Genomic DNA, 57,087 nt, shown 5'->3' on the forward strand with positions numbered 1-57,087 from the left:
AGCTTGCTCCCGCTGGACTGCGTAGCAGGCCCAATTCAGGGCCGCTTCGCGCCCCAGCGGGAGCAAGCTCCCTCGCCACAACTGCGGATGTGCCTGAAACATCGGCTTAAGTGAACAGCATTGCGCTCCCACAGGGGCTTGTGTAGATCACAAAACTGCGACACGACATCAATCCAATGTGGGAAGGGCCGGGCGACGTTCGCTTGCTCGCGAAGAGGCCCTTCAGTTCAGCGAAGATCCCGCCAACGCCTTGGCCAGCCGCTTGGCCCGAGCCCCCGCCGCCAGCTCCAGCACCGCCTGATCGCGCGTCCACAACGCCGCCCAGTGTGGCGATCCGGCGGCAAAGGCTTCATTGAGCGCTGGCTTGAGCCCATCGAACTGCGCAAACAACCCGCCCAGCAACACATGCCCAACACTGCTGTTCGGTGGTTGGCGACTGACTTCCGCACACCCGGCCAACAGTGCCAGCAACTTCAATTGAAGGTCTTGCGGCCAGGCGCTGTCCTGACCGACACCGTACAGCCAGGCACTCATGGCGCTGAGTACATAGATGTCTTCCAGGGTGCGGAACGGTTTGACGTACGCATCCCAGCCATCTCCAGCGAGCAGTTCACACAGCGCGTTGTCGAGAAACAGCCGGCCGTGACTGATGTCCGGCATCAAGGCAATGGCCGGCAGCTTTTCAACCTGTACACCGGGTTCACCGGGATACACCACCGCCAGACTCAAACGCGCTGACTCGCCCAGCTCTTCGCTGCGTGCGGCGATCAACAGCCAATCCGCCGCATCACCCGCGGTCACGAAATCCTTGCGCCCGCTCAAACGCAAATCCTTGAGCCGGGTTTGCAGGTCAGCCGGGCGCAGGCTGCGCTGTTCGGTCGCACACAATGCCCCCAGGCTCGGCGGTGCGCTGGGCCACAACATGCGCAGCGCCGCCTGGTACCCCACCAGAAAAGCCAACCCCGGCGTTGCCATCATCCGTCCGCCGCACACCGCCAATTCGAACGGCGTCACCGCGCCCAATACATGCAGCAACGTCGCATACCCCTCTGCCAGGTCGGGGTTTTCGGGCTGGCGCTGGTTACAGTTCAACAAGGCTTGCCAAGGCATAAACGGGTCCTCAGGGGGCTGTCACACAAGCATCACCAAAGCTTCATGGCGATGACACCGGGGCTACATAGCCTGACTTTGCACAACAAAGTCGATCGACTGCAACCCAAGACGGGTGAGCAGCCCGTACGGAGATTCGCAATGACTCAGATCGCCCGCATCAGCGACACCGGCAATGAACGCCGCCTGCAAGCCGAACGCCTGATCGGCGCCGAGGCGTTGCAGGAAGCCCAGGCCCTGCGCTTCAACGTTTTCAGTGGCGAGTTCAACGCCAAGCTCAAAGGCGCAGAGTTGGGTCTGGACATGGATGACTATGATGTTCACTGCGCCCACATTGGCGTGCGTGATTTGAATAGCGGACGCCTGGTAGCAACCACGCGTTTGCTCGACCATCAGGCCGCCAGCAGCCTGGGGCGTTTTTACAGCGAAGAAGAGTTCAGCCTGCACGGCCTGGTGCATCTGCAAGGGCCGATCCTGGAAATCGGTCGCACCTGCGTCGACCCGGCCTACCGTAACGGCGGCACCATCGCCGTACTCTGGGGCGAGTTGGCCGAAGTGCTGAATCAGGGCGGCTACAGCTACCTGATGGGCTGTGCGAGCATTCCGATGCAGGACGGCGGCATTCAAGCCCAGGCGATCATGCAGCGCTTGCGTGAACGCTATCTGTGCACCGAACACCTGCGCGCCGAACCGAAGAAACCGCTGCCGGCCCTCGACATTCCATCCAATGTGATCGCGGAAATGCCGCCACTGCTCAAGGCCTACATGCGCCTGGGCGCGAAGATCTGTGGCGAGCCGTGCTGGGACGAAGACTTCCAGGTGGCCGACGTGTTCATCCTGCTCAAGCGTGACGAACTGTGCCCGCGCTACGCCAAACACTTCAAGGCGGCAGTCTGATGAGCCGGCTGCGGGTGTACGCGCGGATCGCGCGAGTGCTGCTGGTGGTCGCGCTGGGCTTGAGCATGGCCAGCGTGTTCGGGCTGTTCGAGCGCATGGGGGTTGCCAACTCGATGGTGCGGCGCCAACGCTGGTCGCGTTTTTTCATGACCCGGCTGAGCAACGCCCTGCCCTTTCGCGTAACGGTCCACGGTGAACTGCCGCAAAAGCCGATGCTTTGGGTCAGTAACCATGTGTCCTGGACCGACATCCCGCTGCTAGGCATGCTCACGCCCTTGTCCTTCCTGTCCAAGGCCGAAGTGCGTACCTGGCCGGTCGCCGGCTGGCTCGCAGCCAAGGCTGGCAGCCTGTTCATTCGTCGAGGTTCGGGTGACAGCCAACTGATCCGCAAGCAGATGAGCCGCCACCTGGAGCAAGCCCATCCGTTGCTGATGTTCCCGGAAGGCACCACCACCGATGGCCGTTCGTTGCGCACCTTTCATGGTCGCTTGCTGTCCGCGGCCATCGACGCGGACGTGGCGCTGCAACCGGTGGCCGTTCGTTATCTGCGCGACGGCCAGATCGACCCGCTCGCCCCGTTCATTGGTGATGACGACTTGCTCTCGCACCTGATGCGCTTGTTCGCCAACGATCAGGGCGACGTCGAGATCCATCTGCTCAAACCGATTGCCTGCCACGGTCAGGAACGCGCGGCGCTGGCGTTTGCGGCGCAACAAGCGGTGCAGAAGGCGTTGTTTGGCGACGTGGCAAAACCTGCGGAACCACGGCGCGCTGGCGAACTGATTGCCGCATGACCCCGATCCTGTAGGAGCAAAGCTTGCTCGCGTTGGCGTCACCTCGGTCTATCTGATGACCGCGTCATCGTTCATCGCGAGCAAGCTTTGCTCCTACGGATAGGGATTCAGGCGCTCCAGATGGTCTTGTGCAAAATCCTGAAGCTGCGGATAGAACAACCGAAAGTCCTCGCTCAACGGCTCATACAGCCGCCGCAATTCCTCCATCGCCGCAGCCAGTTCTTCAGGCCGCGACAGGCGCCGTGAAATCCCCCGCAGCACTTGGTCCAGCACCGCAAACTCCCGATAAGAACCAAGCCAGTCATTCGCCTCCATGTGCGGGGCAATCTGCGCGAGTCGCCCTGGCAACTGCGGTTCGGCAGCCAGCACCCGATACACATCCGAAGTGAACTGCTCCAGCGGCTGGTCCGCGTAAAGCCTCCAGTCCCGCGCCAGGCAATGGTCGAAAAACACATCGAGCACGATGCCGGCATACCGCCGTCGCGTCAGCGTAAATCGCGACAACGCCAGGTCGACCAACGGATGGCGGTCGGTAAACACGTCGATGCTGCGATGCAGCTGAATGGCCGCTTCGATCTCCGGATTGAACTGCCCTTGCAGCCGACCCTTGACGAAATCGCCATACAAACTGCCGAGCATTTGACCGGGGCGCTGGCCACCGAGATGAAGATGTGCGAGATAGTTCATGCCGCGTAGCTTAGCACTGCGCCCTCAATATCGTTATAACCCGATATACCGATTTAGGCTGTCATCAGATCAAAATCATATTGGTATATCGCGAAATACCGATTTAAAGTTCGCCTCATCGCGATATAACGTTTTACCCAACCCGAGCACTGCCATGTCCACCATTGACCTCGACGAAATAATAAAAGCCCTGGCGCACCCGGTACGGCGAGAAATCCTGCACTGGCTCAAAGACCCGACCGTCGAATTTCCCGACCAATCCCACAGCAACGAGCACGGCGTCTGCGCCGGGCAGATCGATCAACGTTGCGGTTTGTCGCAGTCCACCGTTTCCGCCCATCTGGCGACCCTGCAACGCGCCGGCCTGATCAGCAGCCGTAAAGTCGGCCAATGGCATTTTTTCAAACGCAACGAGGAAACCATTCAGGAATTCCTCCGCACCTTCAGCAAAGAGCTCTGACCCTTTACGTCAGTACGCCGATAAGGAATCAACAATGCCCCTCTCGCTACTCATTCTGGCCCTCAGCGCCTTCGCCATCGGCACCACCGAGTTCGTCATCATGGGCTTGCTGCCCGATGTGGCGGCCGACCTTGGTGTGTCGATCCCTGGCGCCGGGTGGCTGGTGACCGGCTACGCCCTGGGCGTGGCCATCGGTGCGCCGTTCATGGCATTGGCCACCGCCAGACTGCCACGCAAGGCTGCGCTGGTCGCGTTGATGGGCATTTTCATCGTCGGCAATCTGCTCTGCGCCCTGGCCAGTGATTACCAGGTGCTGATGTTCGCCCGTGTCGTCACCGCCCTGTGCCATGGCGCGTTCTTTGGTATCGGCTCAGTGGTGGCCGCAGGTCTGGTGCCTGCCAACAAGCGTGCTTCGGCTGTCGCGCTGATGTTCACCGGCCTGACCCTGGCCAACGTGCTGGGCGTACCGCTGGGCACTGCGTTGGGTCAGGAAGCCGGCTGGCGTTCGACCTTCTGGGCGGTGACCGTGATCGGCGTGATTGCGCTGATCGGCCTGATCCGTTTCCTGCCGGCCAAACGTGACGAAGAAAAACTCGACATGCGTGCCGAGCTGAACGCCCTCAAAGGCGCCGGGATCTGGCTGTCGCTGAGCATGACCGCACTGTTCGCCGCATCGGTCTTCACCTTGTTTACCTATGTCGCACCGCTGTTGGGCGAAATCACCGGTGTCTCGCCACGCGGCGTGACCTGGACCCTGATGCTCATCGGCCTGGGCCTGACAGTCGGCAACATCATCGGCGGCAAACTGGCTGACAAAGGCATGGCGGCGACGCTGATTGGCGTGTTCATCAGCATGGCGGTGGTCTCCACCGTGCTGACCTGGACCAGCGTTGCAGTGATCCCGACTGAAATCACTCTGTTCCTCTGGGCCACCGCGTGCTTTGCCGCCGTCCCCGCCCTGCAAGTGAACGTAGTGACCTTCGGCAAGGCGGCACCGAACCTGGTGTCGACCCTGAACATCGGCGCTTTCAATGTCGGCAACGCACTCGGTGCCTGGGTTGGCGGCAGCGTCATCGCCCACGGTTTCGGCCTGACCAGCGTGCCCCTCGCGGCCGCTGCGCTGGCGATCCTCGCGCTACTGGTGACCCTGATTACTTTCCGTCAGAGCGGTAATCCCGAACTGGCCCCTGCTACTAACTGATACCTCACAAGGGTTGTATTAAATGACGACTATTTTCGATCCGATCAAGCTTGGCGACCTGCAACTGGCAAACCGCATCATCATGGCGCCACTAACCCGCTGCCGCGCCGACGAAGGCCGCGTACCGAACGCACTGATGGCTGAATACTACGTGCAGCGCGCGTCCGCCGGCCTGATCCTCAGCGAGGCCACGTCGGTCACGCCGATGGGCGTCGGCTACCCGGACACCCCGGGCATCTGGTCCAACGACCAGGTGCGCGGCTGGAGCAACGTGACCAAAGCGGTCCACGGCGCCGGCGGCAAGATCTTCCTGCAACTGTGGCATGTGGGCCGGGTTTCCCACCCGTCCTATCTGAACGGCGAAGCACCGGTTGCACCGAGCGCCATCCAGCCTAAAGGTCATGTCAGCCTGGTTCGCCCACTGGCCGACTACCCAACGCCACGCGCACTGGAAACCGCTGAAATCGCCGACATCATCGACGCTTACCGCGTCGGTGCGGAAAACGCCAAAGCTGCCGGTTTCGACGGCGTGGAAATCCACGGCGCCAACGGTTATCTGCTCGACCAGTTCCTGCAAAGCAGCACCAACCAGCGCACCGACAATTACGGAGGTTCCCTGGAGAACCGTGCTCGCCTGTTGCTGGAAGTGACCGACGCCGCCATCGAAGTCTGGGGCGCAGGTCGCGTCGGTGTGCACCTGGCACCCCGCGCCGACTCCCACGACATGGGCGACGACAACCTGTCCGAAACCTTCACCTACGTCGCTCGCGAACTGGGTAAACGCGGCATCGCGTTCATTTGCTCCCGCGAGAAAGAAGCCGGCGACAGCCTCGGCCCACAGTTGAAAGAAGCCTTCGGCGGCCCGTACATCGCCAACGAACGTTTCACCAAGGACAGCGCCAACGCCTGGCTCTCCAGCGGCAAGGCCGATGCAGTCGCCTTCGGCGTGCCGTTCATTGCCAACCCGGACCTGCCGGCACGCCTGAAAGCCGATGCGCCATTGAACGAACCGCGTCCAGAGCTGTTCTACGGCAAGGGACCGGTCGGTTACATCGACTATCCAACGTTGTAAGTTCCATTCATAAAAAAGTCCGGGTAGAAGTACCCGGGCTTTATGGGTAGACGTTCAACTAATGAAACAACATCTGCATTGCACCAACACTTACAGCGGGGTTACTTTGAACCACCAACACAACCAACAAGTGACCCAGCATGGACGCACCACCACACAACAACCTCACGTTCACACTGACACTCAGCAACCTCACAGATTCGATATTCTGGCGGGACGACGTCGTCCTGATTGATACTCCGCCAGAATCCCCCTCCAAAATCATGCCACTCAGCACTCAACTAATTACTTTGAAAGGCAATCCACAGCTGCCGCAAAGCATTAATATCGACTACAACATTAGAAAAACCATTTTTAGCACTCAAGCCATTTACACCAATTACCGTCAAACCGTACATATCAAAACAGCCTTTGAATACACTTATCGAAAACGCCTGAATCATCGGCCACCGAAAGTTGAGTTATTTTGGGAACACCACGCGCTGTCCGTTGGGGAGGTACCGATCTACAGTCAGTCCTTTCTTGAAGCTAAAAGCGACAGCTTCCCCTACAACTACGATGTGCTCGCCGTCATCATGGAGCGCTGAACCGTGGTCCGACAAGACCCTGAAACCACTTACTTAATCGAAAGGAATCGACATGAACGACATCAAAGACACCAGCAACAACTACGAAGACCTGCTCTCGTTTTTCAACTACACCTCCATTGGAATGCTTTACAAGCTAACGCCGTTTCTATTCAGCGAGGAAAATCAGCAAGCACTGGATAAGTTGATTGGGATCGCCAAGATTGAATTGATCAGCCTGTTAGATCAAATTAATTCGGAGCACGCCCTGAACAAAAAAATCGAACAGTGGCAAAATCAAAACAAAAGTTCGAAAACCACTCGTGTGATAGTCAAACTCATCAACAACTCCCCTCACACGTTTAACATTGCACAGACCAGCTTGCCACTGGGCAAATCAGAGCGTGAGTCATTCCTGCTCCCCGCCTACGGCAAGACAGCATTCAAATCCGATTTCGCCTATACATACGCCTATCCTTGGCCAAAAAATAAAATCATGTTCAATCAGTTCGTGGATTTTATCGATCAGAACGTCGGGGTACGTTTTGATCTCGGCATGATAATGAATACGTCCTTCGGCGTTCTGTCGCCAACACACAGGGCAAGGGTAAAAAACACCGTCACCTCCATTGGCTCATCCAACATCAATTGCTCAACCCAAATCACGAGCATGGGAGAGAGTGAGCCTTTCAATTTCGAGGTGGAAATCAGGCTGGGCTGAAGCAATGCCCCTTCCGGATTGCTCTCACTTTTTCACATCTACGACACAAAACTCCTACAAAATACGTAGCTTGCTACCTGTCATCCCGAAGCGCGTCCGTATATAAAAGCACCCATTACGACAACGCGGGCGAAGAGTTGATCTTCGCCCGCGTCTATTGACAGAAACGGATCCAATTACGCATCTTGTTTCATTTGCGCAGGCTGGGGCTCAAGCGCAGCATATCCAACCCTGTATCGACCCAACGCTCGGCTTCGGAGTGCAGTTGAAAACTGTCAGGAGCGAGCAGCCACTGATACAGGATGCCATTGATGTAGGCATGCATGCTGATCGCCGCCCGGGCGGTGTCGAGGTTTTCCGGCATCTGCCCCCGATTCACCGCATTACTCAGGGCCAGGCCGATGCGCACATTGCAATCGAGGCTGACCTCCCGGCGCTGCTGGCGCAGGTCACACATTTCATCAGTGAATTCGCACTTGTGGAACAGAATCTCATTGATGCGTCGAGTCTTCGGGTCCAGGGCAACTTGATGAAACAAATGAATCAGCAGTTTGCGCATGCATCCCAGCGGATCCTCTTCTTCTTCACTTTCGCTCGCCCTGGCCATTTCATCCAGCGGTTCATGCAAGCTGTCGAGCATCGCCTGAACCAGATCAGCCTTGTTGCTGAAATGCCAGTAGATGGCCCCACGCGTAACACCGGCCAGGGTCGCGATGTCCGCCAGTGTCGTGCGCGCCACGCCCCTTTCGTAAAAGGCCTTTTCTGCCGCTTCGAGTATCTGGCTGCGGGTTTCTTGAGCTTCCTCTTTGGTGCGACGGACCATGGCAGTAAAACCTCAATCAGGAATGCTTCAGCGATGTCTGTACACCGTCTGAACAAATGTGGGGCGAGCTCTCTGAGGTCTCGTCCCCAGCCTACAATTCTCACCTTGCATCGACTTTTGTAACCGGGTGGGTACCGAGCCAGGCTATTTGCAAACAACCATGAACGTAAGTATATTCCTTAGCAAGCTACTTATCCACCCGGCATAATTTTTTTACCTTTACACTTTTCTTGTGCGCATGTTGCGCGCCTGACCCGAGGATCTTCATGCAATTCAAGCCAGCTGTTACCGCTCTGGTTACTGCCGTCGCCCTGGCATCGCTGCTCAGCGGATGTAAAAAGGAAGAAGCGGCCCCTGCCGCTCCAACCCCTCAGGTCGGCGTCGTAACCCTTCAACCTCAAGCCTTTACCCTGACATCCGAGCTGCCGGGCCGCACAACGGCCTACCGCATCGCGGAAGTTCGACCACAGGTCAATGGCATCATTCTCAAGCGCCTGTTCAAGGAAGGCGGCGAAGTGAAGGAAGGCCAGCAGCTTTACCAGATCGATCCTTCGGTCTATCAGGCCACCCTGAACAGCGCACAAGCCAACCTGCAATCGACCAAGTCGATTTCCGATCGCTACAAGCAATTGGTCAATGAGCAAGCCGTAAGCCGTCAGGAATACGACACCGCCGTGGCCAACCGCCTGCAATCGGAAGCCGCCCTGAAAAGCGCAGAGATCAATGTGCGCTACACCAAGGTTTACGCACCGATTTCCGGTCGCATCGGCCGCTCTTCGGTCACCGAAGGCGCGCTGGTCAACAATGGCCAGGCCGACGCCATGGCCGTGATTCAGCAACTGGACCCGATCTACGTCGACGTTACCCAGTCTTCGGTCGAACTGCTGGAGCTGCGCCGCGAACTGGAAAGCGGTCGCCTGCAAAAGGCCGGCGAGAATGCCGCCATGGTCAAGCTGACCCTCGAAGACGGCAGCCAGTACAAGCAACAGGGCAAGCTCGAGTTCTCCGAAGTGTCGGTTGACCAGACCACCGGTTCCGTGACCTTACGTGCAGTGTTCCCCAACCCTGATCACACCTTGTTGCCGGGCATGTTCGTTCACGCCCAGCTGCAAGCCGGGGTGAACGCCGCCGCGATTCTCGCGCCGCAACAGGGCGTGACCCGCGACCTCAAGGGGACCCCAACCGCTCTGGTGGTAGGACCGGACAACAAGGTCGAGCTGCGTCAGCTCAAGGCCAGCCGCACGGTTGGCAGCCAATGGCTGATTGAAGATGGCCTCAAGGCCGGCGATCGGCTGATCACCGAAGGACTGCAATTCGTCAGACCTGGTGTCGAAGTCAAGGCCACTGAAGCAACTAACGTAGGCGCAAAGAACCCAGCCCCCGCACAGGCAGCTAACACTGCCGCTGGCGGTAAAGGGGAGTAAACCATGTCGAAATTTTTTATCGACCGTCCGATTTTCGCCTGGGTGATTGCCCTGGTGATCATGTTGGTCGGGGCTTTATCGATCCTCAAGTTGCCGATCAACCAGTACCCGAGCATCGCCCCGCCGGCGATCGCCATTTCCGTCACCTACCCGGGTGCTTCTGCACAAACCGTGCAGGACACCGTGGTGCAGGTGATCGAGCAGCAGCTCAACGGTATCGATAACCTGCGTTATGTGTCCTCGGAAAGTAACTCCGACGGCAGCATGACCATTACCGCGACCTTCGAGCAGGGCACCAACTCCGATACCGCGCAGGTTCAGGTCCAGAACAAACTGAACCTGGCCACCCCGCTGCTGCCACAAGAAGTGCAGCAACAGGGTATCCGCGTGACCAAGGCAGTGAAAAACTTCCTGATGGTCATCGGCGTGGTCTCGCGCGACGGCAGCATGACCAAGGACGACCTGTCCAACTACATCGTTTCCAACATGCAGGACCCGATCTCGCGGACAGCCGGTGTCGGTGACTTCCAGGTGTTCGGTGCCCAGTACGCCATGCGTATCTGGCTCGACCCGGCCAAGTTGAACAACTTCAACCTGACCCCGGTCGATGTCAAAACCGCTATCGCCGCGCAGAACGTCCAGGTTTCCTCCGGTCAACTCGGCGGCCTGCCCGCCCTGCCCGGCCAGCAACTGAACGCCACAATCATCGGCAAGACCCGCTTGCAGACGGCCGAGCAGTTCAAGGAGATCCTGCTGCGGGTCAACAAGGACGGCTCGCAGGTTCGCCTGTCTGACGTTGCCGATGTCGGCCTCGGTGGCGAGAACTACAGCATCAGCGCCCAGTTCAACGGCAGCCCGGCGTCCGGTCTGGCAGTGAAGCTGGCCAACGGCGCCAACGCCCTCGACACCGCCAAGGCCCTGCGCAAGACCATCGACAACCTCAAGCCATTCTTCCCTGAAGGGATGGAAGTGGTGTTCCCGTACGACACCACTCCGGTGGTGACCGAGTCGATCAAGGGTGTGGTTGAAACCCTGGTCGAAGCGATCGTGCTGGTGTTCCTGGTGATGTTCCTGTTCCTGCAAAACTTCCGCGCCACGGTCATCACCACCATGACCGTACCGGTGGTGCTGCTGGGTACCTTCGGGATCCTCGCGGCGTTCGGCTTCAGCATCAACACCCTGACCATGTTCGGTATGGTGCTCGCCATCGGCTTGTTGGTGGACGACGCCATCGTCGTGGTGGAAAACGTCGAACGGGTGATGAGCGAAGAAGGACTCTCACCCAAGGAAGCCACCAAGAAATCCATGGGCCAGATCCAGGGCGCGCTGGTCGGTATCGCACTGGTGCTGTCGGCAGTACTGCTGCCGATGGCGTTCTTCAGCGGTTCGACCGGGGTGATCTACAAGCAGTTCTCGATCACCATCGTTTCGGCCATGGCCCTTTCGGTATTGGTTGCCCTGATCTTCACCCCGGCGCTCTGCGCCACCATGCTCAAGGCGATTCCGAAAGGCGAGCACGGCACTCCGAAACGCGGCTTCTTCGGCTGGTTCAACCGTAACTTCGACCGTAGCGTAAGAAGCTACGAGCGCGGTGTCGGCAACATGCTCAAGCACAAGGCGCCATACCTGCTGGCCTACATCATCATCGTCGTCGGCATGATCTGGCTGTTCACCCGCATTCCAACGGCGTTCCTGCCGGAAGAAGACCAGGGTGTACTCTTTGCCCAAGTCCAGACCCCGGCCGGCTCTACCTCCCAGCGCACCCAAGTGGTCGTGGACGAGATGCGTGAATTCCTGCTGCGTCCTGGCAAGGACGGTGGTGAAGGCGATGCGGTGAACTCGGTGTTTACCGTGACCGGCTTCAACTTCGCCGGCCGTGGCCAGAGTTCGGGCATGGCGTTCATCATGCTCAGGCCATGGGCCGAGCGGAACGCCGACAACAGCGTGTTCAAGGTTGCGGCCCGTGCCCAACAGCACTTCTTCACCTTCCGTGATGCCATGGTGTTCGCGTTCGCGCCACCGGCGGTACTGGAGTTGGGTAACGCCACCGGTTTCGACGTGTTCCTGCAGGATCGCGCCGGCATCGGTCACGACAAGTTGATGGCTGCCCGTAACCAGTTCCTCGGTATGGCGGCGCAGAGCAAGGTGCTGTCGCAGGTCCGTCCGAACGGTCTGAACGACGAACCGCAATACCAGCTGGAAATCGACGATGAAAAGGCCAGTGCCTTGGGCATCACGATGACCGACATCAACAACACGCTGTCAATCGCGCTGGGCAGTAGCTACGTCAACGACTTCATCGACCGTGGTCGAGTGAAAAAGGTTTACGTACAAGGCCAGCCGGGTGCTCGCATGAGCCCTGAAGACCTGAAGAAATGGTACGTACGCAACAGCCAGGGCGCCATGGTTCCGTTCTCGGCGTTCGCCAAGGGCGAGTGGATCTACGGCTCGCCGAAGCTGGCGCGTTACAACGGCGTAGAAGCGGTGGAAATCCTCGGTTCCCCGGCACCTGGCTACAGCACCGGTGAGGCCATGGCCGAAGTCGAAGCCCTGGCCCAGAAACTGCCGGCAGGCGTGGGTATTTCCTGGACCGGCCTGTCGTATGAGGAACGTCTGTCCGGCTCGCAAGCTCCGGCGCTGTACGCTTTGTCGTTGCTGATGGTCTTCCTCTGTCTGGCGGCGCTGTACGAAAGCTGGTCGATTCCGATTGCGGTGATGCTGGTTGTACCGCTGGGGATCATCGGTGCCCTGCTCGCCACCAGCCTGCGCGGTCTGTCCAACGACGTGTATTTCCAGGTGGGCCTGTTGACAACCATCGGTCTGGCGGCGAAAAACGCCATTCTGATTGTCGAATTTGCCAAGGAACTGCATGAACAAGGGCGCAGCCTGACTGACGCAGCCATCGAAGCGTGCCGGATGCGTTTGCGACCGATCATCATGACCTCGCTGGCGTTCGTCCTCGGTGTGGTACCGCTGGCCATTTCCACCGGCGCAGGCTCGGGTAGCCAGCATGCGATCGGTACCGGGGTTATCGGCGGTATGCTGACGGCCACCGTACTGGCGATCTTCTGGGTCCCGCTGTTCTTTGTCACCGTGTCGTCGATGGGTCAACGCAAGACTGCAGACCAGGACGACGCTATTGAAACTCCTAAAGAGGCTGGCCAATGAGCAAGTCGCTACTCTCCCTAGCCATCGCCGCGTTCGTGCTCGGTGGCTGCTCGCTGATACCGGATTATCAGCAGCCTGCCGCACCGATTGCGTCGCAATACCCAGAAGGTCCGGCGTATTCGCCGGCCCAGGCCGCAAATCAGGCCGCCGCCGAACAAGGCTGGAAGCAGTTTTTCCGTGACCCGGCGCTGCAGCAACTGATCCAGACCGCGCTGGAAAACAACCGCGACCTGCGTGTCGCGGCGCTGAACATCGACGCCTTTGCGGCCCAATACCGCATTTCGCGCGCCGACCTGTTCCCGGCCGTCTCGGCGACCGGCACCGGCAGCCGTCAGCGGATTCCGGCGCGTGCCTCGCAGACCGGTAAAGAGGGCATCAGTGCCAGCTACTCGGCCACCGTGGGCATCAGCGCCTATGAGCTCGACCTGTTCGGTCGGGTTCGTAGCCTGAACGAACAAGCGCTGCAAAACTACTTCGCCACTGAAGAGGCACGCCGCAGTACCCAGATCAGCCTGGTAGCCAGCGTGGCCAACGCCTACCTGACCTGGCAGGCCGACAAGGAACAGCTGAAACTGTCCCAGGACACCCTCGCCACCTTCGAAGAAAGCTACCGGCTCACCGCCCGCAGCAACGAAGTCGGCGTGGCGTCGGCGCTGGACCTGAGCCAGTCGCGTACGGCCGTGGAAACTGCCCGGGTCCAACAGGCGAAATTCACTCGCCTGGTTGCCCAGGACGAAAACAGCCTGGCGCTGCTGTTGGGCACCGGTGTACCGGCCAACCTGGCCGCGGGCCAGCCGTTGTCCGATGACCTGCTCAGCGAAGTACCGGCCGGTTTGCCGTCCGACCTGCTGCAACGTCGCCCGGACATCCTTGAAGCCGAACACAAGCTCAAGGCTGCCAACGCCAACATCGGCGCGGCGCGCGCAGCGTTCTTCCCGAGCATCAGCCTGACCGCCAATGCCGGCACCCTGAGCCCGGACCTCTCCGGTCTGTTCAAGGGTGGATCGGGGACCTGGCTGTTCCAGCCACAAATCAACCTGCCGATCTTCAATGCCGGTAGCCTGAGCGCCAGCCTGGATTACTCGAAAATCCAGAAAGACATCACGATCGCGCAGTACGAGAAGTCGATTCAGACCGCCTTCCAGGAAGTCTCCGACGGACTCGCCGCACGCCTGACCTTCAACGAACAGTTGCAGGCCCAGCGTGATCTGGTGGCCGCCAACCAGAACTACTACCGCCTGGCCGAGCGTCGCTACCGCATCGGTGTCGACAGCAACCTGACCTTCCTCGACGCCCAGCGTCAGTTGTTCACTGCGCAGCAATCGTTGATCACCGACCGCCTGTCGCAACTGATCAGCGAAGTGAACCTGTACAAGGCTCTCGGTGGTGGCTGGAACGCGCAAACCGCGAAGAACGAGCCGGTGAAAGAAGAAGCACCGAAGCTGAAGATGTTCTGATAACACCCGCAAAAACGAAGCCCACCATTTGGTGGGCTTTTTGTTGGGGCTGTGTCCCGCGAAGGTGCCTGCTCCTACGTCGGTTCAGGTGGATCGAGGTGATCCAGCGCTCGATTCACTGCCAACTCGGCCAGGGAAATCATCTGTTGAATCGCCAGTGCGGTATTGCGTTTGGGGCCTTCGAGGTCGAACGCCAGATCGCTGGCCATGACATTGGCCGAGGCGAGGGTCTCGCAGGTGTGGGCCAGCAGGGTTTCGCTGTCGACGTCAGGGGCAATCACGAAAATGCAGCCGGGGCGTCGGTCGGCTAACAATTGCTTGGTTTCGGGCAGCACCAGGTAATGATCGAGCGCACGGTGTGCGGCGGCGTGGAGTTCTTTTGAGTCGAGGGAGGCGTAGGGGGAAACCGGATCGGTTTCGGGCGGATTTGGAGTGGCTTTGAACATGGTATTGGGTCCTTAAGGTTGGAGCTGCCACCACTTCGCGACTAAACAAAGGGTGGCGGCTGTACGCAGGTTAGTCGACCGGGGACCCAAGGAAATCCGGCGCGCCGAAGCGCCCTGCGCACAGCCACCATCAAGTGCAGGGATAGGAAATACCTGACTGATTGTTGCGTGATGCGCCTTGGAGAACCGCGAGCGACTAAACCCGATCACTGATAATCAGTGACACGGAAACAATAGAGGCGACGGCCAAGGCGCACAAGCCGGCGGATTCTGGCGCAGGTGTAGGCCGTGATGCAAGGCGCTGTAGCCTCTGATGGGCACAGCGTAGGCAAGCTTAAACACCCGTCGTAGCAGCCGCCGAGCCTGCGAGGCTGCGTTCGGTCTGGGCCGCATCCGGACGGAGCGGTCGTAAAATCAGGCAACACGTTTTTTCAGACGTACCGCGTATACAGGATTTGCGAGGACTGCGTCCGAACGCGGCCCGCCTCTAACGCAGCCTCGCGGGCTCGGCAGCTGCTACGGATGCATTTGCCTTCATCACCGGTTTTTAGGGGGGAGCCAATTTCAAATGACAGAACGCCTCACCCTCCAACCCCATTAACCAGAAACACCGGTTCCTCCAGATAGTTGAGTCCCAACCGGTTTTCGAACAGTTCATCGCGTAATGCCGCGGTGGTGAAACAGCCCAGCCCAAGGGCGGTAGCCACCAGTGAAAAGGTCTGACTCAAATGCCCGGCATCCAACAGCGCTACCCGCAGTGCCCGGCTGAACTCGTACTTCCAGGCCATCCGCTCGACCCGCGCCGTGGACACAAACACTGCCGCTGCATCCTTGATCCACGGCTGTTCGCCACAGGCTTCGCTGATCCAGACTCGCGGGTCTTCCCGTGACAGCAGCTCAAGCCCGTGGCGGCGAACCGAATAGTGGTAAAGACCGCGTTCAAACCCTTGCACATTCATCAGCACCGCATAGACCTCGGTGCCCTGCAGCGAACCGCCGGCCGGTGAGGTTTTCTTCAGGAAATAATCCCCCATGCGGTTCTGCTCCATGACCGTCGCGCCCCACGTGTAGTAGAGCAACAGGGACAATTGCTGCGCGCTCAGCGGCTGGTCGCTGAAGGTTCGCGACGTGCGGCGCTCGCACAGTGAGTCGAGCAATGTCGATTGGGCGATTGTGCAGGAAGGCACCAGCAACGGGTTTTCCAAGGCAACGAAAGGATGGGAGAAATAATCCTTGAACGCCGACGGCTGACGTCGCGCCGAGGCCTTTTGCTCAAGCTGCGTTTCCAGATCGCTGACGCTGATGTAGGGCGTGTGCGACCCGGTGCGGGTGCTCAGGTAAAACTCCAGCGCCGCGTCCCAATGGGCCCAAAGGCTGGCCGGATGGCTGCGCTCAATGGAAGCGCCAGTGTCAGATGATGTATCGACAGGCTGCAGGACACCCAGGCTGATCAGTTCCCGCAGGAACGCCAGGTTGTCGTCCTGCTCGGGACTCTGCAAAACACCCGGCAGCAACAAGGCACTGCCCAGTGTCTGGGGAGTCAGGAAGTGGCGCAGCAACGGCAGAAACATCACACCGAATTCCAGACTCAGGTCGCACTGCCGATCGCGGATAAAAAACGACGCCGAGCCGACGCTGAGCCAGGTGCTCTCCCTGAGTTTCAACAGAGTTTGCGCACCTTGCTCGAGTTGCGTTTGCGGCGCCTGCCGGGCACACCCCTGCCAGAACAAGGCTTTGGGCCGAAGGGACTTGATGGCCGTGATCAACGTCAACAGTTCTGCATCATCGGTTTTGCGGGAAATATCCCACTCAAGGGTGATCGCTTTCACCGGCGATGAATCAAACAAATGACGCAAGATGTCCCAATCCCGCCGCGGATGGCCGGTATGTATTTCAATCAGCCGGTCCAGCGGCAACGAACGCAAATAGTTGTTCAGGTCATAACCCAGGGTTCTGGCGGTCGCGATCGCGCTGTCGAGGTCCAGCAGAAAGCCCGAGCCACTGCGCTCCACCACCCTGGAGATGAACGCGCCTTCGGATTGTTCTTGTGCATCGTGCAACGAAAACAACCGTGGCGCGTTTTCCAGTACCAGCAGCGTTGCCGTGAGGTCACGCAATTCAATGGCGTTGGCCACCACCGTGTCAGCTACCTCTTGGGCCAGGGTCGGCAAAATGAAATGCTGAGTGTCGCCTCCGTGAAACCGCGACCAGGAAATATGCTCGGCCAACCAGGGCGAGCGGGTTTTCTCGCACAGCCGCCGAGTCATTTGCAGAAACTCGCGGTCCATCGCGATGCCCACGCTGCCCAGGGACAAGCTGGAAGAATGCAGCAAGCTCGGTACTTGCGCACCGAGCTCAAGCAGACGCGGTTCCAGAATGCAGTGCGTCGGTTGAAACTCGACGTAATCGAAGTGCGGCAAGCCCTCGGCGAGAATCCGTTCGACGGTCGGGTCGAGCCCCTCCTCCGCTAACTCATCCTGAGGCGTGTGCCGTGGCAAATGGTATTCCAGCCCGACGCCGGCCTCGGGAAATTGCGAAGCATCAAACATCGCCATGTCCGCCTCCCTGGCGTCAACCGGTCAGGCCCAGCATGCGTTTAGACCCCGCCGCAGCGCCCGATATCGCCAACAACGCGGCGTGTTGAGTTTCCAGCGCTCTGACTTCTTTGATCAGGTTTTCCAGCAGTTGGCGGCCTTGAGGGGTGAAATCCGCGCACGCTTCGAAATCCGGTAACGCCTTGATCAAGCCTTGCAGGATGAACACCAGGCGTTTTTGTGCCCGCTGCAGTTCATGGGACGAGCGCGAACGAACTCGCTCCAGGTATTTGACCAACGCGACGTACACGAAAAACGCATGGAAATAGCCATAGAGGTCACGCTTCTGCCCCGACCACGGCAAGGTGAACAATGCCTCCCGCGAGGTCTCATCCCTGACGACCGGGCACACTTCGACAATGTTGTAGAGCAACTGATGAGTGGCCTCATGCACCAGCGACTCCTCCAGGTCGAGAATCGAATCATCCCGGTTCGAGATGAGGATGATCCCGGTGAAGCGCGAAGCCGAGCAGCTTCGAAATGAGCCATCGGGTAAATAACAGATGGACTTGACCAATTTTCTAAACTGTTCGCGACACGCGGGCCACGTGTGCTCTATCCGCAACAGCGCAATATTCACCACATCGCAAAAGAAACTCACGGAATGACCATGACGCTCCAATTGTTTGCGGGTCGCTTCATCTTCCGGAAATTCATAACTAGGCGGCGCGACTCTCGTCACCAACGGATCAACATTAAAACGATACACCGGTGGGCAATAATCATTCATGTGAACACTGTCGTTTCTTTTCACCCGCGCCAGCATCAGTGGGAACTCGATCAACATTTGCTCTAACGCTTCGGTATTCGCCGCCTTTTTCGTGATGACCAGGTTGGCATAATGAGCAGTCAATACACTCCATACTTGAAACACCGGATCATTAATAATCACGCGCTGCTCGCGGGTCGGTGGCACGATAAGATTGAATGCCTGCTCGAAAAACTCCGCCAACTGCGGAGCATTGGGAAACAGTTGAAAAAGTTCGGTGTACAGCGCAACAAAACTTGTGTAGCGATTTCGACTGACACGCTCCAGCAATACGTCAAACCGTGAAGGCTCCGTGTCCGGCAGGAATGTCGTGCCCTGAAACAACTCGTCATCGGATAGCTCACGCAGACCACTGTTCCCGATTTCCATTTTTCAACCTTCCCTTAGGTAGGCGGCAACGGCTTCGCCATCGTCAGACTGGCGATGCCATACCCTGATTGTTCATAAAGACGACGCGCCGCATCGTTGCGACCAAAGACATGCAGTCGCACTTCTTCGCATCCCGCCTGGCGTGCCCATGACTCGAGGGCCAACAGCGATTGTTTCGCATAACCCTGGCGGCGCTCTCCAGGGTCAATGTAAATATCCAGAATGAAGGCAATCTTGCCGGCACCACTGTGTCGCTCAGCGACCCACAACTCGCCAATGCGACACCCTTGATCCTTGATCACCCAGAGTTGGTTTTTTTCGGTCAGTCGCCCTTGCGGCAACAATTGCTCGAAGACACTACGTGCCCTTTGCGAGGCCTCCTCATGGGCCCACTCACCCGCGACGACCATCCCGTTGCCATATTCAGCAACGGCTCTTTCGGCGAAAACAACAAAGTCCGCGTTATCCATTGGAGTTAAGGTGACAGACATGAGTCATTCACTCCGCGCTCGACCGCTGTGCCTCATGACATTTCATAAAGCCATTCGGCGTACCTGCGTGAAAGACCCACCTTTCGGGGTACGCCAAATGGCATCACCGGCCGTTAATCCATGCGCGCTTGCTGTTGCTGGGTATCAAATATGGCACGCGTCCCCAGATTACTTCGAATACCGGCAGAGGCGGCCGACAGTTTCGCAGCATCAATGCCTTTAACCGCCGCAATTTCATCAGCACTTAGATGCACACCAATATTTTTAGCTGCCGAGGCAGGATCATTGTGAAGTGCATCGGCAAACCCCGGATCCAGCACCGCACGTCCAACAACCGTGGCCAAGGTTTGCTGATTGACTTTATTGCTCATGGTACTTCTCCTTGTTATTTCGGCATGACGGAAAATGCCCCCCTGACGATGCATGAAACTTTCCTTCGCCCGCCCTGGGGACTTTGAATATAGCAAGGCCACTGCTCTTTTCCAGCCGTCCCCACGATTCTCTTTAAACCGTTTCACGATAATCGACAACACCGTTTCTTAAGGTTAACTGGCGATTATCAACAGCCGTTTAATGACAACAAGAACTGTAGGAAAGCGCTTACAACCAAAGTAATAGGCACTTCTATTTAATAGCCACTAGACAGTAATGCGTCATTAATAGAACACACAGCCAGATACCCATTATTGACCCGAATAACTATGGGATTTAATTAACAATGTTTCATACCGCTGGTGATCCGACAGGCATCGATTAGTGTTCGATTATCGCCCAAAACCCGGTACGCCCGATTGAATCCCTCCATTGATCCCCCGCACCATTCCCCCACCGACAAGAACCAATAACAACAGGTCCGGCACCATGACTGCACACCCTACCCGCTCCGGCTGATCTCTCCCGTTCGTTGACCCGGATTCGAATTTTTGTCTGCAACCCCTTGGTTGCGGCTGCGTCCTGCTTCATCCCTAACAATTAGAGAGACCCGACTTCATGAAGCCTTCCACCTGTGCAAAACAGCTTTTGCCGACTCTATTGACCACCGCACTGGTCAGCGCAACCCTGCCGGCGCTAGCCGAAGAGTCGGGTTTTCTAGACGGCGCCCAGGCCAACCTGAACCTGCGCAACTTCTACTTCAACCGCAACTTCACCAACCCGACCCATGCGCAGGGCACGGCGGCAGAATGGACGCAAAGCTTCATCCTCGATGCCAAATCCGGGTTTACCCAGGGCACCGTCGGTTTCGGCATGGACGTATTGGGCCTGTACTCGGTGAAACTCGATGGCGGACGCGGCACCGGCGGGACGCAGCTGTTGCCGCTGGACCACGATGGTCGCCCCGCTGATGACTTCGGACGTCTGGGCGTGGCGTTCAAGGCGAAACTTTCCAAGACCGAGTTGAAAGTCGGTGAATGGATGCCGGTGTTGCCGATCCTGCGCTCGGACGATGGACGCTCGTTGCCCCAGACGTTTCGCGGCGGCCAGGTCACCTCGAAGGAAATCGACGGCCTGACGCTCTACGGTGGTCAAATGCGCGGCAACAGCCCGCGTGACGACAGCAGCATGAGTGACATGTCGATGACCGGCAAACCGGCAGTCACCTCCGACCGTTTCAACTTTGAGGGCGCCGAATACAGCTTCAACGACAAGCGCACGCAAATCGGGGTGTGGAATGCCCAGCTCAAGGACATCTACAGCCAGCAATTTATCAACCTGGTCCACACCCAGCCACTGGGCGACTGGACGCTGGGCGCCAACCTTGGCTTCTTCTATGGCAAGGAAGATGGCAGCGCACGGGCCGGCGACCTCGATAACAAAACCTGGTCCGGGCTGTTCTCGGCCAAATATGGCGGCAACACCTTCTATGTCGGCTTGCAGAAACTCACCGGCGACAATGCCTGGATGCGGGTCAATGGCACCAGCGGCGGAACGTTGGCCAACGACAGTTACAACTCAAGCTATGACAACGCCCGGGAGAAATCCTGGCAACTGCGCCACGACTACAACTTCGCTGCCCTCGGCATTCCCGGCCTGACCCTGATGAACCGCTACATCAGCGGCGACAACGTGCACACCGGGACCGTCACCAACGGCAAGGAATGGGGCCGCGAGAGCGAAATCGGCTACACCGTGCAAAGCGGCAGCCTGAAAAACCTCAACGTCAGGTGGCGCAACTCGACCATGCGTCGGGACTACAGCAACAACGAGTTCGACGAAAACCGCCTGATCGTCAGCTATCCGATCAGCCTGCTCTGAAGCGATAAAAATACCGCGAGGACATGAACCGTTCAGCACCGTTATGCTCCTATGGAGACTTCCATAGGAGCGACGGTTGGCGGCGTGGTGAATAACTGCGTACCGACAGTCTGCATTCGTCCTGATCTGTCGTAGGCCAAAACAAAAACATGAAACTGATCGCTGCTGTCTTATCAGTCCTTGCCGTTACGGTCGGCCTCAGTGGCTGTATCGGCCCGCCGATCGAACTGACCCCGAAGACCGAGCAGATTCTGCGCTCGACCCCGCCGATCCGCTTTCTGCTGACCTTCGACGATGGTCCAAGCGCGTCCAGTTTTTTCAATCCGACCAGTGCCGTTCTCGATGTTCTCGCCAACAACCCGATTGAACCGGGTATCAAGGCCGTGTTCTTCGTGCAGACACAAGCCCCCCGGGCCGGTGGCAGCGAACTGGGCAAAAAAATCATGCAGCGTGAACATGCCGAGGGCCAGACCCTGGGCTTCCACACCGCCACGCAGTGGCATACCAATCACCGCTCGCTCTCCCCGGAAGAACTCGAACAGTCGCTCACCCAAGGCTCTGCGGACATTGCGGCGATCACCGGCAGCACGCCGGTACTGTTGCGACCGCCGTTCTGGAATTACGACAAACGCACGTTCGCCGCGTATCAACAACATGGCTTGCATGTACTGCTGACCGACCTGAGCGCCAATGACGGCAAAATATGGGGCTTCAATGGCAGCCCACGCCGGCGTTCCAACATGCTCAGGCAAATGTCCGAGGTGCGCGAACGGATTGCGGCCGGCGAACTGCCGACCGTCGACGGGGTTATTCCAGTGGTGGTGACGTTTCACGACCTCAATCGCTACACGTCCTGGCATATGGGGGAATATCTACAGATTCTGCTCGACAGCGCCCGCGAGACCGGCGTGACAACCGCCGCCAAACCGTTTTACGACGACCAGGCAGCCGTGCAACGCGCCGCCATGGCCCGCACCGTGCGCGATGCCGCGCAACCGGTGCATTTGCCTGGCGTGTGGAGCTGGTTCTGGGACAGCAACTCTCATTGAGGCACGCCGTTGCTGAATCGTTGCGGCCCTGACAGCCGTGTCAGGGCCTGAGGTAATTACTCGCGCGATTCGACACCCAACTCATCCCACACCGATTCGGCCAGGTGGAAGGTTGCATTGGCCGCCGGGATGCCGCAGTAGATCGCGCTCTGCATCAGCACTTCCTTGATCTCGGCGCGGGTGACGCCATTGTTCGCCGCGCAACGCAGGTGCAGTTTCAGCTCTTCGTTGCGGTTCATGCCGATCAGCATGGCGATGGTGATCAGGCTGCGGGTGTGGCGTGGCAAGCCTGGGCGGGTCCAGATGTCACCCCAGGCGTGGCGGGTGATCATGTCCTGAAACTCCGAATTGAACTCGGTCAGGGTCGCCAGGCTGCGATCGACATGGGCATCGCCGAGCACTGCACGACGCACTTGCATGCCGTCGGCGTAACGTTGTTTCTCGTCCACAAATCGCTCCTCAGATAGACTTTTCAGCCAACAAAAAACTCAGTACCCGGTCACTGAACGCGCTGCCGGCCTGAACGTTGGACAAATGGGCGGCGTAGAACTCGGCGTACTCGGCGCCTCTCACCCGTTCTTGAATAAAGTGCCCGCCAGAAGGTGGCGTGACCGCGTCTTCGGTGCCAGCGATGACCAGGGTCGGCACCGTGATCGATGCCAGTTGCTCGCGGAAATTGGCATCGCGTACCGCCGCGCAATTGGCGGCATAACCTTGCGGTGAAGTGGCGGCGAGCATGTCGGTGATCTGCTTCGCCACCGCCGGATTGGCTTGCGCAAAGTCCGCGGTAAACCAACGGGCAATCGATGCATCGCGCAGTGCGACCATCGCCGCCGGACCGTCGCGCAGCACGGTTTCGATACGTGGGTTCCACACAGAAGGGTCACCGATCTTTGCCGCGGTATTGCACACCACCAGTTTGTGCAGACGCTTGCCGGCATTGATCCCCAGCCACTGACCGATCAACCCGCCCATCGATAAACCGCAAAAATGGGCGCGCTCGATGTTCAGGGCATCCAGCAACGCGAGCACGTCACGGCCCAACTGCTCGATGCTGTACGGCCCCGGCGTCACCAGCGAATGGCCGTGACCGCGGGTGTCGAAGCGCAGCACGCGAAAGTGTTGGGTGAACGCCGGAATCTGCGCATCCCACATGTGCAGGTCGGTACCCAGCGAGTTGGACAGCACCAGCACCGGGGCGTGTTCCGGACCGTCGAGTTGGTAGTTCAGTTCGCCGTCGGCGAGTTGTACGAATCCCACAGAAATTCTCCTTCAGGCAGTCAGGGCAACATGTTCGGCCAGCGCACGCTCAACCCAGGTCCGAGCCTGACCGAGGTAGTGCGCAGGGTTCATCAATTGATCGAGTTCAGCGCTCGAGAGCTCGGCAGTCACCTGTGGCTCATCACCGAGCACCGCACGTAAATGCCGCTGCTCGGCCACCGCGCGTTTGCAGCACAGCTCCAGCAGATGGTGGGCTTTGTCGCGACCGATCCGTTGGGCGAGGACGATGCTCACTGCTTCGGCCAGCACCAGGCCCTGGGTCAAATCGAGGTTCTGCGCCATGCGCTCGGCGTCGACCTCCAGCCCTTCTGTAATCAATAGCGCTTGCTGCAAGGCACCAGACACCAGGCAGCAGATTTCCGGCAAGGTTTCCCACTCGGCATGCCACAACCCCAGGCTGCGTTCGTGCTCTTGCGGCATGGCGCTGAACAATGTCGACAGTAATCCAGGAACACGCGTCGCAGCACCAATCAGCACCGCCGCGCCCACCGGGTTGCGTTTGTGCGGCATGGTCGAGGAGCCGCCCTTGCCTGGTGCCGAAGGTTCGAAGGCTTCCGCCGCTTCGGTCTGCATCAGCAGGCTGATGTCGCGGCCCAGTTTGCCGAGGCTGCCGGCGATCAGGCCCAGCGCTGCACCGAACTCCACCAGCCGGTCCCGCTGGGTGTGCCAGGGTTGCTCCGGCAACGTGAGTTGTAGCTCCTGCGCCAGTGCTTCGGCAATCGGCATGGCCTGCTCGCCGAGGGCTGCGAGGGTTCCGCTGGCGCCACCAAATTGCAGCACCAGCAGGCGCGGCTTGAGTGCGTGCAGACGTTGCCGGCTGCGCGTCACCGCCCCCAGCCAACCGGCGATTTTCATCCCCAGCGTGACCGGCGTCGCATGTTGCAGCCAGGTACGTCCGGCTAGTGGCGTGAGCACATGGCGCCGGGCCTGGATCGCCAACACTTCGCCGAGTCGCGCCAGATCGCTGTCGATCAAGTGCAGTGCCTGGCGCACTTGCAGCACCAGCCCGGTGTCCATCACATCCTGACTGGTGGCGCCCAGATGCACGTAACGTTCGGCGTCCTGATCATGTGCGGCGATCTGCTTGCCCAACGCCTTGACCAACGGAATCGCCGAGTTACCGGCAATCGCAATCGCCTCGCCAAGGGCCGCAAAGTCGTAGTGCTCGGCCCGGCAAGCCGCCTCGATCGGGGCAACGGCAGATGCCGGAATCAGCCCGACCCGCGCCTCGGCCCGAGCCAATGCGGCTTCAAAATCGAGCATGGCCTGAACCCGGCCCTGATCGCTGAACACCTCGCGCATATTTCGAGCGGTGAAATAGGCATCGAACAATTGATTGCCCGGTCGTTGCATAGGGAATTCCTTACGCGGCGCGCACCTGCTTCAGGCGCGCGCCGACAAGTCAAAGATCGTGTTCCAGATACGCTGCCTCTCTCGGCAAACGCAGGCTGAACAGGAAGGCGACCGCCATCATCGCGGTCACATACCAGTAGAAGGAGTTTTCGATACCCACCGATTTCAGACTCAAGGCCACGTACTCGGCCGAACCGCCGAAGATCGCATTGGCCACCGCGTAGGCCAGGCCCACCCCCAGCGCACGGACTTGCGGCGGGAACATTTCGGCTTTCACCAGACCGCTGATCGAGGTGTAGAAACTGACGATGGCCAGTGCCACGGTGATCAGCCCAAACGCCAGGAACGGGTTGGTCACCGACTTCAAGGTCAACAGAATCGGCACGGTGAACAGTGTTCCCAGGGCACCGAACCAAAGCATCGAGTTACGCCGGCCGATCTTGTCGGCGAGCGTGCCGAACAACGGCTGCATGCACATATAAAGGAACAGTGCGCCAGTCATGATGTAACTGGCGGTCTTGGCGGGCATCCCGGCGGTGTTCACCAGGTACTTCTGCATATAGGTGGTGAAGGTGTAGAAAATCAGCGAACCACCGGCGGTGAAGCCGAGCACGGTAATAAAGGCAGCGGTGTTGTTCTTGAACAGCGCGGCCATGCTGCCGGCATCCTTGTTTGCACGCATTTCCTTGCTGGTGGTTTCTTTCAGCGAACGACGCAGGAACAGCGAAATCAATGCCGCTGCAGCACCGACCACGAATGGAATCCGCCAGCCCCAGGCACGCAGGTCGTCCTCGGTCAGGAACTGTTGCAGGATCACCACCAACGACACGGCCAACAGTTGGCCGCCGATCAAGGTCACGTACTGGAACGAGGCGAAGAAACCGCGCTGGCCCTTGAGCGCGACTTCACTCATGTAGGTCGCGGTGGTGCCGTATTCACCGCCCACCGACACGCCCTGGATCAGGCGAGCCACCAGCAGCAGGAGCGGCGCCCAGAGGCCAATGTCCTTGTAGGTCGGCAGGCAGGCGATCAGCAATGAGCCGGCGCACATCATCAGCACCGAAATCATCATGGAGTTCTTGCGCCCGTGCCTGTCGGCCACCCGGCCAAACAGCCAGCCGCCGATGGGACGCATCAAAAACCCTGCGGCGAACACTCCGGCGGTGTTGACCAGTTGCACCGTGGGGTTGTCGGAGGGGAAAAACGCCGGGGCAAAATAGATCGCGCAGAAGGCGTAAACATAGAAGTCGAACCACTCGACCAGGTTGCCGGAAGACGCCCCGACAATTGCAAAGATCCTTTTGCCACGCTCTTCAGCGGTGTAGAGACTGGTTATTGTTGTCATGGTTTTTCACTCGATGGGGACAGAGAGAGTCTAGACATACTTTGCAACAGCCCCGCTCCACAGAACAAACCCGAACACTGCGATAAACCTGTGGCGAGGGAGCTTGCTCCCGCTCGGCTGCGAAGCAGTCGTAAATCCGGCTGAACAGTTCTATATGAAAAACTGCATAGCCAGGTTTTGGGTCTGCTACGCAGACCAGCGGGAGCAAGCTCCCTCGCCACAGAAGTGCGGTGAACTCAGTAATCGAAAAACACCGTCTCGACATCGGTGCCCTGCAGGATCACGTTCCACTGCAATGCGCCCGTCCCATTGGCTTTCGCCATCAAGGTCGTGCGGCGCTCTTCAGGTACGCAGGCCAGCAGCGGGTCGCTGGCGTTGGCCGGTTCACTCTCGAAGTAGATCCGCGTCAGCAAGTGTTTGACCAGGCCGCGGGCAAACACCAGTACCACCAGATGCGGCGCCTGCGTGCTGCCCTTAAGGCCCTGCACAGTCCCCGGCTTGATGGTGGTGAAACGGAATCGCCCTTCTGCGTCCACCGGCACTCGGCCAAACCCTTCGAAGTTCGGGTCCAGCGGTTTGTCCTGCTCGTCTTCTGGATGGTCATACTTGCCGGCGGCATTGGCCTGCCAGACTTCCAGCATCGCGTCGTTGACGAAATCGCCGTTGCCATCGACCACTTGCCCGGTGATCGTCACACGCTCGCCGAGGGTTTGTTCAACGGTCAGGTTTTCACGGTTCAACCAGGTCAGACCGATGTGGTAATACGGCCCGACCGTGTGGGACGTCGTCGCGTTCAGCGTCATCTTATTTCTCCATCGGCGTGGCATCGCGGCCGCGCAAAACGATATCCCAGCGATAACCGAGGGCGTAGGACGGGATGGTTTTTTCCAGGTCGAAACTGGCGATCAAGCGCTCTTTGGCGCTGGTATCGGGTACGCAGTTGTAGATCGGGTCGTAGGCCAGCAACGGATCACCGGGGAAGTACATCTGCGTAACCAGGCGCGTCAGAATGCTCGGCCCGAACAGCGAGAAATGGATATGCGCCGGGCGCCAGGCGTTGTGGTGGTTGCCCCACGGGTAAGCGCCAGGCTTGATGGTCTGGAACTGGTACCAGCCATCAGCGTCGGTCACGGTACGGCCGGTACCGGTAAAGTTCGGGTCCAGCGGCGCGTCATGCAGGTCGCGGTCGTGGTTGTAGCGGCCAGCAGCGTTGGCCTGCCAGATTTCCAGCAAAATCCCCGGCACCGGCAAGCCATTCTCATCCAGCACGCGGCCGTGAATGATGATCCGCTCACCCAATGGCGCGCCCTGATGTTGGGCGGTCAGGTCATTGTCCCGCTCTTGCAGAGATTCGGCGCCGATAGTCGGGCCGGTGATTTCCGACAATGAGTGAGGCAAAAACACCAACGGCTTCGACGGCGAACGGCGATTGGTCGATTGATAGGCCGGATGCAGATATTCCGGCTGGGTGCCCGCTTGCGGGCGACGGTAACCAGGCTTGTCAGTCATGAAACCTCCTCTTTTCTTGTTCGATAGCGCTGCGGCGCATCAGACCCGTTCGATGGCCAGTGCCAGCCCCTGGCCAACGCCAACGCACATGGTCGCCAGCGCTTTCTTGCCGCCGGTTTTTTCCAACTGATGCAGCGCCGTCAGCACCAGCCGCGCACCACTCATGCCCAACGGATGACCCAAAGCAATGGCGCCACCGTTCGGGTTGACCTGCGCTGCGTCGTCGGCCAGACCGAGTTCACGCAACACCGCCAGGCCCTGGCTGGCAAAGGCTTCATTGAGTTCGATCACATCGAAATCGCTGACCGCCACGCCCAGGCGTTCGGTTAACTTGCGCACCGCCGGCACCGGGCCGATGCCCATCACCCGTGGCGCGACACCCGCGCTGGCCATGCCCAATACCCGAGCGCGGGCGGTCAGACCGTGTTTTTTCACGGCGTCGGCAGACGCGAGAATCAGCGCCGCGGCACCGTCGTTCACGCCTGAGGCGTTGCCAGCGGTGACGGTTTTGTCCGGGCCATTGACCGGTTTGAGTTTGCTCAGGGTTTCCAGGGTTGTGTCAGCGCGCGGATGCTCGTCCTGCTCGACCACGCTTTCGCCCTTCTTGTGGGCAATGCGCACCGGGACGATTTCTTCGGCGAAATAGCCGGCAGTTTGCGCGGCTGCCGTCCGTTGCTGACTGCGCAGTGCGAAAGCATCCTGATCGGCGCGGGAAACCGCGTAATCGTCGGCCACGTTGTCGGCCGTCTGCGGCATCGCATCGACGCCGTACTGAGCCTTCATCAACGGGTTGATGAAGCGCCAGCCGATGGTGGTGTCTTCCAGTTTCATGTTGCGCGAGAACGCCGCATCGGCCTTGCCCATCACGAACGGTGCGCGGGACATCGACTCGACACCGCCGGCAATCGCCAGCTCCATCTCACCGCTGGCAATTGCCCGGAACGCCGTGCCGATGGCGTCCATGCCCGAGGCACACAAACGATTGAGGGTCACGCCGGGAATGCTGTCCGGCAACCCGGCCAGCAACAATGCCATGCGCGCGACGTTACGGTTGTCTTCGCCGGCCTGGTTGGCGCAACCGAGGAACACTTCGTCCACAGCACTCCAATCGACGCTCGGGTTGCGCTCCATCAGTGCCTTGATCGGCACGGCAGCCAGATCGTCAGCGCGAACCGTCGACAAACCACCGCCAAAACGACCGATCGGTGTGCGAATCGCATCGCAGATATAAACCTCGCGCATCAGGCTTCTCCCGGTGCTTGGCCGTGGGCGGCAGCGGTACGCGCTTCAAGATCACGCAGCGCAGCCAATTCAATGTCGGTCGGTTCGGCGGTGTGTTCCAGCTGATCGGCAAAGCGAACAGCCCAACCAGTGGCAGCGATCACTTGCTCGCGGGTCACACCCGGGTGCAGCGCGGTGACCACGAATTCATTGCTGGGGGCTTGCGGTTCCATGATGCACAGGTCAGTAATGATCCCCACGGGACCGGCGCCCGGCAGGCCGAGACGCTTGCGCGAGTCGCCACCTTCGCCGTGGCCGACCGAGGTAATAAAGTCGAGTTTGTCGACAAACGAACGAGCCGACTGTTTAAGGATGATCAACACGCTTTTCGCCGAGCCGGCAATCTCCGGCGCACCGCCGGCACCTGGCAGGCGGACTTTCGGCTGATGGTAATCGCCGACCACGGTGGTGTTGATGTTGCCAAAGCGGTCGACCTGAGCCGCACCGAGAAAACCGACGTCAATACGCCCGCCTTGCAACCAGTAGCGAAAAATCTCACCGGTCGGGACGACGGTGTCGGCGGTTTCCGCCAGCTCGCCGTCACCGATCGACAGCGGCAATACTGTCGGCTTGGCACCGATCGGACCCGATTCATAGATCAGGACTACATCTGGAGAGGAAGTCAGACGCGCCAGGTTGGCTGCTTTCGATGGCAGGCCGATGCCGACGAAGCACACCGAGCCATTCTTCAGGCGGCGAGCGGCGGCAACGGTCATCATTTCATTGGTGGAGTAAGCCATTATTGAGCCTCCATTGCAGCGGCCAGCTTGGCCTGGAATTCACTGAAGTCAGCACTGCCGTGGATGTATTCGTTGATCCACGCAGTGAAGGTTTCACGGTCGCGGGCAATCGGATCCCAGGCCTGATAGAAGCGGTTGTCGCGTTCGGTGTAACCGTGGGCGTAGGACGGATGCGCACCACCGGGCACATGGCAAACCGCGCTCAAGGCCCAGGTCGGCAAGACGCAGGCGTTCATCGGCGCCTTCAGGTCGTCGACGATTTCTTCAACGGTGACGATGCAGCGCTTGGCGGCCAATGCGGCCTCTTTCTGCACCCCAAGAATGCCCCAGAGCAAGACATTGCCCTTGCGATCGGCCTTTTGCGCGTGGATCACCGTGACGTCCGGGCGCACCGAAGGCACTGCCGCCAGCACTTCACCGGTGAACGGGCAGGTCACGCTTTTGATCAACGGGTTGACCTTTGGCAAGTCGGAACCGGCGTAGGCGCGCAGCACTGCGAACGGCAGGCCGGAAGCGCCCGCAACGTAGGCATTGGCCAGGTCGGCGTGGCTGTGCTCTTCGATTTCCAGCGCATGCGGCCACTGTTTCTCGACGGCATCGCGCAGACGGTGCAGCGAGCCCACACCCGGGTTTCCGCCCCAGGAGAAAATCAGCTTGCGAGCGCAACCGGCACCGATCAATTGGTCGTAGACCAAGTCAGGAGTCATGCGCACCAGCGTCAGGTCTTTCTTGCCCTGACGAATGATTTCATGACCCGCTGCGGTCGGAATCAAGTGCGTGAAGCCTTCAAGCGCGACGGTATCGCCGTCGTTGACGAATTGCTTCACCGCGTCGTGCAGCGAAAGGATTTCAGCCATGGGGTTGGACTCCCGATTCTCAGTAAACCGATGTGGAGGACAAAGCGCGATGAGCAGCGCCGGAATGACTGAAGATTAAGCCGCCAAAAAACCCCAAACAATCCGATAATCGACTAAGTGTTCGTTTATCGAACAGATTGTTGTCTTCCTATCGTTCCCTATCGTTCCCACGCTCCGCGTGGGAATGCAGCCAGGGACGCTCCGCGTCCCAAAAGCGGACGCAGAGCGTCCATTGAGGCATTCCCACGCGGAGCGTGGGAACGATCAACGCAGAGTGTGGGAACGATCATCTGAATCCTGCCTTCAGGTCGCATCCGCATGGCTGACCATGCCTTTGATCACCACTGCCGTGGTGGCCAACGCAGCCGGAATAACCAATGCCGTCAGCACCTGTTCGAAATTCCAGCCCAGGCCCAACAACGTAGCGCCCATCCAGGCGCCGAGAATCGCGCCGAAACGACCGATCCCGAGCATCCACGACACGCCCGTCGCCCGACCTTGAGTCGGATAGAAGCGCGCCGCCAGCGACGGCATCGCCGATTGCGCGCCGTTGACGCACATGCCGGCGACCAGCACCAACGTTGCCAGCAGCGTGATGTTGCCCAGGCTTTGCCCTACCGCGTAGGCAAACACCCCGGCCAACAAGTAGAAAGTACCGATCACCTTGTGCGGATTGAACCGGTCCATCGCCCACCCCACCGCCACTGCACTCAGCACGCCGCCAAACTGGAACAACGCACCAATGAAGGCCGCCTGCTCCATGCTCGCGCCGCTGTCACGCATCAGGGTCGGCAGCCAACTGGTCAAAAGGTAGACGATGACCAGCCCCATGAAATAGGTCAGCCACAGCAATAAGGTGCCGGTGCTGTAAGTGCCGGAGAAAATCACCGCGAACACATTGCGGGCCTTCACGGTTTTTTGTTCGGGTACGCTGAAACTCGACGCCTGGGCGATAGTCGCCGGATCAATCGGCGCCAGCGCCTTGCGCACTTTGTCGGTGCCGCGATTGCGCACCACCAGGTAACGCGCCGACTCCGGCAGCCACAGCAACAGCACCACGCCGAGAATCAACGGCAGAATCCCGCCAATCAGCAACAGACTGTGCCAGCCAAACGCCGGAATCAGCTTGGCGGAGATGAAACCGCCACCGGCCATGCCCAGGTTGAAGCCGCAGAACATGCTGGTCACCAGCAGGGATTTTTTGCGCTCCGGGGTGTACTCCGAAAGCAGCGTGGTGGCGTTCGGCATGCCGGCGCCCAGGCCAAGCCCGGTCAGGAAACGCAGCACCAGCAGTTGCTCGACATTCGTGCTGTAAGCCGAGGCCAGACTGAAGGCGCCGAATAACAGTACCGCGCCGACCAGTACGATTTTTCGTCCAAAACGGTCAGCCAGCGGACCGGAGCCCAGTGCGCCGAAGACCATGCCGATCAGCGCTGCGCTCATCACCGGGCCGAGGCTGGCGCGGTCGATCCCCCAATCCTGAGACAGCGCCGGGGCGATAAAGCCCATGGCCGCTGTGTCCAGGCCATCGAGAAAGACAATCAGGAAACACAGGATCACCACCCGCCATTGATAGCGCGACAGCGGTTGGGCATTGATAAAGGACTGCACATCGAGGCAGTTCCCGACAGCGGATTGAGGCTGGTTCATTATTTTTATTCCAGGCAAGAAGCGCAGGCGAATACGCGCAGGCAATCGCCTCTTCATTATTATTCGGTCGTCTTCCGGTGCCAGGAGCAGTGGCCAACAGCAGCGGATGACGCTGCCGCGACATTAATGAGGCAAGGGAAACAGCGTCAATTCGCCAAACGCGACTCTGTGCGTTTATCGAACAGCTTACGCAAACAGCTGGGCACTCAACTCACGGCTGGCACTCAACAACCCGGGCAAAAAACGCTGCTCCAGTTCGTTGCGGCTGACCCGTCCGGCGTGGGTGCTGACATTCAGCGCAGCCAGCACCTGACCGGAGGCGTCGTACACCGGAACGGCAATCGAGCGCAGGCCTTGCTCGAGTTCCTGATCGACAATGCACCAGCCTTGCTGCCGAACTTCCTGAAGACATTCGAGCAACGACTCGCGCGTATGCAGGGTGCGGCTGGTTTTGGCCTGCAATTCGGCATGTTCGAGGTAGTCGTGCAGCGATGCATCGTCCAGCGCGGCCAGAAGAATCCGACCCATGGAGGTGCAGTAAGCCGGCAAACGCCCGCCCACCGACAGATCGACCGAGATCAGACGCTGGGTGGTTGCCGAACGGGCGATGTACAAGATGTCATCCCCTTCCAGCGTGGCCATGTTGCACGCCTCGTGCAGTTGTTCGCTCATGCGGTCCAGATAAGGCTGGGCCGACACCGCCAGCGGCGTCGAGGACAGATAGGCATGGCCAAGGGTCAGGACTTTGGGTAGCAGCGAATAGGTTCGACCGTCAGTGGTCGCGTAGCCGAGCTTGATCAGCGTATGCAGGCAACGGCGTACGGCGGCGCGGGGAATTTCCGTACGGTGGCTGATTTGCGCGATGGTCAGATGCCGCTTGCGCTCCTGGAACGCTTGGACCACCGCCAGGCCACGGGCCAGGGAAGTCATGAAGTCCGGATCGCCAGTGAATGCCTGAATCCGCTTGGCCGGCGAAGCAACGATCGGCGGCGCCACTGAAGCAAAGGAATTGCGCAATTGATCGTTCATTTCAGGTCATTCCCCAGAGTTCGATAGCTATTACAAGCTGCTCCGGAGCTTGTGTACAAGCATCGGCAGCCAAGGTTGGGCGATTATCGAACCATTAATCGATAATCGCAATCAACCGACACACGACCAAATGGCATGAGGCCTGCGCTACATTTTCCGATAAGACCGGGAACCGTTCATTACAGATTTTGACACTTTAGCTGACACTGAATAACAACCACGTTCTAATCCACTCAACTTGTACGACTTAATGGCGCCAGGAAATGGGCTTGTTAAAGACGTTGCCCAAAAGTGCACCGCACACACGACTTGCGGGTAACAAAACAAATTCACAGAACGAAGCACTTTTAAGTTATTCGAGATAGTGTTCTGCCAATCGGCCGCTATAATGCAATTCAGTGATGACCGTGCTTGTTGGCAACTACGGGATCCAATCACTCAGGCAGCGCGAGGTTTCAACCCTGCTTCCTGCTGGCAAACGCCTGACGCTCATTTCGAATGCCCGACCCATGCGTTTGCAAAAAACAAAGAAACTGATGCTACGTCAGTGGTTCTGCTCTGGTGCCGTGGCCGCCTGCACGAAGGAAGCTGTCAAGCACAACGCTGTCGCAATGGGTGTCTTCCCGGACACTCTGCTCGAGAGGCGTGTGACCGACACAACGAATGCAGTGCGTATCACCAGAATTTATCTCAACTCAATTAGGTAACACTGTGACGAAAGAAGAACTGCGCGCGGAACTTGAGCGCCAGGAACAACGTTACAAGGAAGTTTACGGCGGGGAAGTCACCACCTACGCCGCTCAGCCCGACCCGGAACGCAAACCTTGGCGTAAACGCGCCAGCATCCTCGATCAGGCCTTTACCCAGGAACTGCAGAAGATGGAAAAGGAACTCAAAGCCGAAGAGCCATAATCGCGAAGGTTTGAGTTTTCAGGGCCTGCGTCACCTTCAGCTACACGCTGAATGAATTGGCGTCCCATATCGCGCCTGCTAAAAGCCGGCGATTGCCACCTCACTCCTACCGGATGAGGTTATTGGCGCTTGGCTGGCCCTCCTTACAGATATTTCACACACACCGTTCGGCCTCCCATCGAAGTCGCTGAAATGCTGGCGTGCGCCACAACACCCAATGAAATCAAAGGCTTGAAATACCTACGACAACGCTGGGACTTAGGCCCTTGTTACACACTAAATCGTTGAAGAATGTAACCGATGAGCAGCAAGTGCATTGATTAGCAGGGTTTTCTGGCATAATCGCGCCCCCTTATGACCGGGTCAGAAAACCTTCATGATCGATTTATTCAGCGGACTGGATGCTTGGGTGCTTGTGAGCCTCTTGCTCGCCCTGGCCTTTGTCCTCGCCTTCGAGTTCATCAACGGCTTTCATGACACCGCTAACGCGGTTGCCACTGTTATCTACACCAAAGCCATGCCGCCTCATCTGGCCGTGTTCTTTTCCGGTGTGTTCAATTTCCTCGGCGTATTGCTGGGCGGCGTTGGCGTGGCGTATGCCATCGTCCACCTGCTGCCGGTGGAGCTGCTGATCAATGTGAATACCGGCCACGGGCTGGCGATGGTGTTCTCGTTGCTCGCTGCGGCCATCACCTGGAACCTGGGGACCTGGTACTTCGGTATCCCGGCCTCCAGCTCTCATACCCTGATCGGTTCGATCCTCGGTGTGGGTCTGGCGAACGCCCTGATCAACGACATTCCATTGGCTGACGGTGTCAACTGGCAGAAAGCGATCGATATCGGCGCCTCGCTGGTGTTCTCGCCAATAGCCGGTTTCCTGGTAGCCGCGCTGGTGCTGATTGGCCTGAAATGGTGGCGTCCGCTGTCCAAGATGCACAAGACACCGGACCAGCGCCGCAAGCTTGACGACAAGAAACACCCGCCGTTCTGGAACCGCCTGGTTCTGGTGATCTCGGCCATGGCGGTGAGCTTTGTCCACGGCTCCAACGATGGCCAGAAAGGCATCGGCCTGATCATGCTGGTATTGATCGGTATCGTGCCGGCACAGTTCGTACTCGACCTGAGCAGCACCACCTACCAGATCGAACGCACTCGCGATGCGACCCTGCACCTGAGCCAGTTCTATAAGCGCAATGCCGATACCCTGGGCGAGTTCCTGGCCTTGGGCAAAAGCCTGGATGGCGATTTGCCGGAGAAATTCCGCTGCAACCCGCAACAGACCGAACCGACCATTACCGCCCTGCTCGGCACCCTCAAGGGTGTCGCGGACTACCACTCGCTGTCGCAAGAAAGCCGCATTGAAGTGCGTCGCTACCTGCTCTGCCTGGACGATACGGCGAAAAAGGTCGGCAAGTTGCCTGGCCTCGATGCCCGCGAAAAGGCTGACCTGGACAAACTGCGCAAAGACCTGACCACCACCACCGAATATGCCCCGTTCTGGGTGATTCTGGCGGTCGCCCTGGCACTCGGCCTGGGCACCATGGTTGGCTGGAAACGCGTGGTACTGACCATCGGCGAGAAAATCGGCAAGCAAGGCATGACTTACGCTCAAGGCATGTCGGCACAAATCACCACCGCGGGCATGATCGGCCTGGCGAACATCTTCAGCCTGCCGGTATCGACCACCCACGTGCTGTCTTCGGGTGTGGCCGGGACCATGATCGCCAACAAAAGCGGCCTGCAAGGCGGCACCGTGAAAACCATCCTGCTGGCCTGGGTCCTGACCCTGCCGGCAACGGTAGCCCTGTCGGCCGGCCTGTTCTGGCTGGCATCGAAGGCACTCGGCAGCTGATTCATAGCCGAACCCAAAAAGGCGCGCCCTCCCGGAGGTCGCGCTTTTTTTATGCCTGCATGATTTGCAAAGATTTGATGATCGTTCCCACGTTGCCTTTGCTGTGCGTGGAAACAATCTAAAGCCGTAAAAGCCCCAACCACTCAGGCCGGCCGGCAGGCCGCCGTGCTGTTGCCGTTGATCTTGATCCACCCGCCCCTTCGGAAGGCCGAGCGCAGGTGTTCATCAGGGGGTTGGCGCGCAGCGCCGTACGGCGCAGCCGGACACATCGAGAGGAGGTCGTCGCGCAGCAGACCGTAGGCGATGCCCCCTGATGGACACCGGAGTGAGGGAACTAGGAGCTTTAGCGACGAGCCGTACGCTTGGGGCGAAGACTTTTGCTTACTTTTCGTCGTTTGGAAAAGTGAGGCGCCGTAAGGGCGAAACCCTAAGCGGCCATCACCGCAGCAATGGATATGTACACCTGCAAGAGATTGGTCGGCTGTCAGGCCGCCATCGCGAGCAAGCTCGGCTCCTACAGTTTTGATTGGTGTACATCTGCAAGCACTGGCTCGGCAAGAAACCGCAGGCAAAAAAAAAAGGGCGACCGAAGTCGCCCAAAATGCCTTGCGTGCTCGTGCTTCCAGAAAGACCTAAGGCTTTTTACGCTTATGTGCGTCTTTCCAGATAAAAAATCCAAACCCGGCAAAAAACAGAACCATGAGGCCGACTGTCAGCACTCCGGCAATCACCACATTATCGAAAAACATGACTGGCCTCCTGCACTTGCCCTGTTGCGATGGGGCTAAGTTACCCAATCGGGCGCAGAAGAAAATTGACCGGGATCAATGCCGCCCAAGACCGGGCGTAAAAGGAAGGGAAATAACTGACCTGCATCAATGGAAACAGGGAGGATCAACGCTTTTTCGGTTTGTTTTTCGGCTTTTTCTTCGTTTTACCCAAAGGCATGGCCTGCTCGAAAGCCTGGCGCACTTCGTTCAGGCGCTTTTCATTAAGGTCATGCACGCGCTTGGCACGCTCGGTGTTGAGGTCGATCAGCTTGTCGTCTTGGCTCATGGCGTGGCTTACATCTTCAAGGTCAATACAGGCGTAGCAAAGTGACTACTGTCACCCTGCCCGCTCAAGGTTTGCCAATAATGCGGCCAATAGCCGGCGCTGACCAGTCGCCAGCAACATCACAGCGCAACAAAAAGTGACTAAGCGTCAGACCTCGATATCGACCCACAATCCCTGGCGCGGCTGATCGTCTATCAGCGGGACAACGGGCACCGTGTTGTCGGCGTTCAACTCGTCACCCGGCACAGCCAAGTGCTCTTCAGGGTCCTCTTCGGCTTCGCGGCGACGCTTGTCGCGCGCTTGCTGACGCCGCTGCTCTTCGCGCAACAACTGCGCCGACTCTTCGGCATGGCGCTTGTGCAGGTCGATCGTACTTTCGCTGGAGCTCGCCTCCACCGGCACCACCGGCGGAATATCCGGCCGCTGGCGAATCGGATCCTGCTGGGAAGTAATCGGCACGGCACTCAAGGGGAGCATCGGTGGCAGCATGGTTATTAGTCTCCTGACAGCAGGCTGTCGGCTGCTGAGTCGGCGACTTGAGCCATCGGTCGCAAACTTGCGAGCCAACACGGCCCGAACCTTCGGCAGCTCCTACGCGAGTAACCCTTTGGCCTCGGGACCTGCATCCGTTAATATAGTCGGCTTTTTCAAGGCGGGAGTCAGGCAGCATGGCGCAGCAGTATCAACCGGGGCAACGCTGGATTAGTGACAGCGAAGCCGAGCTAGGTTTAGGCACCGTTCTGGCACAGGACGGTCGCTTGCTGACCGTGCTCTATCCGGCCACTGGCGACACTCGCCAGTACGCGCTACGGAATGCGCCCCTCACTCGCGTGAGGTTTTCGCCGGGTGACATGATCACTCACTTCGAAGGCTGGAAAATGACCGTGCGCGAAGTCGACGACGTCGACGGCTTGCTGGTCTATCACGGGCTCAACGCACAGAACGAAGTCGTCACGCTGCCTGAGACCCAACTGTCGAACTTCATCCAGTTCCGTCTGGCCAGCGACCGTTTGTTCGCCGGGCAGATCGACCCACTGGCCTGGTTCTCCCTGCGTTACCACACCCTGGAACACACCAGTCGCCAGTTGCAATCCTCGCTCTGGGGCCTGGGTGGCGTGCGTGCGCAGCCGATCGCTCACCAATTGCACATCGCCCGTGAAGTCGCTGACCGTATCGCGCCGCGGGTTCTGCTGGCGGACGAAGTAGGTCTGGGTAAAACCATCGAAGCCGGTCTGGTGATCCATCGCCAACTGCTCTCGGGCCGCGCCAACCGCGTGTTGATCCTGGTACCGGAAAACCTCCAGCATCAATGGCTGGTGGAGATGCGCCGTCGTTTCAACCTGCAAGTCGCGCTGTTCGACGAAGAACGCTTCATCGAAAGCGATGCCGGCAACCCGTTCGAAGACACCCAGCTCGCACTGGTCGCTCTGGAATGGCTGGTGGATGACGAAAAGGCCCAGGACGCGTTGTTCGCTGCCGGCTGGGACCTGCTGGTGGTCGACGAAGCGCACCACCTGGTGTGGCACGAAGATCAGGTCAGCCCTGAGTATTCGCTGGTCGAGCAACTCGCGGAAACCATTCCTGGTGTGCTGCTGCTGACCGCGACCCCGGAGCAACTGGGTCAGGACAGCCACTTCGCGCGCCTGCGTCTGCTCGATCCAAACCGTTTCCATGACCTGAAAGCCTTCCGTGCCGAGAGCGACAACTATCGCCCGGTGGCCGAGGCCGTTCAGGAGCTGATGGACCAGGGGCGCTTGTCCCCGGCCGCGCACAAAACCATCCAGGGTTTCCTCGGTGACGAAGGCGAAGCGCTGCTGACTGCCGTCAACGCTGGCGACGCCGAGGCCAGCGCCCGTCTGGTCCGCGAATTACTGGACCGCCACGGCACTGGCCGTGTGCTGTTCCGCAACACCCGCGCCGCAGTACAAGGCTTCCCGGAACGCAAACTGCACCCGTACCCGCTGCCGTGCCCGGACGAATACCTCGAACTGCCGCTGGGCGAACACGCCGAGCTGTATCCGGAAGTCAGCTTCCAGGCTCAGCCGGATATAGATGAAGAACAACGCTGGTGGCGCTTCGACCCACGGGTCGAGTGGCTGATCGACCAGCTGAAAATGCTCAAGCGCACCAAAGTACTGGTGATCTGTGCCCACGCCGAAACCGCGATGGACCTGGAAGACGCCCTGCGCGTGCGTTCCGGTATCCCGGCCACGGTGTTCCACGAAGGCATGAACATTCTCGAGCGTGACCGCGCGGCGGCTTACTTCGCTGACGAAGAATTCGGCGCCCAGGTACTGATCTGCTCGGAAATCGGCAGTGAAGGTCGCAACTTCCAGTTCTCCCACCACCTGGTGCTGTTCGACCTGCCATCGCACCCGGACCTGCTGGAACAGCGGATCGGGCGTCTCGACCGGATCGGTCAGAAGCACGTCATCGAACTGCACGTGCCGTACCTGGAAACCAGCCCGCAAGAGCGCCTGTTCCAGTGGTATCACGAAGCGCTGAATGCGTTCCTCAATACCTGCCCGACCGGCAACGCCTTGCAGCATCAGTTCGGCCCGCGCCTGCTGCCGCTGCTGGAAAACGCCGATGACGGCGAGTGGCAAGCGCTGATCGACGAAGCCCGTACCACCCGTGAAAACCTCGAAGCCGAGTTGCACAGCGGCCGTGACCGCCTGCTGGAACTCAACTCCGGCGGCGCGGGCGAAGGTGACGCGCTGGTTGAGGCGATTCTTGAGCAAGACGATCAGTTCGCCCTGCCGATCTACATGGAAACCCTGTTTGACGCGTTCGGCATCGACAGCGAAGACCATTCGGAAAACGCGCTGATCCTCAAGCCGAGCGAAAAAATGCTCGACGCCAGCTTCCCGCTGGGTGACGACGAAGGCGTGACCATCACCTACGACCGCAACCAGGCGCTGTCTCGCGAAGACATGCAATTCATCACCTGGGAGCACCCGATGGTTCAGGGCGGCATGGACCTGGTGCTGTCCGGTTCGATGGGCAACACCGCCGTGGCGCTGATCAAGAACAAGGCACTCAAGCCTGGCACCGTGTTGCTGGAACTGCTCTACGTCAGTGAAGTGGTTGCCCCACGCTCGCTGCAACTGGGCCGTTACCTGCCGCCGGCTGCGCTGCGCTGCCTGCTCGATGCCAACGGCAACGATCTGTCGGGTCGCGTCTCGTTCGAAACCCTCAACGACCAGCTCGAAAGCGTGCCACGCGCCAGCGCCAACAAGTTTGTCCAGGCTCAGCGTGATCAACTGACACCGCGTATCAATGCCGGTGAAGAGAAGATCACTCCGCGCCACGCCGAACGTGTAGCCGAAGCGCAACGCCGCCTGGCCGCCGACACCGATGAAGAACTGGCGCGCCTGACCGCCCTGCAAGCGGTCAACCCGACCGTGCGCGACAGCGAACTGGTTGCCCTGCGCCAGCAGCGCGAGCAAGGCCTGGCCATGCTCGATAAAGCGGCACTGCGACTGGAAGCGATCCGGGTTCTGGTGGCGGGGTAATCCCTCCTCTCCTCCGGTAAAAACAAAAGGCCCGCAGCGATGCGGGCCTTTTTGTTTTCTGAAGATTGATCGTTCCCACGCTTCGCGTGGGAATGCAGCCCGGGACGCTCCGCGTCCCAAGAGCGGACGCAGAGCGTCCAGTGAGGCATTCCCACGCGGAGCATGGGAACGATCTCTATTAAGCTGTCGCCACCGCAATCCCCGGCTCAACCACCGCCACCAACCCTTCCTTCATCCGCTTGGCATCCTGCACAAAACACCGCGAAGCCAGGAACAGAAACACCATGGTCGAAAACAACGCCACCGGAATCAGGTACATCGCGTCATGCAGCCCTGCTGCCTTGAAAGCCTCGCTCATTTGCTCGGCACCGGCCGCCAGCATTGCGCTATGGGCAAAGTGATCGGACAAAGCGCCAACCACCACCGGCCCCAAGCCACCGCCCAACAGGTAGAGTCCGGCAAAAAACAACGCCATCGCCGTGGCGCGCAAACGCGGTTCGACCACATCCTGAATGGCCGTGTAAACGCAGGTATAGAAGTTGTAGGCAAACAACCAGCCGACGCTGAACACGGCGACGAACACACCGATTTCAATCCGTCCTGCATGCAGTGCCCAGGCCGTGCACAGGGTCGAGATGATCAGGCTGAACGCAGCAAACAACAGCCGACCGTTGGCCACCCGCTGGTGAATCTTGTCAGCCACCCAGCCGCCCAGCGTCAGGCCGAACAAGCCGGTCACACCAACGATCACCCCGGTCGCCACCGCCGCTTGCTGCAATGGCATCTGAAAGTAGCGCTGCAACATCGGCACCAGAAACGAGTTACAGGCATAGGTGGCGAAGTTGAAACACAGCCCCGCCATCACCAGCCAGAGGAACGTTGGAATCGCCAGTACCCGGCGAATCGGCCGATCCACCCGCTCCTGGGAAACGTGCACAGTTTCCGCCGCGCCACGCAGGGGTTCTTTAATGAAGAACATGAAAATCGCCAGAATCAAACCCGGGATCGCCGCGATAAAGAATGGTGCACGCCAGCTGTCGAACGCCTTGACCATCGCGCCGATGGTGAAGAACGCCAGCAACAGGCCCAGCGGCAAACCGAGCATGAAGATCCCCATGGCCCGCGCCCGACGGTGTGCCGGGAACAAATCACCGATCAGCGAATTGGCGGCCGGCGCATAGCTGGCTTCACCGATGCCGATCCCCATGCGCACGATCAGGAAACTCCAGAAACTCCCCACCAGGCCGTTGACTGCGGTCAACCCGCTCCAGACCGCCAAGCCCCAGCCCATCAGTTTGCTGCGCGAACCGGTGTCCGCCATTCGCCCTAACGGCAGACCGGCAATGGCATAAACGATCGTGAATGCAGTACCGATGATCCCCAATTGAAAGTCGCTGAGGTGCCATTCCATGCGGATTGGCTCGATGATAATCGCCGGGATCGTACGATCGAAGAAGTTGAACAGATTGGCCAGAAACAGCAGGAACAGAATGCGCCAGGCATTCGCCGCTTGGGTCGAGTTCTGCATGGGTCCGTCTCTTTTATTGTTATGAGGGCTTCACTGCCGACAACACTCCAGCCCGGTACCCGCAATCTAGTCAGCGCCATGGATGCTGTCTGTCATTATTCGTCAGGCTGATATCCGCTCATGACAGACAAAGCCGCGCGCGTGACAATTTATGTCTAAGCGCTCCCCGGCTTATTGCAAAATCATTAGTGCCAATGTGCCACTATTTCTTGTGCTCTGTGCACGGCCTCTATACTCCAGACATTCGCCAGCGTTCATGGCGCAGGCAGAGAATGACTCAGAGACGGGGCATGCTATGGAGTGGCTTGGTTTGCATTTCATTACCGAGCTGCCAGAGAGCAGCGGGCAAGTCGTACTCAATTGCACTCATAACCCCTTTCTGGTGCTGCTGGCCTACCTGGTTGCCTGCGCGGCCAGCTTCGCCACGTTGGACATGGCCGAACGCGTCGGTCACGCCGAAAATCCCGCCTCTCAACGGCTCTGGCGCTGGGTCGGTGCCTGCTGCCTGTCGGGCGGTATCTGGACCATGCACTTCATCAGCATGCTGGCGTTCCAGGCCCCCATCGACATCCACTACGACTTACCAGTCACCCTGCTTTCCCTGCTGATCGCCTTTATTGCAGCCTTTGTGGCAATGAACACCCTGAGCAATGCTCAACTGAACGTGCGGCAATACGTGCAAACCTCGATCTGCATCGGACTGGGCATCGCCACCATGCATTACGTGGGCATGACGGCGATGCGTTCGAACGCCGTGGCCCACTACCAGCCAATCATGTTCGGCCTGTCGGTGCTGATTGCCATCGGTGCCAGTGCCATTGCCTTGCTGCTGTCGCATGGTCTGCGCAACGGCGGCGGCATCGCTCATCAAGTACTCAAATACACCGCCAGCCTGGTACTCGGCGCCGGCATCGTGAGCATGCACTTCACCGGCATGCAGTCCATGAGCCTGGTGTTACCGACCGGAGTCCCTATGCAACTGTCGGTCGACGACGACCACCTGCAACTGGCGCTGACGATTGCGCTGATCGCGCTGGTGGTCATCGGCAGCAGCATCAGCGCCGCCCTCGCCGACAAAAAACTGCAGCACAAGGACCATGACCTGCGCCGGGTCAACGTGCTGCTCAGTCAACTGGATCAGGCGCGCATGTCACTGCAACAAGTGGCGCACTACGACCCCCTGACCAACTTGATCAACCGCCGCGGTTTCAATCAGATCTTCGCCGAAAAGCTCATCGAGAAAAGCACCCATGGCGGCATGCTGGCGGTGATGTTTCTGGACATCGATCACTTCAAGCGGATCAACGACAGCCTCGGTCATGACGCCGGTGACGAACTGTTGAAAGTGCTCGCCAACCACATCAAAAGCTCGACCCGCAGCCACGATGATGTGGTCGCGCGGTTTGGCGGCGATGAGTTCTGCATTCTGATCAACCTGCGTGAGCGCGACGAAGCACGGCACATGGCCCAGCGCATCATGCAAAAGATGAAGGAGCCGATCGAGTTGGCCGGCAGGCGCATGGTCATGACCACCAGCATCGGTATCAGCGTGTTCCCTGACGATGGCAAGACCTGCGAGGAACTGCTGAAACACGCCGACCTGGCGCTGTACCAATCCAAGGGCAACGGCCGAAACGGTCTGCACTTCTTCAGCTCCAACCTGAAAACCAAGGCGACGATGGCGCTGCAACTTGAAGAAGAACTGCGCAATGCCTTACGCGACGAAGACGGGTTGATGCTTTATTACCAGCCGATCTATGACCTCAAAAGCGGCCAGGTCACCAAACTGGAAGCGCTGATTCGCTGGCAGCACCCGATACACGGCTTGCTCGCACCTGATCGTTTCATCGCGATTGCCGAAGCCAATGGCTTGATCGCCGAACTCGACAACTGGGTGCTGCGCAAAGCCTGCGAAGACCTGAGCGAGCTGTCCAGGCACGGCTGCGAGTCGTTGAAAATCGCTGTGAACTGCTCACCTCTCAATCTCGCTCGCGAAGAGCTCGCCGAGGAAGTCGAAAGTGCGCTGCGAGCAGCCGGCGTCTCACCGCAGAGGCTGGAGCTGGAGGTCACGGAAAACGCACTGATGGGCAATATTGCCAATACGCTGGTGCTACTGCGCAAGATTCGGGCACTGGGAGTTTCGTTGTCGATCGACGACTTCGGCACCGGTTATTCGTCGCTGGCCTACCTCAAGCGTCTGCCGCTGAACACCCTGAAAATCGACCGTTCGTTTATCCAGGACATCCCCAAGGCCACTCAGGACATGGAGATCGTCCAGGCCATTATCGTCATGGCCCACACCCTGCATTTGCAAGTGGTCACCGAAGGGGTCGAAACCCTGGAGCAGTACCAGTTTCTCGAACGTTTCGGTTGCGACTTTGTTCAGGGTTACTTGTTGAGCCGCCCGGTGCCGCTGGCTGAATTACGTCCGGTACTGAACGAGATCAACCAGCGCAAGCACGCACACGCCATCAATCCTTTGAGTCTGGCTCTCGGTATAGATGGATTAGTGTCGCGGGATCTTTTTCCAGATAGCCCTGACCAGCATGCAGACGCATCAACTGCGCGGCCAGTCCACTGATCGGCGTCGCCGAGCCTTGCTCGCGGGAAAACTTCACTGCGCCATCCAGGTCCTTGAGCAGCGTTCGAACATGCCACTTTATGGGTTCGAAACGGCTCTCGGCCATTTGCGGGGCAAGTATCTGCAAGGGTTTAGAGTCGGCAAACCCGCCGCTCAATGCTTCGGCCAACAGACTCGCATCCACGCCTGAACGTTCAGCCAACGCCACCACTTCAGCGATCACCAACGCATTGCAGGCAACGATCATCTGATTGCAGGCCTTGGTCACTTGCCCTGCGCCGACCGCGCCCATGTGCGTGACCCGTTGGCCAAGACTCGACAACACCGGGCGTACGCGTTCGACATCGGCTGACTCACCACCAACCATGATCGCCAGACTTGCGGCCTCGGCCCCCGCCACACCACCAGACACCGGCGCATCCAGCCAGCCCATGCCCGTACGACTAACCAGTTCGGCAGCCATTTCTCGCGTCGACGTGGGCTCCAGGCTGGAAAAATCCACCAGCAACTGGCCGGTTTTCGCACCGGATGCCACGCCCGCAGCACCGAACACGACCTCGCGAACCACCTCGGTATTGGCCAGGCACAACATCACCAGATCGGCGTGCTGACACAGCTCGGCAGGCGTGGCCACTTGTCGCGCTCCGGCCTCGACCAAGGGCGCGCACTTGTCGGGGTTGCGGTTCCAGACGGCCAGGGGATAGCCCGCAGCCAACAAGCGCCGACACATCGGTAAACCCATCAAGCCGATTCCAGCAAACGCGAGCGAAGGTAACGTAGCCATCAATTTGCCTTTGTTTGATTAAAGATCGCCAAATTTTGGCCGATTCATCATGACTCAGGAAAGGATTCCCCCTAGCGATACTCAGGTAAAGCCCTATCGCTGGGGACAATATCGCGCTGTAAAGTCGCGAGCTTCTTATTCGTGATGGCTTGATGACATCTCGCCACCGAACCAACCAGTCCAGGCACATGGCGCACAATGACTTCTAAAAATAATCCTGCCCCAGCGGTATCCGAACTGACGCTCACCGCCGCCACGGATAAACCCTCAGTCCCGAAGCCATTGACCAGCTCGCGCCCGCTTGCGACCCAGCAGTACCTGTACTTTACCGAGACCAACACCGATCGCATCCTCGACAACCTCGATGGCCTGCGCGATCTGGTGTTCCCCAAGCCGCCGCACCTGGAGGACGCCCACGAACTGCATCAGCAGGAATTCCCCTCGGTGTGCCTGATCGGTCTGGGTCGCTGCGGTTCGAACATTGCGCTGGACGTTGCGGAGCTGGTGTACAACGCCCGCAAGTTCTACCTCAACGAGTTCAACAACGAAGACAAGCCCTATGCTGAAAAGGGCTACAGCCCTGCGCAATGGATTCGTAACAACCTCAAACTGGGTGTCGGCAAGGCCACCAAACCGGTGTTCCTGGTCGAGCCACTGGTGATGCTCGGCGACCTCGACAAAGACATCGCCGGCCGTATCCGTTTCTCGCGCAAGGGCGAAAAAAGCGGCTTCCTGCGCGACTACAGCAAAATGAAGATCATGGACCTCTCGGAAGTCCACGCCGGTGGCGCCGGTAACGCGCCGATTCTCGGCCAGTACCTGGCGAAGATCATCCTGAACAAGGACACCCAGCGTTTCTCCAGCCCCGACTGGAAGATGATCCACTCGTACCTGATCGACAGCTGCGGCATCAAGGCCAACCAGTCGCGCCTGTATTTCTCGATCTTCAGCGCCGGCGGCGGTACCGGTTCGGGCATGGCCTCGGAGTTCGGTCTGGCCCAGCAACACTCGTACATGAACAAGACGTTCGACACCAAACCGGTGGACGAACACGACAGCAAGAGCGGCCACTCCTTCGTTTTCGAGCCGATCTTCACCAGCGGTATTTGCGTACTGCCGAACATTTCCGATCACCGCAGTGAAATGTCTGAAGCGCTGCACATCAACGCCGGCCGCCTGTTGTGCAAGTACCTGTCGGAAGAATGGGATTTCTCGTACAACTTCGCCAACGAAGACAGCAGCGAAGCCAGCGTCATGGGCCGCATCCGCCCATGGAACGCGATGATGCTGATCTCCAACGACATCATGCGTTACGCCGAAGAGAACGATGACGGCAATATCCAGAACATTGATGTCAATGCCATGGAAAAGCACGCCAACCAGTACATCTCGCAGCAGATCTTCAACATTCTGACGGCCCAGGCAGTCACCACCGACTACGATCAGAACTATTTCCGCCGGGCTGGCATCGACATCGGCGAAACCATTCGCCTGGACGCCAACGACCTGTTCATGAGTCTGGCCGGGCCAGTGGCGATTGCCTACGCCGAGTCGGTGGTGCCTGAGCAACCGGCACCGAGCAGCGACAAGTTCAAGGTGTTCGACAAAGAGCCACAGCGCCTGAACATCGACGACCTGTTCTTCCGCTCCATCGATCTGCCGCACTTCAACAAAGTGACCCAGGCCATCGAAGGCATCAGCCTGTTGCCGATCGAGTCCAAGCGTTATCGCGCGTCGCTTGAGCAGTACAAGAACTCGGGGTACGACGCTGCCGCGCTGCATGACCTGCACTTCTTCAAGAACTGTTCGTCGGTGGTGTCGATCGTATCGCTGCCCAAGGATTACAAACTGTCCTACATGGACCTGAACCGGTTGAAGACCCACCTCAACAGCCTGTTCCCCAACACCACGCTCAAGCGTTATGCACTGGTGATCGGTGCTTCGGCCAACCTTTCGCTGACCACCCTGATCGCCAAGAGCCCGTGCCTGTCAGACGATTTCCTGACCTTGATCGTGGCGTTCATCAAGCGCTGCTTCGCACGCAATCCGTACCGTTTCGACGAAACCCTGGACAACTCGATCCTCGACTTCATCATTCATGAAGACTTCGACGAGGCCAAAATCGACGAGCTGCTCAACGAGTTCGAAAACCCGGCGAAGATCCTCGACACCAACTGGTACGCGATCAAGCCGATGTACGAGAAGAAGTACCGCGAGCTGATCAACGACAAAGACAAATTCGTCTCGATCAACGATATCCGCCTGTCGCGCGATTGCGTGAAAAAGGCCATCAAGTACCTGCGCGAGATCTACCGCCACCGCATCGGCAAGACCAAGGTCATTTCGCTGAATAACCATACGGGTAAAACCGCTTAATAAGCGGCGCCTCCTTCGCGAGCAAGCCCGCTCCCACATTTGACCGAGTTCTCTTTGAAAGAATGCGGTCAAATGTGGGAGCGGGCTTGCTCGCGAAAGCGGCCTGAAATTCACCACATCAGCTTCAGACTTACCAACATCCAGAAACAATTAAGCAGCCCTCAGGCTGCTCTCTCAACTGTTCCCGTTACGTTTACGTAACCTTCCCCCCGCCTGCCTGTGGCGTTTCTCTACGGCAACCTGCCATCACGCTACTCGGCTACACACTTTTCTACGGCAACTTCCCGCACAACTTTGGTGCAAGCCGTCAGACCTGCGCCCTTTCCTGGATCAGAATCCACGGCGAAACCACCACCGCCCAGAGCTGCGGATCACGTTCAACCAGATCCAGCGCCCGCGTTGCAGACACCTTGGCAACCTTCTCGGCGGCCAGCCAGGCAGCCACTTTCTCGCCTTCGTCCTGGGCAACTGCCTCGGCGGCAGCGATCAAATCCAAGTCGGGATCGACCCACAATAGGGCACCCTTGGCGAAGAACGGTTCGAGTTCCTTCCAGGTAATAGATGCGGTTTCACCAAGCAGCTTGGCATAGAGGGTGCTAGGTTCTTGAGTCATGGGCCCTGTCCGGAATTGAAATCGGCGCAATCATAACGTCGGCGCTCTGGCAGAAAAACCCGGATGCAATAGAGTCATTGATCGAGAACTGCAGGAAAGCAAGGATAGCCGCTGAATCGGGTTACTACGCAGCCAAAATCCCGCCGCAATTCTGTCTTTTTCTTTCAAAAATGCGACATCCCCAGGAATTGCCCCTGAGCGCCAGCTTTCCAAGCGAACAACCGGCGCTCTACACTGTACCGGTACAGTTGCCGGGGGCATTTCCGGGGGATATCCAAGATATCGATCCGGTTCTGTGGCTCAGGCTGCCAGGACTATAAAAACTACAACAGTAAGAGTGGAGCACTATGAATAAGGCTACTAAGCAGATTTCCAAACTGTTTGCCGCTATGGTTCTGGCCGGGGTTGCCAGCCATTCGTTCGCAGCTGACACCATCAAGATCGGCATCGCCGGCCCTAAAACCGGTCCAGTGACCCAGTACGGTGACATGCAGTTCATCGGCGCTAAAATGGCCATCGAGCAGATCAACGCCAAAGGCGGTGTCGACGGCAAGATGCTCGAAGCCAAGGAATACGATGACGCCTGCGACCCTAAACAGGCCGTTGCCGTTGCCAACAAAGTGGTCAACGACGGCGTCAAGTTCGTGGTCGGCCACCTCTGCTCCAGCTCCACTCAACCGGCTTCGGACATCTACGAAGACGAAGGCGTGATCATGATCACCCCGGCCGCCACCAGCCCGGACATCACTAACCGTGGCTACAAAATGGTGTTCCGCACCATCGGCCTGGACAGCGCCCAAGGCCCTGCCGCCGGTAACTACATCGCCGATCACGTAAAGCCGAAAATCGTTGCCGTTCTGCACGACAAACAGCAATACGGTGAAGGCATCGCCACCGCCGTGAAGAAAACCCTCGAAGGCAAAGGCGTCAAGGTTGCCGTGTTCGAAGGCCTGAACGCCGGCGACAAGGACTTCTCCTCGATCATCCAGAAACTCAAGCAAGCCAACGTCGACTTCGTCTACTACGGCGGCTACCACCCGGAACTGGGCCTGATCCTGCGTCAAGCCAAGGAAAAAGGCCTGAACGCCAAGTTCATGGGGCCAGAAGGCGTCGGCAACGAATCCATCTCGCAGATCGCCCAGGACGCTTCCGAAGGCCTGCTGGTGACCCTGCCGAAGTCTTTCGACCAGGATCCGGCCAACAAAGCACTGGTTGACGCATTCGCCGCCAAGAAACAGGACCCGACCGGCCCGTTCGTGTTCCCGGCCTACTCGGCAGTCGAAGTCATCGCTGAAGGCATCAAGGCAGCGAAGAGCGAAGACACCGCCAAAGTGGCCGCAGCCATTCACGCTGGCACCTTCAAGACTCCGACTGGCGACCTGAGCTACGACGCCAAGGGCGACCTGAAGAACTTCAAGTTCGTGGTTTACCAGTGGCACTTTGGCAAACCTAAAACCGAAGTTTCGCCTCAGTAAGGCGTTGCCTGACTGACTGCCAATAAAGCCCACGGCGTGCCGTGGGCTTTGTTTTACGAGGTAATGGGCCGTGCCTCCGTGATCCGGAAGCCTCCCCACCTGAAAATCTCAAAACCGTCATCAGCGGTTCGCTGGCAAACCTCATGTTCGAAGTGGATGCAGATCCACGGGGCCTGAGCGGGAAAATGACTCCACCAGTGAAATGCGTATCAGGTTTTTAGGAGCGCAGTAATGCCTGAGATCTATCACTTTTTCCAACAGCTGGTTAATGGTCTGACCATTGGCAGCACGTATGCCCTGATCGCCATCGGCTATACGATGGTTTACGGCATCATTGGAATGATTAACTTCGCCCACGGCGAGGTCTACATGATCGGTTCCTACGTGGCCTTCATCGTCCTTGCCGGACTGGCCATGCTGGGTATCCATTCTCTACCGCTGTTGATGACCGCCGCATTCCTGGCGACCATCGTTGTTACCAGTGCCTACGGCTACAGTATCGAACGGATCGCCTACCGCCCTCTGCGGGGCAGTAACCGCCTGATCCCGCTGATCTCGGCCATCGGCATGTCGATCTTCCTGCAAAACACCGTACTGCTCTCGCAGGATTCCAAGGACAAATCGATCCCCAACCTGATTCCGGGCAGCTTCAGCTTTGGTCCGGGCGGGGCGCAGGAAGTGCTGATCTCCTACATGCAGATCCTGGTATTCGTAGTGACCCTGGTGGTGATGCTCTGCCTGACCACGTTCATTTCGCGTTCACGTCTGGGACGTGCCTGCCGGGCCTGCGCCGAAGACATCAGGATGGCCAACCTGCTGGGCATCAACACCAACAACATCATCGCCCTGACCTTCGTCATCGGTGCCGCCCTGGCGGCCGTGGCGGCTGTACTGCTGAGCATGCAGTACGGCGTAATCAACCCGAACGCCGGATTCCTGGTGGGCCTCAAGGCCTTTACCGCGGCGGTTCTGGGCGGTATCGGGAGCATTCCGGGCGCCATGCTCGGTGGTCTGGTGCTGGGGGTGGCCGAAGCATTCGGCGCCGATATATTCGGTGACCAGTACAAGGACGTGGTGGCTTTCGGCCTTCTGGTTCTGGTGTTGTTATTCCGGCCAACCGGCCTGTTGGGCCGTCCGGAGGTTGAGAAAGTATGATCAGGAATCTTAGACAGGCGCTTTTCAGCGCGCTATTGGTTTGGGCTGTGGCGTACCCGGTACTCGGCCTGAAACTGTCCATCGCCGGCATCAACCTCGAAGTACAGGGTGCCACGACCTCCACGCTGCTGATCATCGCCGCCTGCTCGGTGTTGATGTTCCTGCGCGTGCTGTTCGACCGCGAATACACGGCCGCCATGCGTTCCGTGCCCAAAGGTAAATTGATCCCGGCCGGCGCGAGCCACTTCCTGACCCTGCCCAGCACCCAGCGCTGGGTCATCATGGGATTGATCGTCATCGCTCTGGTCTGGCCGTTCTTCGGCTCGCGCGGTGCGGTGGATATCGCCACGCTGATTCTGATCTATGTGCTGCTCGGTCTGGGCCTGAACATCGTGGTCGGTCTGGCGGGTCTGCTCGACCTGGGCTACGTCGGTTTCTACGCGGTGGGCGCCTACAGCTATGCGCTGCTGTCGCACTACTACGGCCTGAGCTTCTGGATCTGCCTGCCGATCGCCGGCTTGATGTCGGCGACCTTCGGCTTCCTGCTGGGCTTCCCGGTGCTGCGTCTGCGCGGTGACTACCTGGCGATCGTGACCCTGGGCTTCGGTGAGATCATCCGGCTGTTCCTGCGTAACCTGACCGGCCTCACCGGTGGACCGAACGGTATCAGCAACATTCCCAAACCGTCGCTGTTCGGCCTGAGTTTCGAGAGAACGGCCGCCGAAGGCATGCAGACCTTCCACGAGTTCTTCGGCCTGACGTACAACCCGGTCAGCAAGGTGGTTTTCCTCTACCTGGTAGCGCTGTTGCTGGCGCTGTTCGCGCTGTTCGTGATCAACCGTCTGCTGCGCATGCCGATCGGCCGTGCCTGGGAAGCGCTGCGTGAAGACGAAATCGCCTGCCGGGCCCTGGGCCTGAACCCGACCGTGATCAAGCTGTCGGCCTTCACCCTGGGTGCCTGCTTCGCCGGTTTTGCCGGTAGCTTCTTCGCCGCGCGCCAGGGTCTGGTCACGCCGGAGTCGTTCACCTTCATCGAGTCGGCCACCATCCTCGCCATCGTGGTGCTGGGCGGCATGGGCTCGCAATTGGGCGTGGTCCTCGCGGCCGTCGTGATGATCCTGTTGCCCGAGCTGATGCGTGACTTCAGCGAATACCGCATGTTGATGTTCGGCGCCTTGATGGTGCTGATGATGATCTGGCGTCCTCAAGGTCTGCTGCCCATGCAACGTCCTCACATGGAGCTGCGTAAATGAGCAGAGATATCCTGAAAGTAGAAGGCCTGAGCATGCGCTTTGGCGGCTTGCTGGCGGTCAATAGCGTTGCCCTGAGCGTGAAAGAGAAACAGGTGGTGTCGATGATCGGCCCTAACGGCGCCGGCAAGACCACTGTGTTCAACTGCCTGACCGGTTTCTACAAGCCCACTGCTGGCACTATCCAGCTCAACGGTGAAGCGATCGAAGGCCTGCCCGGCCACAAGATCGCCGGTAAAGGCGTGGTGCGGACGTTCCAGAACGTGCGGCTGTTCAAGGAAATGACCGCCGTGGAAAACCTGCTGATTGCTCAGCACCGGCACCTGAATACCAACTTCCTGGCGGGTCTGTTCAAGACGCCGGCGTTTCGCCGCAGCGAACGCGAGGCCATGGAATACGCCGAGTTCTGGCTCGATAAGGTCAACCTCAAGGAGTTTGCCAACCGTCCGGCCGGTACCCTGGCCTACGGTCAGCAGCGCCGCCTGGAAATCGCCCGTTGCATGATGACCCGTCCAAGCATCCTGATGCTCGACGAACCGGCCGCCGGCCTCAACCCGCGGGAAACCGACGACCTCAAGGCGTTGATCGGCACCCTGCGTGAAGAGCATAACGTCACCGTGCTATTGATCGAACACGACATGAAACTGGTCATGAGCATCTCCGACCACATCTTCGTGATCAACCAGGGCACGCCTCTGGCCAACGGCACGCCGGAACAGATCCGCGACAATCCTGAAGTGATCAAAGCCTACCTGGGGGAAGCGTAAATGCTGCAGTTCGAAAACGTTTCCACCTTCTACGGCAAGATCCAGGCCCTTCACAGCGTCAACGTCGAAGTCCGTCAGGGCGAGATCGTCACGCTGATCGGGGCCAACGGCGCCGGCAAATCCACCCTGCTGATGACCCTGTGCGGTTCGCCGCAAGCCCATAGCGGCAGCATTCGCTACATGGGCGAAGAACTGGTCGGCCAGGACTCCGCGCGAATCATGCGTAAAAGCATCGCCGTGGTCCCGGAAGGTCGTCGGGTGTTTGCCCGTCTGACCGTGGAAGAAAACCTCGCCATGGGCGGTTTCTTCACCGAGAAGGGCGATTACCAGGAGCAAATGGATAAGGTCCTGGGGTTGTTCCCGCGACTCAAGGAACGCTTCAACCAGCGCGGCGGCACCATGTCGGGTGGCGAGCAGCAGATGCTTGCCATCGGCCGGGCGCTGATGAGCAAACCCAAGCTGCTGCTGCTCGACGAGCCGTCGCTGGGGTTGGCGCCGATCATCATCCAGCAGATCTTCGACATCATCGAACAACTGCGCAAGGATGGTGTGACGGTGTTTCTGGTTGAACAGAATGCTAACCAGGCGTTGAAGGTTGCCGACCGTGCCTATGTGCTGGAAAACGGCCGGGTGGTGATGCAAGGCACCGGTGCAGCCCTGCTGAGCGACCCTAAAGTGCGCGACGCGTACCTGGGCGGCTAAGCACTGCAGCAACAAAAAACGGCCTGCGGGCCGTTTTTTTTTTGCCTTGTAGGAGCACGGCTTGCCGGCGATGGCGTTCTCCCAGGCACCATCGCCGGCAAGCCGTGCTCCTACAGGATTGTGTCGTGTACAAAAGTTTTTTCACACGCGCTGTAACGAACCGCAATGACCTTTCTCTAGAGGGGTAAGCAAGCACCAATGCTTACTTGAACCCACCCTTGTTTGGAGAAACATCATGACCGCTACCACTCGCACCCTGTCCGCTGCCGCCCTCGCCCTGGCCTTGGGTTCCGCTTTGAGCATCGCAGCTCTGCCGACCACTGCCCACGCCGCAGCCACTGACATGGAAAAATGCTTTGGCGTCGCCATGAAAGGCAAGAACGATTGCGCCGCAGGTGCAGGCACTACCTGCGCGGGCACCTCGAAAGTCGACTACGAGAGCAACCACTTCAAACTGCTGCCAAAAGGCACTTGCGAGAAGACCGCCAGCCCGACCTCACCGACCGGCTTCGGTCAAATGGCCGCCTACAAAGCCAAGTCGTAATCCCTCCTCGCCTGAGTGTTGATGATGACCACTTCAGCGCTGCACAACGTACATCCTCACACTCAGGCATTGGCGTCCGAGCTCCCGCCCCGCGCGGGGCTGGGGCTCAAGACCGAGCACTTTGGCGCAGTACTCGGTACTCGCCCGGACATCGGTTTCTTCGAAGTCCACGCCGAAAACTACATGGTGGCCGGTGGCCCGTTTCATCATTACCTGGGTTTGATCCGCGAGCAGTATCCGCTGTCGCTGCATGGCGTCGGCCTGTCGATCGGCGGCGAAGGTCCGCTGAACGTCGAGCACCTTGTCCGGCTCGCCGATCTGATCGAACGCTACCAACCCCAGTCCTTTTCCGAACACCTGGCCTGGTCGAGCCACGGCCCGGTGTTTCTCAATGACCTGCTTCCATTGGCCTATAACGAGTCGACACTGCAGCGTGTCTGCGAGCATATCGACCAGGTCCAGCAGCATCTGAAACGCCCCATGCTGCTGGAAAACCCGGCGACTTACTTACAGTTCCAGCACTGCGGCATGGAAGAAGCCTGCTTCATCACTGACGTCATTCGCCGCACCGGCTGCGGCTTGCTGCTGGATGTGAACAACGTCTACGTCTCTTGCATCAATCATCAGCGCGATCCCTTGGCCTACATCGACGCACTGCCGTTGCACGCCGTGGGCGAGATCCATCTGGCCGGATTTGCCGAAGACACTGACAGCCTCGGCGATCGCCTGCTGATCGACGATCACGGTGCCCCCATCGATAACGCTGTGTGGACGCTGTACACACGTGTTCTTGAGCGCATCGGGCCGGTGGCCACGCTGATTGAGCGCGACAATCAGGTGCCGGCATTTTCCATGCTGCTCGCCGAGGCCCGTCAGGCCAATGAATTGCTGGGTTACACCGAGGTTCGCCGATGAATACTCAAGCCGATTTCGCCGCCGCCCTGCTTGATCCTCGACAGCCCTGCCCTGACGGTTTGTTCAGCGCCAACGGTGCAGACCCGGATAGCCGCTTCGCGGTGTACCGCAACAACGTGCAGAGCTCGTTGATCAACGCCTTGACCGACAGCTATCCGGTGGTTTCGCAGTTGGTCGGTGATGAGTTCTTCCGGGCCATGGCCCGGTTTTATGTGCGGGACTTCCCACCGACCAGTGCGCTGATCAACGACTACGGCAGTGACTTCGCCAGTTTCATCGAGCACTTTGCACCGGCCGCTTCAGTGCCGTATCTCGCAGATGTTGCGCGCCTGGAACGCTTGCGGGTGATGGCCTATCACGCAGCCGATGCCAATGCCGTCGAGCCTGCACAGATTGCTGCTGCGCTGGCTGCTCCCGAAGCGCTCGCACAGCTACACATTCATCTGCATCCCTCAACGTTCACGCTGAGTTCGCCGTACGCCACCGTTGCGCTATGGGCTGCCCACCAGACTGACATACCGCCCCGGAACCTTGAGCCGTATCACCCGCAAAACGCACTGGTGCTGCGCAATGGCCTGGAGGTCGAGGTCTTTGCGATCGATGTCGGCACTGCGACCTTCATCCACAGCCTGCAAAACAACCACCCTCTGGGGCAAGCAGTCGCCGATGCCCTGACCGCCGCACCGGCGTTCGACCCGAGTCAGTGCCTGGCGCTGCTGATCGGCCACAACGCCATCATCCACTTGCAACACGACAAGGTATCGCCATGAACACCCGTACCGAACACCCGAACGCCATCACCCACTTGATCGAACGGATCATCGAGCTGTTCGAGAAAATCCCCCACAGCCTGATCGCCTTCGTTGCACGTTTCTCCATTGCCGCGGTGTTCTGGAAGTCCGGGCAAACCAAGATCGAGGGCCTGGCCATCGACCTGCTCGACGGCACCTTCCAGCTCGGTATTCCGCGCCTGGCAGACTCGACGATTCCGTTGTTCCAAAGCGAATACCATGTGCCGCTGCTGTCCCCGGAACTGGCGGCGCACATGGCGGCCTTCGCCGAGCATTTCTTCCCGATGCTGATCCTCGTCGGCTTCGCCACACGCTTTTCGGCCTTGGCATTACTGGGGATGACGCTGACCATTCAGACCTTTGTCTACCCGGACGCCTACCCGACTCACGGCACCTGGGCGGCGATTCTGCTGTACCTGATGGCCAGAGGTCCGGGCGTGCTGTCGATCGATCACCTGATCGCCAAACGTTACGCCGCCAATCGCTAAGCCCTTGTAGCAGCTGTTACAACCGATCCAGCGCTTCGCCGCTGCGTTTGAACCACCCTATCAGGTAGTCGGCCAACACCTGCGTGCGCTTGGGCAAGCCGCCCTGATACGGATGCACCAGATACATCGGCATGCTGCGGGTCTGATAGTCGCGCAGCAGCCAGCGCAAACGGCCATCGGCCAGTTCAGCCTGGAGCAAGTAAGAAGGCAGGCGCGCAATCCCCGCATGGGCAAGCGCAGCCTTCTTCAGCAGGTTGTAGTGGTTGCTGGCGAACGGCCCCGAGACCCGCACCCGCAACAGTTCATGTTGCTGGTGATACAACCACTCTTCCCGGCCGCTGTAATGGCTGTTGAGCAGGCAACGATGATCGGCCAGGTCCGCCGGCG

At 59.0% G+C, this 57,087-nt stretch carries 53 protein-coding genes (1 of these 53 running past the window's edge); 27 read left to right on the forward strand and 26 right to left on the reverse strand.

Features of this window, described 5'->3' with window-relative positions:
* Positions 1-222: 222 nt before the first annotated feature.
* The gene (locus tag KRR23_RS00525) at positions 223-1,110 is read right to left on the reverse strand and encodes an acyl-CoA dehydrogenase family protein (RefSeq protein WP_216740927.1); all 888 of its coding nucleotides are present in this window, start codon (positions 1,108-1,110) and stop codon (positions 223-225) included.
* 141 nt (positions 1,111-1,251) lie between these two features.
* Between KRR23_RS00525 and olsB the strand changes: the two genes are divergently transcribed.
* The gene (olsB, locus tag KRR23_RS00530; RefSeq protein ID WP_054596060.1) at positions 1,252-2,007 is read left to right on the forward strand and encodes an L-ornithine N(alpha)-acyltransferase; all 756 of its coding nucleotides are present in this window, start codon (positions 1,252-1,254) and stop codon (positions 2,005-2,007) included.
* Positions 2,007-2,801, forward strand: coding sequence for a lysophospholipid acyltransferase family protein (locus KRR23_RS00535; RefSeq protein ID WP_054596059.1), 795 nt, complete (start codon positions 2,007-2,009; stop codon positions 2,799-2,801). Before olsB ends, KRR23_RS00535 begins: the two co-directional genes overlap by 1 nt.
* A 93-nt stretch (positions 2,802-2,894) precedes the next feature.
* Here the strand turns inward: KRR23_RS00535 and KRR23_RS00540 are convergent, their stop codons facing one another.
* Entirely contained in the window at positions 2,895-3,488 is a 594-nt protein-coding gene (locus KRR23_RS00540; protein WP_216740928.1) for an ACP phosphodiesterase, read from the reverse strand.
* A 154-nt stretch (positions 3,489-3,642) separates the two neighbouring features.
* Between KRR23_RS00540 and KRR23_RS00545 the strand changes: the two genes are divergently transcribed.
* The 5 genes from KRR23_RS00545 (at position 3,643) to KRR23_RS00565 (ending at position 7,508) form a co-directional block, all read left to right on the forward strand.
* A complete protein-coding gene (locus tag KRR23_RS00545; RefSeq protein ID WP_054596057.1) occupies positions 3,643-3,948 on the forward strand; it encodes a helix-turn-helix transcriptional regulator in 306 nt (101 codons plus the stop codon).
* A gap of 34 nt (positions 3,949-3,982) precedes the next feature.
* Complete coding sequence (locus KRR23_RS00550) at positions 3,983-5,149, forward strand: MFS transporter (RefSeq protein ID WP_216740929.1); 1,167 nt, start codon at positions 3,983-3,985, stop codon at positions 5,147-5,149.
* A gap of 22 nt (positions 5,150-5,171) precedes the next feature.
* On the forward strand, positions 5,172-6,221 hold the full coding sequence (locus KRR23_RS00555; protein ID WP_103318771.1) for an alkene reductase: 1,050 nt from the start codon (positions 5,172-5,174) through the stop codon (positions 6,219-6,221).
* Between the two features lie 140 nt (positions 6,222-6,361).
* Positions 6,362-6,808: a hypothetical protein gene (locus KRR23_RS00560; RefSeq protein ID WP_216740930.1), complete on the forward strand. Its 447-nt coding sequence runs from the start codon at positions 6,362-6,364 to the stop codon at positions 6,806-6,808.
* A gap of 52 nt (positions 6,809-6,860) precedes the next feature.
* Positions 6,861-7,508, forward strand: coding sequence for a hypothetical protein (locus tag KRR23_RS00565; protein ID WP_216740931.1), 648 nt, complete (start codon positions 6,861-6,863; stop codon positions 7,506-7,508).
* A 190-nt stretch (positions 7,509-7,698) separates the two neighbouring features.
* Here the strand turns inward: KRR23_RS00565 and emhR are convergent, their stop codons facing one another.
* Positions 7,699-8,331 carry an efflux system transcriptional repressor EmhR gene (emhR, locus tag KRR23_RS00570; RefSeq protein ID WP_216740932.1) on the reverse strand — a complete coding sequence of 211 codons (633 nt, stop codon included), beginning with the start codon at positions 8,329-8,331 and terminating at the stop codon, positions 7,699-7,701.
* Between the two features lie 266 nt (positions 8,332-8,597).
* Here emhR and emhA point away from each other — a divergent pair, with 266 nt between their 5' ends.
* Genes emhA through adeC form a run of 3 tightly spaced genes read left to right on the forward strand, consistent with a single transcriptional unit; the run spans position 8,598 to position 14,380 of the window.
* Positions 8,598-9,755, forward strand: coding sequence for an efflux RND transporter periplasmic adaptor subunit EmhA (emhA, locus tag KRR23_RS00575; protein WP_216740933.1), 1,158 nt, complete (start codon positions 8,598-8,600; stop codon positions 9,753-9,755).
* Between the two features lie 3 nt (positions 9,756-9,758).
* Entirely contained in the window at positions 9,759-12,923 is a 3,165-nt protein-coding gene (gene emhB / locus KRR23_RS00580; protein WP_216740934.1) for an efflux RND transporter permease subunit EmhB, read from the forward strand.
* Positions 12,920-14,380, forward strand: coding sequence for an AdeC/AdeK/OprM family multidrug efflux complex outer membrane factor (adeC, locus tag KRR23_RS00585; RefSeq protein WP_216740935.1), 1,461 nt, complete (start codon positions 12,920-12,922; stop codon positions 14,378-14,380). The genes emhB and adeC overlap by 4 nt, the downstream gene beginning before the upstream one ends.
* A 74-nt stretch (positions 14,381-14,454) precedes the next feature.
* Here the strand turns inward: adeC and KRR23_RS00590 are convergent, their stop codons facing one another.
* The 5 genes from KRR23_RS00590 to KRR23_RS00610 form a co-directional block, all read right to left on the reverse strand.
* The gene (locus tag KRR23_RS00590; RefSeq protein ID WP_216740936.1) at positions 14,455-14,826 is read right to left on the reverse strand and encodes a DUF6124 family protein; all 372 of its coding nucleotides are present in this window, start codon (positions 14,824-14,826) and stop codon (positions 14,455-14,457) included.
* A gap of 581 nt (positions 14,827-15,407) precedes the next feature.
* A complete protein-coding gene (locus KRR23_RS00595; protein ID WP_216740937.1) occupies positions 15,408-17,381 on the reverse strand; it encodes a DUF692 family multinuclear iron-containing protein in 1,974 nt (657 codons plus the stop codon).
* Positions 17,382-17,397: 16 nt separating this feature from the next.
* Positions 17,398-18,558 (reverse strand): HEXXH motif-containing putative peptide modification protein, encoded by a 1,161-nt coding sequence (locus KRR23_RS00600; RefSeq protein WP_216740938.1) that lies wholly within the window; start codon positions 18,556-18,558, stop codon positions 17,398-17,400.
* Positions 18,559-18,572: 14 nt separating this feature from the next.
* Complete coding sequence (locus KRR23_RS00605) at positions 18,573-19,049, reverse strand: GNAT family N-acetyltransferase (RefSeq protein ID WP_216740939.1); 477 nt, start codon at positions 19,047-19,049, stop codon at positions 18,573-18,575.
* 113 nt (positions 19,050-19,162) lie between these two features.
* Positions 19,163-19,420 (reverse strand): Os1348 family RiPP precursor, encoded by a 258-nt coding sequence (locus tag KRR23_RS00610; RefSeq protein ID WP_054596042.1) that lies wholly within the window; start codon positions 19,418-19,420, stop codon positions 19,163-19,165.
* Positions 19,421-20,039: 619 nt separating this feature from the next.
* On the opposite strand from KRR23_RS00610, the gene KRR23_RS00615 reads away from it, so the two are divergent.
* Entirely contained in the window at positions 20,040-21,302 is a 1,263-nt protein-coding gene (locus KRR23_RS00615; protein WP_216740940.1) for an OprD family porin, read from the forward strand.
* Positions 21,303-21,451: 149 nt separating this feature from the next.
* Positions 21,452-22,351, forward strand: coding sequence for a polysaccharide deacetylase family protein (locus KRR23_RS00620; protein WP_216740941.1), 900 nt, complete (start codon positions 21,452-21,454; stop codon positions 22,349-22,351).
* A 56-nt stretch (positions 22,352-22,407) separates the two neighbouring features.
* On the opposite strand, the gene pcaC is transcribed toward KRR23_RS00620, so the two are convergent.
* The 11 genes from pcaC to pcaR form a co-directional block, all read right to left on the reverse strand.
* Entirely contained in the window at positions 22,408-22,800 is a 393-nt protein-coding gene (gene pcaC, locus KRR23_RS00625; RefSeq protein WP_145020244.1) for a 4-carboxymuconolactone decarboxylase, read from the reverse strand.
* 10 nt (positions 22,801-22,810) lie between these two features.
* Entirely contained in the window at positions 22,811-23,611 is an 801-nt protein-coding gene (gene pcaD / locus KRR23_RS00630; protein WP_216740942.1) for a 3-oxoadipate enol-lactonase, read from the reverse strand.
* A gap of 12 nt (positions 23,612-23,623) precedes the next feature.
* Entirely contained in the window at positions 23,624-24,985 is a 1,362-nt protein-coding gene (locus KRR23_RS00635; protein WP_216740943.1) for a 3-carboxy-cis,cis-muconate cycloisomerase, read from the reverse strand.
* A 49-nt stretch (positions 24,986-25,034) separates the two neighbouring features.
* Positions 25,035-26,330 (reverse strand): MFS family transporter, encoded by a 1,296-nt coding sequence (locus KRR23_RS00640; protein WP_216740944.1) that lies wholly within the window; start codon positions 26,328-26,330, stop codon positions 25,035-25,037.
* 236 nt (positions 26,331-26,566) lie between these two features.
* A complete protein-coding gene (gene pcaG, locus KRR23_RS00645; RefSeq protein ID WP_216740945.1) occupies positions 26,567-27,133 on the reverse strand; it encodes a protocatechuate 3,4-dioxygenase subunit alpha in 567 nt (188 codons plus the stop codon).
* Between the two features lies 1 nt (position 27,134).
* Positions 27,135-27,839 carry a protocatechuate 3,4-dioxygenase subunit beta gene (gene pcaH, locus KRR23_RS00650; protein WP_145020257.1) on the reverse strand — a complete coding sequence of 235 codons (705 nt, stop codon included), beginning with the start codon at positions 27,837-27,839 and terminating at the stop codon, positions 27,135-27,137.
* A 39-nt stretch (positions 27,840-27,878) separates the two neighbouring features.
* The gene (gene pcaF, locus KRR23_RS00655) at positions 27,879-29,084 is read right to left on the reverse strand and encodes a 3-oxoadipyl-CoA thiolase (protein WP_216741329.1); all 1,206 of its coding nucleotides are present in this window, start codon (positions 29,082-29,084) and stop codon (positions 27,879-27,881) included.
* Entirely contained in the window at positions 29,081-29,863 is a 783-nt protein-coding gene (locus KRR23_RS00660) for a CoA-transferase subunit beta (RefSeq protein WP_216741330.1), read from the reverse strand. Before KRR23_RS00660 ends, pcaF begins: the two co-directional genes overlap by 4 nt.
* Positions 29,860-30,717: a CoA transferase subunit A gene (locus KRR23_RS00665; protein ID WP_019692197.1), complete on the reverse strand. Its 858-nt coding sequence runs from the start codon at positions 30,715-30,717 to the stop codon at positions 29,860-29,862. Before KRR23_RS00665 ends, KRR23_RS00660 begins: the two co-directional genes overlap by 4 nt.
* A 303-nt stretch (positions 30,718-31,020) precedes the next feature.
* The gene (locus KRR23_RS00670) at positions 31,021-32,367 is read right to left on the reverse strand and encodes an MFS transporter (RefSeq protein WP_145020269.1); all 1,347 of its coding nucleotides are present in this window, start codon (positions 32,365-32,367) and stop codon (positions 31,021-31,023) included.
* Between the two features lie 186 nt (positions 32,368-32,553).
* Positions 32,554-33,396 carry a pca regulon transcriptional regulator PcaR gene (gene pcaR, locus KRR23_RS00675; RefSeq protein WP_054596029.1) on the reverse strand — a complete coding sequence of 281 codons (843 nt, stop codon included), beginning with the start codon at positions 33,394-33,396 and terminating at the stop codon, positions 32,554-32,556.
* A 401-nt stretch (positions 33,397-33,797) separates the two neighbouring features.
* On the opposite strand from pcaR, the gene KRR23_RS00680 reads away from it, so the two are divergent.
* The 3 genes from KRR23_RS00680 to KRR23_RS00690 all read left to right on the forward strand — a co-directional run bounded on the left by KRR23_RS00680 (position 33,798) and on the right by KRR23_RS00690 (position 36,160).
* Positions 33,798-34,103: a hypothetical protein gene (locus tag KRR23_RS00680; protein ID WP_216740946.1), complete on the forward strand. Its 306-nt coding sequence runs from the start codon at positions 33,798-33,800 to the stop codon at positions 34,101-34,103.
* Between the two features lie 4 nt (positions 34,104-34,107).
* Complete coding sequence (locus KRR23_RS00685) at positions 34,108-34,308, forward strand: hypothetical protein (RefSeq protein ID WP_019692194.1); 201 nt, start codon at positions 34,108-34,110, stop codon at positions 34,306-34,308.
* Positions 34,309-34,684: 376 nt separating this feature from the next.
* Positions 34,685-36,160 (forward strand): inorganic phosphate transporter, encoded by a 1,476-nt coding sequence (locus KRR23_RS00690; RefSeq protein ID WP_145020274.1) that lies wholly within the window; start codon positions 34,685-34,687, stop codon positions 36,158-36,160.
* Positions 36,161-36,792: 632 nt separating this feature from the next.
* Here KRR23_RS00690 and ccoM read toward each other — a convergent pair.
* From ccoM to KRR23_RS00700, 3 genes are all read right to left on the reverse strand, one after another.
* Positions 36,793-36,909 carry a cytochrome c oxidase subunit CcoM gene (gene ccoM, locus KRR23_RS29265; protein ID WP_007926603.1) on the reverse strand — a complete coding sequence of 39 codons (117 nt, stop codon included), beginning with the start codon at positions 36,907-36,909 and terminating at the stop codon, positions 36,793-36,795.
* A 145-nt stretch (positions 36,910-37,054) separates the two neighbouring features.
* Entirely contained in the window at positions 37,055-37,216 is a 162-nt protein-coding gene (locus KRR23_RS00695; RefSeq protein WP_216740947.1) for a hypothetical protein, read from the reverse strand.
* Positions 37,217-37,363: 147 nt separating this feature from the next.
* A complete protein-coding gene (locus KRR23_RS00700) occupies positions 37,364-37,705 on the reverse strand; it encodes an aspartate-semialdehyde dehydrogenase (RefSeq protein WP_216740948.1) in 342 nt (113 codons plus the stop codon).
* Between the two features lie 179 nt (positions 37,706-37,884).
* Here KRR23_RS00700 and rapA point away from each other — a divergent pair, with 179 nt between their 5' ends.
* Positions 37,885-40,731, forward strand: coding sequence for an RNA polymerase-associated protein RapA (rapA, locus tag KRR23_RS00705; RefSeq protein WP_216740949.1), 2,847 nt, complete (start codon positions 37,885-37,887; stop codon positions 40,729-40,731).
* A gap of 178 nt (positions 40,732-40,909) precedes the next feature.
* Here rapA and KRR23_RS00710 read toward each other — a convergent pair whose 3' ends face one another.
* Complete coding sequence (locus tag KRR23_RS00710) at positions 40,910-42,259, reverse strand: MFS transporter (protein WP_216740950.1); 1,350 nt, start codon at positions 42,257-42,259, stop codon at positions 40,910-40,912.
* 295 nt (positions 42,260-42,554) lie between these two features.
* Here KRR23_RS00710 and KRR23_RS00715 point away from each other — a divergent pair, with 295 nt between their 5' ends.
* On the forward strand, positions 42,555-44,840 hold the full coding sequence (locus KRR23_RS00715) for a bifunctional diguanylate cyclase/phosphodiesterase (RefSeq protein WP_216740951.1): 2,286 nt from the start codon (positions 42,555-42,557) through the stop codon (positions 44,838-44,840).
* Here the strand turns inward: KRR23_RS00715 and KRR23_RS00720 are convergent.
* Positions 44,731-45,627 carry an NAD(P)-dependent oxidoreductase gene (locus KRR23_RS00720; protein ID WP_216740952.1) on the reverse strand — a complete coding sequence of 299 codons (897 nt, stop codon included), beginning with the start codon at positions 45,625-45,627 and terminating at the stop codon, positions 44,731-44,733. The genes KRR23_RS00715 and KRR23_RS00720 overlap by 110 nt on opposite strands.
* Positions 45,628-45,822: 195 nt before the next feature.
* Here KRR23_RS00720 and KRR23_RS00725 point away from each other — a divergent pair, with 195 nt between their 5' ends.
* Entirely contained in the window at positions 45,823-48,000 is a 2,178-nt protein-coding gene (locus KRR23_RS00725) for a hypothetical protein (protein WP_054596021.1), read from the forward strand.
* Between the two features lie 307 nt (positions 48,001-48,307).
* On the opposite strand, the gene KRR23_RS00730 is transcribed toward KRR23_RS00725, so the two are convergent.
* On the reverse strand, positions 48,308-48,613 hold the full coding sequence (locus tag KRR23_RS00730) for a DUF2288 domain-containing protein (protein ID WP_216740953.1): 306 nt from the start codon (positions 48,611-48,613) through the stop codon (positions 48,308-48,310).
* A gap of 347 nt (positions 48,614-48,960) precedes the next feature.
* On the opposite strand from KRR23_RS00730, the gene KRR23_RS00735 reads away from it, so the two are divergent.
* The 9 genes from KRR23_RS00735 to KRR23_RS00775 all read left to right on the forward strand — a co-directional run bounded on the left by KRR23_RS00735 (position 48,961) and on the right by KRR23_RS00775 (position 56,700).
* Positions 48,961-50,088, forward strand: a complete 1,128-nt coding sequence (locus KRR23_RS00735; RefSeq protein ID WP_054596019.1) for a branched-chain amino acid ABC transporter substrate-binding protein — start codon at positions 48,961-48,963, stop codon at positions 50,086-50,088.
* Between the two features lie 231 nt (positions 50,089-50,319).
* Positions 50,320-51,243, forward strand: a complete 924-nt coding sequence (gene livH / locus KRR23_RS00740; protein ID WP_019692183.1) for a high-affinity branched-chain amino acid ABC transporter permease LivH — start codon at positions 50,320-50,322, stop codon at positions 51,241-51,243.
* Entirely contained in the window at positions 51,240-52,496 is a 1,257-nt protein-coding gene (locus KRR23_RS00745; protein WP_216740954.1) for a high-affinity branched-chain amino acid ABC transporter permease LivM, read from the forward strand. Before livH ends, KRR23_RS00745 begins: the two co-directional genes overlap by 4 nt.
* Positions 52,493-53,260 (forward strand): high-affinity branched-chain amino acid ABC transporter ATP-binding protein LivG, encoded by a 768-nt coding sequence (gene livG, locus KRR23_RS00750; protein WP_216740955.1) that lies wholly within the window; start codon positions 52,493-52,495, stop codon positions 53,258-53,260. The genes KRR23_RS00745 and livG overlap by 4 nt, the downstream gene beginning before the upstream one ends.
* Positions 53,261-53,962 (forward strand): ABC transporter ATP-binding protein, encoded by a 702-nt coding sequence (locus KRR23_RS00755; RefSeq protein ID WP_145020292.1) that lies wholly within the window; start codon positions 53,261-53,263, stop codon positions 53,960-53,962.
* Between the two features lie 235 nt (positions 53,963-54,197).
* On the forward strand, positions 54,198-54,506 hold the full coding sequence (locus tag KRR23_RS00760; protein WP_216740956.1) for a DUF2282 domain-containing protein: 309 nt from the start codon (positions 54,198-54,200) through the stop codon (positions 54,504-54,506).
* 24 nt (positions 54,507-54,530) lie between these two features.
* Positions 54,531-55,421: a DUF692 domain-containing protein gene (locus KRR23_RS00765; RefSeq protein ID WP_216741331.1), complete on the forward strand. Its 891-nt coding sequence runs from the start codon at positions 54,531-54,533 to the stop codon at positions 55,419-55,421.
* Complete coding sequence (locus KRR23_RS00770; RefSeq protein ID WP_216740957.1) at positions 55,418-56,191, forward strand: DUF2063 domain-containing protein; 774 nt, start codon at positions 55,418-55,420, stop codon at positions 56,189-56,191. The genes KRR23_RS00765 and KRR23_RS00770 overlap by 4 nt, the downstream gene beginning before the upstream one ends.
* Positions 56,188-56,700, forward strand: coding sequence for a DoxX family protein (locus KRR23_RS00775; RefSeq protein ID WP_216740958.1), 513 nt, complete (start codon positions 56,188-56,190; stop codon positions 56,698-56,700). The genes KRR23_RS00770 and KRR23_RS00775 overlap by 4 nt, the downstream gene beginning before the upstream one ends.
* Positions 56,701-56,716: 16 nt before the next feature.
* On the opposite strand, the gene KRR23_RS00780 is transcribed toward KRR23_RS00775, so the two are convergent.
* Positions 56,717-57,087 carry the 3' portion of a LysR family transcriptional regulator gene (locus KRR23_RS00780; RefSeq protein WP_216740959.1) on the reverse strand. Its footprint extends 538 nt past the window's final position, so only the last 371 of its 909 coding nucleotides appear in the window; its start codon lies beyond the right edge, outside the window; its stop codon occupies positions 56,717-56,719.

Source organism: Pseudomonas sp. CVAP#3, assembly GCF_018986375.1.
In the GTDB taxonomy this organism is placed as follows: domain Bacteria; phylum Pseudomonadota; class Gammaproteobacteria; order Pseudomonadales; family Pseudomonadaceae; genus Aquipseudomonas; species Aquipseudomonas helvetica.

What these genes read in the sequence shown, in the direction of transcription:
- KRR23_RS00525 (WP_216740927.1), bottom strand. Translation starts at nt 1,110, where the DNA reads ATGCCTTGGCAAGCCTTGTTGAACTGTAACCAGCGCCAGCCCGAAAAC.
- olsB (WP_054596060.1), top strand. Translation starts at nt 1,252, where the DNA reads ATGACTCAGATCGCCCGCATCAGCGACACCGGCAATGAACGCCGCCTG.
- KRR23_RS00535 (WP_054596059.1), top strand. Translation starts at nt 2,007, where the DNA reads ATGAGCCGGCTGCGGGTGTACGCGCGGATCGCGCGAGTGCTGCTGGTG.
- KRR23_RS00540 (WP_216740928.1), bottom strand. Translation starts at nt 3,488, where the DNA reads ATGAACTATCTCGCACATCTTCATCTCGGTGGCCAGCGCCCCGGTCAA.
- KRR23_RS00545 (WP_054596057.1), top strand. Translation starts at nt 3,643, where the DNA reads ATGTCCACCATTGACCTCGACGAAATAATAAAAGCCCTGGCGCACCCG.
- KRR23_RS00550 (WP_216740929.1), top strand. Translation starts at nt 3,983, where the DNA reads ATGCCCCTCTCGCTACTCATTCTGGCCCTCAGCGCCTTCGCCATCGGC.
- KRR23_RS00555 (WP_103318771.1), top strand. Translation starts at nt 5,172, where the DNA reads ATGACGACTATTTTCGATCCGATCAAGCTTGGCGACCTGCAACTGGCA.
- KRR23_RS00560 (WP_216740930.1), top strand. Translation starts at nt 6,362, where the DNA reads ATGGACGCACCACCACACAACAACCTCACGTTCACACTGACACTCAGC.
- KRR23_RS00565 (WP_216740931.1), top strand. Translation starts at nt 6,861, where the DNA reads ATGAACGACATCAAAGACACCAGCAACAACTACGAAGACCTGCTCTCG.
- emhR (WP_216740932.1), bottom strand. Translation starts at nt 8,331, where the DNA reads ATGGTCCGTCGCACCAAAGAGGAAGCTCAAGAAACCCGCAGCCAGATA.
- emhA (WP_216740933.1), top strand. Translation starts at nt 8,598, where the DNA reads ATGCAATTCAAGCCAGCTGTTACCGCTCTGGTTACTGCCGTCGCCCTG.
- emhB (WP_216740934.1), top strand. Translation starts at nt 9,759, where the DNA reads ATGTCGAAATTTTTTATCGACCGTCCGATTTTCGCCTGGGTGATTGCC.
- adeC (WP_216740935.1), top strand. Translation starts at nt 12,920, where the DNA reads ATGAGCAAGTCGCTACTCTCCCTAGCCATCGCCGCGTTCGTGCTCGGT.
- KRR23_RS00590 (WP_216740936.1), bottom strand. Translation starts at nt 14,826, where the DNA reads ATGTTCAAAGCCACTCCAAATCCGCCCGAAACCGATCCGGTTTCCCCC.
- KRR23_RS00595 (WP_216740937.1), bottom strand. Translation starts at nt 17,381, where the DNA reads ATGGCGATGTTTGATGCTTCGCAATTTCCCGAGGCCGGCGTCGGGCTG.
- KRR23_RS00600 (WP_216740938.1), bottom strand. Translation starts at nt 18,558, where the DNA reads ATGGAAATCGGGAACAGTGGTCTGCGTGAGCTATCCGATGACGAGTTG.
- KRR23_RS00605 (WP_216740939.1), bottom strand. Translation starts at nt 19,049, where the DNA reads ATGTCTGTCACCTTAACTCCAATGGATAACGCGGACTTTGTTGTTTTC.
- KRR23_RS00610 (WP_054596042.1), bottom strand. Translation starts at nt 19,420, where the DNA reads ATGAGCAATAAAGTCAATCAGCAAACCTTGGCCACGGTTGTTGGACGT.
- KRR23_RS00615 (WP_216740940.1), top strand. Translation starts at nt 20,040, where the DNA reads ATGAAGCCTTCCACCTGTGCAAAACAGCTTTTGCCGACTCTATTGACC.
- KRR23_RS00620 (WP_216740941.1), top strand. Translation starts at nt 21,452, where the DNA reads ATGAAACTGATCGCTGCTGTCTTATCAGTCCTTGCCGTTACGGTCGGC.
- KRR23_RS00635 (WP_216740943.1), bottom strand. Translation starts at nt 24,985, where the DNA reads ATGCAACGACCGGGCAATCAATTGTTCGATGCCTATTTCACCGCTCGA.
- KRR23_RS00640 (WP_216740944.1), bottom strand. Translation starts at nt 26,330, where the DNA reads ATGACAACAATAACCAGTCTCTACACCGCTGAAGAGCGTGGCAAAAGG.
- pcaG (WP_216740945.1), bottom strand. Translation starts at nt 27,133, where the DNA reads ATGACGCTGAACGCGACGACGTCCCACACGGTCGGGCCGTATTACCAC.
- pcaH (WP_145020257.1), bottom strand. Translation starts at nt 27,839, where the DNA reads ATGACTGACAAGCCTGGTTACCGTCGCCCGCAAGCGGGCACCCAGCCG.
- KRR23_RS00665 (WP_019692197.1), bottom strand. Translation starts at nt 30,717, where the DNA reads ATGGCTGAAATCCTTTCGCTGCACGACGCGGTGAAGCAATTCGTCAAC.
- KRR23_RS00670 (WP_145020269.1), bottom strand. Translation starts at nt 32,367, where the DNA reads ATGAACCAGCCTCAATCCGCTGTCGGGAACTGCCTCGATGTGCAGTCC.
- pcaR (WP_054596029.1), bottom strand. Translation starts at nt 33,396, where the DNA reads ATGAACGATCAATTGCGCAATTCCTTTGCTTCAGTGGCGCCGCCGATC.
- KRR23_RS00680 (WP_216740946.1), top strand. Translation starts at nt 33,798, where the DNA reads ATGACCGTGCTTGTTGGCAACTACGGGATCCAATCACTCAGGCAGCGC.
- KRR23_RS00690 (WP_145020274.1), top strand. Translation starts at nt 34,685, where the DNA reads ATGATCGATTTATTCAGCGGACTGGATGCTTGGGTGCTTGTGAGCCTC.
- ccoM (WP_007926603.1), bottom strand. Translation starts at nt 36,909, where the DNA reads ATGTTTTTCGATAATGTGGTGATTGCCGGAGTGCTGACAGTCGGCCTC.
- KRR23_RS00695 (WP_216740947.1), bottom strand. Translation starts at nt 37,216, where the DNA reads ATGAGCCAAGACGACAAGCTGATCGACCTCAACACCGAGCGTGCCAAG.
- KRR23_RS00700 (WP_216740948.1), bottom strand. Translation starts at nt 37,705, where the DNA reads ATGCTGCCACCGATGCTCCCCTTGAGTGCCGTGCCGATTACTTCCCAG.
- rapA (WP_216740949.1), top strand. Translation starts at nt 37,885, where the DNA reads ATGGCGCAGCAGTATCAACCGGGGCAACGCTGGATTAGTGACAGCGAA.
- KRR23_RS00710 (WP_216740950.1), bottom strand. Translation starts at nt 42,259, where the DNA reads ATGCAGAACTCGACCCAAGCGGCGAATGCCTGGCGCATTCTGTTCCTG.
- KRR23_RS00715 (WP_216740951.1), top strand. Translation starts at nt 42,555, where the DNA reads ATGGAGTGGCTTGGTTTGCATTTCATTACCGAGCTGCCAGAGAGCAGC.
- KRR23_RS00725 (WP_054596021.1), top strand. Translation starts at nt 45,823, where the DNA reads ATGACTTCTAAAAATAATCCTGCCCCAGCGGTATCCGAACTGACGCTC.
- KRR23_RS00730 (WP_216740953.1), bottom strand. Translation starts at nt 48,613, where the DNA reads ATGACTCAAGAACCTAGCACCCTCTATGCCAAGCTGCTTGGTGAAACC.
- KRR23_RS00735 (WP_054596019.1), top strand. Translation starts at nt 48,961, where the DNA reads ATGAATAAGGCTACTAAGCAGATTTCCAAACTGTTTGCCGCTATGGTT.
- livH (WP_019692183.1), top strand. Translation starts at nt 50,320, where the DNA reads ATGCCTGAGATCTATCACTTTTTCCAACAGCTGGTTAATGGTCTGACC.
- KRR23_RS00745 (WP_216740954.1), top strand. Translation starts at nt 51,240, where the DNA reads ATGATCAGGAATCTTAGACAGGCGCTTTTCAGCGCGCTATTGGTTTGG.
- livG (WP_216740955.1), top strand. Translation starts at nt 52,493, where the DNA reads ATGAGCAGAGATATCCTGAAAGTAGAAGGCCTGAGCATGCGCTTTGGC.
- KRR23_RS00755 (WP_145020292.1), top strand. Translation starts at nt 53,261, where the DNA reads ATGCTGCAGTTCGAAAACGTTTCCACCTTCTACGGCAAGATCCAGGCC.
- KRR23_RS00760 (WP_216740956.1), top strand. Translation starts at nt 54,198, where the DNA reads ATGACCGCTACCACTCGCACCCTGTCCGCTGCCGCCCTCGCCCTGGCC.
- KRR23_RS00765 (WP_216741331.1), top strand. Translation starts at nt 54,531, where the DNA reads ATGACCACTTCAGCGCTGCACAACGTACATCCTCACACTCAGGCATTG.
- KRR23_RS00770 (WP_216740957.1), top strand. Translation starts at nt 55,418, where the DNA reads ATGAATACTCAAGCCGATTTCGCCGCCGCCCTGCTTGATCCTCGACAG.
- KRR23_RS00775 (WP_216740958.1), top strand. Translation starts at nt 56,188, where the DNA reads ATGAACACCCGTACCGAACACCCGAACGCCATCACCCACTTGATCGAA.